This window comes from Pseudomonas veronii (assembly GCF_001439695.1).
GTDB classification, from domain to species: domain Bacteria; phylum Pseudomonadota; class Gammaproteobacteria; order Pseudomonadales; family Pseudomonadaceae; genus Aquipseudomonas; species Aquipseudomonas veronii.
In genome coordinates, this window is record NZ_JYLL01000002.1 from 1 (window position 1) to 56473 (window position 56473).

The window sequence follows — 56473 nt, forward strand, 5'->3', positions numbered from 1 at the left end:
ACAACTTCCTCTCGCCGCTGAACATGCGCGGGCTGGGCCTGGCGATTTCCACCGTGGGCATCGCCGCCTGCACCATGCTGTTCTGCCTGGCGTCGGGGCACTTCGACTTGTCGGTGGGCTCGGTGATTGCCTGCGCCGGGGTGGTGGCCGGGATCGTGATCCGCGACACCGACAGCGTTGTGCTCGGCGTGTCGGCAGCCTTGGCCATGGGCCTGGTGGTGGGGCTGATCAATGGCATCGTCATCGCCAAGCTGCGCATCAATGCGTTGATCGCCACCTTGGCGACCATGCAGATCGTGCGCGGCCTGGCCTACATCTTCTCCAACGGCAAGGCGGTCGGCGTGATGGACGAGCGCTTCTTCGTGTTCGGCAACGGCCAACTGTTGGGCGTGCCGGTGCCGATCGTCATCACCGTGCTGTGCTTTGTGTTCTTCGGCTGGCTGCTGAACTACACCACCTACGGGCGCAACACCATGGCCATCGGCGGCAACCAGGAAGCGGCGTTGCTCGCCGGGGTGAATGTCGACCGCACCAAGATCATCATCTTTGCCGTACACGGGTTGATCGGCGCATTGGCCGGGGTGATCCTCGCGTCACGCATGACCTCGGGCCAGCCGATGATCGGCCAGGGCTTCGAGCTGACGGTGATTTCCGCTTGCGTGCTGGGCGGGGTGTCGCTCAGCGGCGGCATCGGCATGATCCGCCATGTGATCGCCGGGGTGCTGATCCTGGCGATCATCGAGAATGCGATGAACCTGAAGAACATCGACACCTTCTACCAGTACGTGATCCGCGGCTCGATCCTGCTGCTGGCGGTTATTATCGACCGCATGAAGCAGCGCTGAATTCATGCCATGTGAAGATCTAAGTGTGGGAGGGGGCTTGCCCCCGATGGCGGTCTATCAGTAACAGATGTGCAGACTGGCACACAGCTATCGAGGGCCAGCCCCCTCCCACATTTGGATCTCAACTGTATTGAGGTTCGGTATTTGCCATAATGCCGCTCGTTTTCGTACCACCACATAGGCTCGATATGCAGGAAACCGCCCACACCCCCGTCAAAGACGCCGCCCCCACTGGCACCCAGACCTTGCTGCGTGGCTTGGGCGTGGTGCAGGCGGTGGCGGCTGGTGCGCGGGATCTGAAAGAGATCGCCCGGCGCATCGGCACCACCCGCAGCACCACGCACCGCCTGGCCAGTTGCCTGGTGGAGGAGCGCTACTTGCGCGTGGTGCCGCAAGTCGGTTACCTGCTGGGGCCGAAGCTGATCGAGCTGGGGTTTCAGGCGCGTGAAGAGTTGCCGTTGGTGACCCTGGCGGTGCCGTACCTGGATGAGTTGTCGGCGCTGACCGGCGATACCATCCACCTGGCGATTCGCGAAGACGACGACGTGCTCTACCTGCACAAGAACCCCGGGCGCAACGGTCCGGAAATGCGCTCGCGGGTCGGCCACCGCATGCCGCTGGCGCGGACCGGCATCGGCAAGGCGCTGCTGTTGGATGACAGTGTCGAAGAGTGGCAGCGCCTGTACGAAGTCAGCCAGCCGGCGGCAGGGAAACACCTGCAGTGGCCGCAACACCCCGAGCAATCCTGGGCGCAGTTCGAGCAGCGCATGCATGAGTATGTGCTGGGCGGGTATGCATTCGACCTGGAAGACAACGAACCGTCGATCCGCTGCGTGGCGGCACCGGTGCGCGATGCCAGCCGGCGAATCGTCGCCGGCATCAGCATCGCCAGTACCGTGCCCTACATGCCGCTGGAGAAAATGGCCGAGCTGATTCCTGTGATCAAACAGGTTGCGGCGCGGCTGTCTGCGGAGTTGGGCGCGAAGGCCTGATCAGGCCTTCAAGGTCGCCATGTCGATGACAAAGCGGTACTTCACATCGCCGGCGATCATGCGCGTGAACGCCTCGTTGATCTGACGAATGTCGAGCATTTCGATGTCGCAGGTGATGCCATGCTCGGCGCAGAAATCCAGGACTTCCTGGGTTTCTGCGATGCCGCCGATCAGCGAACCGGCGAGCATTTTACGCCCCAGCACCAACTTGGCGGCGTTGACGGGCGGGTCCACCGGCTCGATCAGGCCAACAAGGATATGCACGCCGTCAAAGCGCAGCACATCGAGGTAGGGGTTCAGGTCGTGCTGCACCGGGATGGTGTCCAGCAGGAAGTCGAAGTGCCCGGCGGCGGCTTGCATTTGCGCGGCGTCGGTGGACACGATCACATGATCCGCGCCCTGGCGGCGGCCTTCCTCGGCCTTGCTCGCGGAGCGGGTGAACAGCGTGACTTCGGCGCCCATCGCCTTGGCGAACTTGATGCCCATATGGCCCAGGCCGCCCATGCCGAGAATCCCGACTTTATCGCCGGCCTTCACACCGTAGTGCTTGAGCGGCGAGTAGGTGGTGATGCCGGCGCAGAGGAGCGGTGCTGCGCTGGCCAGGTCGAGCTTGGCCGGGATCTTCACCACAAAGTGTTCGCTGACCACGATGCTGTCGGAGTAGCCGCCCATGGTGTTGCTGCCGTCCACACGGTCCGGGGTGGCGTAGGTCATGGTCGGGCCTTCGAGGCAGTATTGCTCCAGGTCCACTTGGCAGGCGTCGCAATGGCGGCACGAGTCGACCATGCAGCCGACGCCGACCAGGTCACCGACCTTATGCGCGGTGACGCTGGCGCCGACGGCGGTGACTTTGCCGACAATCTCGTGGCCCGGCATCAGCGGGTACACAGCGATGCCCCATTCGTTGCGGGCCTGGTGGATGTCAGAGTGGCAGACGCCGCAGTACAGAATTTCGATCGCCACGTCATCGGCGCGCGGGCTGCGGCGTTCAAACGACATGGGGGCGAGGGGAGTGGTGGCCGACTGGGCGGCATAACCGATAGCGGTGTACATGAGTGAACCTCGCAGAAGCAGTGACAAGTGAGGTGGGCCATTTTCCGCGCCGACCCCGGAGGCGGCCATGGCGATTGCTCCGAGTCTCATGCCTATTCGTCCGGGAGTACGCCTGGTTTGGATGCACGGCGCGCCAGACCTGCGATGATGCTCTCATCCCTTATTCGCGAAGTTTTTTGCCATGTTGTTGACCCGCCATCTCGACGCCAACGCCACCCTGGTTTCCTTGATCGAGCGGCTGACGCCCTGCGACGGTTTCTCCCCGACCCACCTGCCGGGCGTGCAGGTGCTGCGCGCCAGTTGCGACGTCGCACGCGGGCCGCAGATCTATGAGCCGAGCCTGATGTTCGTCGCCCAGGGCAGCAAAGTCGCATACCTGGGCCCGCGTACCCTGGAGTACGGCGCGGGGCACTACCTGATCCAGGCGATGCCGGTGCCGTTCGAGTGCGAGACGTTCGCCCTGGCGCCCGACGCACCGCTGCTGGGGGTGACGGTGGGGATTGACCGGGTGGTGCTGGGCGAATTGGTGATGGCCATGGGCATGCAGGCCGGGCCGCCGCCGACGGCGCAGACTTTGGAGTCGATGAGTTCGGTGGTGCTGGATGACGCCATGCGCGGTTGCGTCGAGCGCCTGTTGCAATGCCTGCATGATCCGTTGGAAAGCCGGATCATGGGCCCGGCGCGTGTGCGCGAGTTACTCTTCACCGCCTTGCGCGGGCCCCAGGCCGATGTGTTGCGGGCGTTGGTGGAACAGCAGGGGCAGTTCTCGCGGATCGCCACCTCGTTGAATCACCTGCATGCTCATTACGCTGAGCCGCTGAATATCGAGACGTTGGCAGGTTACGCGCACATGAGTGCGTCGACCTTTCATGAACACTTCAAGCGCTGCACCTTGTTGTCGCCGGTGCAGTATCTGAAGCGTTTGCGTTTGCTCAAGGCGCAGCAGTTGTTGCTGGTGGAAGGCATGGGCGTGGCACAGGCGGCGCATCGGGTGGGGTATCAGAGTACGTCGCAGTTCAGCCGCGAATATAAGCGCTACTTCGAGCGCAACCCGGGCGAAGAGCGCGCTGCCTGATTCTCCCTGGCTCAACGGGATTAAAAATGTGGGAGGGGGCTTGCCCCCGATGACGGTGGGTCAGCCATCGATGTGCTGACTGTTCCACCGCTATCGGGGGCAAGCCCCCTCCCACATTGAGTTGATGCCAGCCACAAAAAAGGCTCCCGATCTGGGAGCCTCCTGGGTCATGCAACCCTTTTACATATTCGGGTAAGTCGGCCCACCTGCGCCTTCCGGCGTGACCCAGGTGATGTTCTGCGAAGGGTCTTTGATGTCACAGGTCTTGCAGTGTACGCAGTTCTGGGCGTTGATCTGGAAGCGCTTCTCGCCGTCTTCCTTGGTCACCACTTCATACACACCGGCCGGGCAGTAGCGCTGCGCCGGTTCATCGTAGAGCGGCAGGTTGGTGCCGATCGGGATGCTCGGGTCTTTGAGTTTCAAGTGGCACGGTTGTTCTTCTTCGTGGTTGGTGCCGGAGATGAACACCGAGCTCAGTTTGTCGAAGCTCAGCTTGCCGTCGGGCTTGGGGTAGTCGATCTTCTGGCAGTCCTTGGCCAGCTTGAGGCAGGCGTAGTCCGGCTTGGTGTCGTGCAGGGTGAACGGCATTTTGCCGCCGAGGATGTTCTGGTCGAACCAGTTGAAGCCGGCACCGATGATCGGGCCGAACTTGTGCATCGCCGGGCCGAAGTTACGGGTGGCGAACAGTTCTTCGTAGAGCCAGCTGGCTTTGAACGCGTCGACGTAGTTGGTCAGCTCATCGCCGCCTTCGGCGTCGGCCAACAGGCGCTCGGCCACGGCGTCGGCGGCGAGCATGCCGGACTTCATCGCGGTGTGGCTGCCTTTGATCTTGGCCACGTTCATGGTGCCCAGGTCACAGCCGATCAATGCGCCGCCCTTGAACACCATCTTCGGCAACGAGTTGATGCCGCCCTTGGCCAGCGCGCGCGCGCCGTAGCTGACGCGCTTGCCACCTTCCAGATACTGGGCCAGCACCGGGTGGTGCTTGAGGCGCTGGAACTCATCGAACGGCGACAGGAAAGTGTTGCTGTAGGACAGGTCGACGATCAGGCCGACCACCACCTGGTTGTTTTCCAGGTGATAGAGGAACGAGCCACCGGTGTTCTCGTTGCTCATGATGTCCAGCGGCCAACCGGCGGTGTGGACCACCAGGCCGGGTTGATGCTTGGCCGGGTCGATTTCCCAGATTTCCTTCAGGCCGATGCCGTAGTGCTGGGCGTCGGCGTCGCTGTCCAGCTTGAAGCGCTGGATCAGTTGCTTGCCGATATGGCCACGGCAGCCTTCGGCGAACAGCGTGTACTTGCCGCGCAGTTCCATGCCGGGGGTGTAGACGCCTTCCTTCGGCTTGCCTTCGCGGTCGACGCCGAGGTCGCCGGTGATGATCCCGCGCACCACGCCGTTTTCGTCGAACAGCGCTTCCTGCGCGGCGAAGCCTGGGTAGACTTCCACGCCGAGGTTCTCGGCCTGCTGAGCCAGCCAGCGGCACAGGTTGCCCAGGGAGATAATGTAGTTGCCTTCGTTGTGCATGGTCTTGGGCACAAAGAAGTCAGGCACCTTGGTCGAGGTGTCGGCGCTGCGCAGCACATAGATGTCATCGCGCACCACCGGGGTGTTGAGCGGAGCGCCGAGTTCTTTCCAGTCCGGGAACAGTTCGTTCAGGGCGCGTGGTTCGAACACGGCACCGGAAAGGATATGTGCGCCGACCTCGGAGCCTTTCTCGACCACGCAGACGCTGATTTCCTTACCGGCTTCGGCGGCCTTCTGCTTCAGTCGGCAGGCGGCAGACAGGCCCGCCGGGCCAGCGCCGACGATGACCACGTCGAATTCCATGTATTCGCGTTCCACAGGCTATCTCCTACTCAGGCTCACAGGCTTTTTTTCTAATGGGTGGAGGTTGGGTGTCGTAAGCGTCATCGCTGCGTTCACTGGGCAGGCGGATGACCACCTTTCTCTCTAGGTGGCGCATTATATCTACACCACTCTCAGCGTCCAATACAAACGTTTGTTTGAATTGCTTGGAAGCTAGGTAAATCAAAGCAACGGGGCTTATGACTGGCCATTTTGCCGTATTGACCAGAATAGGCGTTCCGGTCAAGATACGGTCGGTTTTGCGCTCGCCGTAGGCTGACTGTAGGTTTCAAGAGCACCTTTAAAGACAGGCGAAGGCGAAAAAGAGTGACGCGTGCCCAATGCTGGCGCGCAGTTTACACGTCGCGATCATGAATGACCTCCCAGTCACCACTGACGAACGGTCATCACTCTCCATCGCTGCGTCACTTGCCGAAGGTTTTGAAGGTGCCCTTGTGTGCCGATGAGCATCAACCGCCAGGTTCGCCTAGGCGACTTTCTTTTCACCGGAGAGTAACGAGGAATCCATGAAGGTTCTTGTAGCTGTCAAACGCGTTGTCGATTACAACGTGAAAGTTCGCGTCAAGGCGGACAATTCCGGCGTCGACCTCGCTAACGTCAAGATGTCGATGAACCCTTTCTGCGAAATCGCCGTGGAAGAAGCCGTGCGCCTGAAAGAGAAAGGCGTGGCGACTGAAATCGTCGTGGTTACCATCGGCCCGACCACTGCTCAAGAGCAGCTGCGTACCGCTCTGGCCCTGGGCGCTGATCGCGCCATCCTGGTCGAGTCCGCTGAAGAACTGACCTCCCTGGCCGTGGCCAAGTTGCTCAAAGCCGTTGTCGACAAGGAACAGCCATCGCTGGTGATCCTCGGCAAACAGGCCATCGACAGCGACAACAACCAGACTGGCCAGATGCTGGCTGCACTGACCGGTTACGGCCAGGGCACCTTCGCCTCGAAAGTCGAAGTGAGCGGCGACAGCGTTGCCGTGACCCGCGAAATCGACGGCGGCGCGCAGACAGTTTCGTTGAAACTGCCGGCCATCGTCACCACCGACCTGCGTTTGAACGAGCCGCGCTACGCGTCTCTGCCAAACATCATGAAAGCCAAGAAGAAGCCTCTCGAAGTGCTGACTCCGGATGCTTTGGGCGTTTCCACCGCCTCTACCAACAAGACCGTCAAAGTCGAAGCGCCGGCTGCACGCAGCGCGGGCATCAAGGTCAAGTCGGTGGCTGAACTGGTCGAGAAACTGAAAAACGAAGCGAAGGTAATCTAATCATGACTATCTTGGTAATCGCTGAACACGACAACAAGGTACTGGCTCCGGCCACCCTGAACACCGTGGCCGCCGCGGCGAAAATCGGTGGTGACATCCACGTGCTGGTTGCAGGTCAGGGCGCTGGCGCCGTGGCTGAAGCCGCGGCGAAAGTCGCTGGCGTGAGCAAAGTACTGCTGGCCGACAACGCCGCTTACGCTCACCAACTGCCGGAAAACGTCGCGCCTCTGGTCGCCGAGCTGGGTGCTGGCTACAGCCACATCCTGGCTGCTGCCACCTCCAACGGCAAAAACATCCTGCCGCGGGTTGCCGCGCAACTGGACGTTGACCAGATCTCCGAGATCATCTCGGTCGAAAGCGCCGACACCTTCAAGCGCCCGATCTACGCCGGCAACGCCATTGCCACCGTGCAATCGACCGCCGCGGTCAAGGTCATCACCGTGCGCGCCACCGGTTTCGACCCGGTTGCCGCCGAAGGCGGTTCGGCCGCCGTTGAAGCCGTCTCCGCGGCCCATGACGCGGGCATTTCCAGCTTCGTCGGCGAAGAGCTGGCCAAGTCGGATCGTCCTGAGCTGACCGCTGCCAAGATCGTCGTTTCCGGCGGGCGTGGCATGCAGAACGGCGACAACTTCAAGCACCTGTACGCCCTGGCCGACAAGCTGGGCGCTGCCGTCGGCGCTTCCCGCGCTGCGGTCGACGCAGGTTTCGTGCCCAACGACATGCAGGTCGGCCAGACCGGCAAGATCGTTGCGCCACAGCTGTACATCGCCGTCGGTATCTCCGGCGCGATCCAGCATTTGGCCGGCATGAAAGACTCCAAGGTGATCGTGGCGATCAACAAGGACGAAGAAGCACCGATCTTCCAGGTGGCTGATTACGGCCTGGTGGCGGACTTGTTCGAAGCCGTACCTGAATTGGAGAAGCTGGTCTAATCCAGTCGCTTCACTTATAAAGAGCCCGGTCTTTTGACCGGGCTTTTTATTATCGGAGCACCTCGCCATGGAATTGCGCCCCTGGGCCACACTGCTGGGTTTCACACTGTTGCTGCCGACCCTGTCGCTGGCGGCCGGCAAATGCGAGCGCCTAGTGGCTACCGGCAGCCCGGACGCTCCGCCTTTGCTCTGGCGCGATCCCCAGGACCCCACGCACTTGATCGGCGCCACCGCCGACATGTTGCAGCAAGTGGCCCAGGACCTTGGGCTGAAAATCGACCTGCTCTATGGCGGCAAGCGTTCCCAGGCCTTGGACGAAGTGCGCAGCGGGCGCATGGATCTGCTGGCCGATGCGCCGTTGAATATCGGCGAGCTGGAAACCCTCGACTACCTCCACCCGGCGCTGGTGCAGATCGACTATCTGGTCTGGACCCGCAAGGACTCGGCGCTGGCCTATGCCACGGCCGCGGACCTGCACGGCCATCAGGGCGCGGTGTCGGAACGGGCGCGGTTGAGCCACGACTTTGAAACCTTCGCCGCCCAGCAATTGACCCTGCAACGCCTGCCCACCTTGACTCCGGCGTTTCAGAAACTGCTGCTGGGGGAAGTGGACTACGTACTCGCCGGGCGTTACTCCGGCATGGCCATGGCCGAGACCCTGGGCATGAGCAATGACCTGTTCGCCCGCGACGTGCCCGTCGATCAGCCTGGCTTGTACCTGGCGATTTCCCACAACTCCGCGTGCAATGACCCCTGGCTGCGCGGACAGCTGGCGAAAAAGATGACAGAATTGTCCGGGTCTGGTGTGGCGCAAGCTGCGCTGCAGCGCAATCTGGAGCGCTGGAAAGCGCAATTGCAACAACCCGTCGGCACCCCAACAAAGTAGGGATTTTCAGTGATTTTTCGACCTTTTTTAGCGGCCCTCGCCGTCGTTGCTCTGGCGGGATGTGCAGCCGATCCTGCGCCGAATGAACAAATACGCCTCACCCAGCAAGCGTTGGAACAAGCCAACGCCGTGGGTGCCAACTCCGATGAATCGTCCGAACTGAAACTGGCTGAAGGCAAATTCGCCCAGGCTCAGGCTGATATGGCCGACCAGTCCTACAAGAACGCGCGCATGCAGGCCGAACAGGCCGAGCTGGATGCGCGTCTCGCCGAAGCCCAAGTGTTGACCCGCAAGAGTCAGGAACAACTGAACGTGCTCAATACCCGTATCACCCGCCTGCGCAAGCAATTGCAGCTGGGAGAAGCCCAATGAGCCCGATGATCCGTGGCTTGAGTTGCGTCGTGCTGCTGGGCAGCGCGGCCCTGGGCGGTTGCGCCAGCCACCCGAATGGCGAGCAGGCCCTGCAACAGGCGGGCAGCGACTTCCAGAAGGTCAAGGAAGACGCCAACGTGCTGCGCTTCGCGCCCAAGGACGTGATCCGCGCCGGAGAGTCCCTGGCCCGTGCCGATCGCTTATCCAGCTATTGGGGCAGCGGTGCCGACGTGGTGCATTACGCCTACCTCAGCCAGCGCTACAGCGCGATCGCCCGCGAACACACCGAGCAGGCGCTCAATCAGGAACGCGGCACCAAACTCGAACTGGAACGCCAGCGCCTGCAACTGGCCCTGCGCGAGAGCAAGCTGATCAGCGTGCAGCAGCAGGGCAAATGGCTCGAGGAACAGATCGCCAGCCTGGCCACCACCCAGACCGATCGCGGCCTGGTGATGACCCTGGGCGACGTGTTGTTCGACACCGGTGAAGCCGAACTGAAAAACTCGGCCAACCGCACCGTGCTGAAAATCGTCCAGTTCCTGCAACTGAACCCCAAGCGCATCGTGCGTATCGAGGGTTACACCGACAGCACCGGCGGCGAGCAGGAAAACCTCCAACTGTCCCGCGACCGCGCGCAATCGGTGGCGGATGTGCTGGTGGACCTGGGGATCGACGAAAAGCGCATCCAGGTCGAAGGCTATGGCGACCAGTACCCGGTGGAGGCCAATGCTTCCGAGCGCGGCCGCGCGCAGAACCGCCGGGTAGAGATCGTGTTCTCCGACGCGAAGGGCCAGTTGGGCGCCGCCCGCTAGGAACCTGGCGCAAGCAAAATGTGGGAGGGGGCGCCCCCTCCCACATTTTTTTCGGGGTACCCGAAACGCCTCAGGCCACCCTTACAGTTTTTTCTATCACTGCCGCTCGCGCTCGACTATTGTGGCAACTGTCCCCGTACACTTCTAAACTGTGCCGGTATGTTTCACACAAAAATAAAATAGCCGTGAAATCGAGTGCTGCGTCATGACCAATCTGTTGCTTTACCAACGTATCGCCCAGCAACTGGCTGAGGATATCCGGCGCGGTGTCTATCAACCGGGCGAGCGCGTGCCTTCGGTGCGCAAGATGAGCTCCCAGCTCAACGTCAGCCATGCCACGGTGTTGCAGGCTTACGCCAACCTGGAAGATCAGGGCTTGATTCGCGCACGGCCGCAGTCCGGGTATTACGTACACCAGACACCGGCGCTGACGGCGCCGACGCCGGATATCGCCCGGGTCGAGCGCCCGGGGTTGGTGACGCGCAGCAGCATCATTCAGCAAGTGTTGGTGGAGTCGCGTCGCGAAGGCGTATTCCCGCTGGGCGCGGCCGTGCCGAGTGTGGATTACTTGCCGGTACGCGCACTGCACCAGCAGTTGGCCAAGGTCACGCGCTTCCAGAGCCCGCGGGCGTTCAGCTACATGTTCAGCCCCGGCTTCGAGCCGTTGCGCCGCCAGGTGGCGATCCGCATGCGCGATGCCGGCGTGGTGGTGGACCCCTCCGAAGTGGTGATCACCCACGGCTGCGTCGATGCCCTGCAGATGTCGTTGCGGGTGCTGACGCGGCCGGGCGACCTGATCGCCGCCGAGTCGCCGACCTATTACGGCTTGCTGCAGTTGGCGGATCTGCTGGGCCTCAAGGTCATCGAGATCCCCAGCGACCCCGCCACCGGAATGAGCCTGGAAGCCCTGCAATTGGCCGCTAACCAGTGGTCGATCAAAGCCCTGGTGCTGACCACGCGCCTGAGCAACCCGTTGGGCGGCACCATGCCCGAGGAGCGGCAGAAACACTTGCTGCGCCTGGCCTCGGATTTCGATATCCAGATCGTCGAAGACGATATCTACGGCGAACTGATGTTCGAACTGGGGCGCACCAAAGCCCTGAAAGCCTACGATCGCCTCGACCGCGTGATTTATTGCTCGAGCTTTTCCAAAACCTTGTCACCCGGCGTGCGTATCGGCTGGATGATCGCCGGCAAGTACCAGCAGGAAATCCAGCGTTTGCAGATGTTCAGCACCCATTCGGCGTGCAGCGTCACCCAGATGGGCGTCGCCGCGTACCTGGAGAACGGCGGTTACGATCGGCACCTGCGTTACATCCGCCAGGAGTACCGCAAGAACCTCAGCGCTTTCCAACTGGCGGTTCAGCAGTATTTTCCCGAAGGCACCCAGATGACCCGTCCGACCGGCGGTTTTATCCTGTGGGTCAGTTTGCCGGGGCGGGTCAATACCCAGGAACTGCACGTGCGTGCATTGCAGCAGGGCATCAGCATCGCACCGGGGTTGATCTTCAGTAATACGGAACAGTTCAACCACTGTATTCGTCTGAACTGCGGCACGCCGTGGAATCGCGAGGCAGAGCGGGCGCTGATGACTTTGGGGATGCTCGCCAGTCAGTTATGCCTGGAGACAGCGGCCGGCTTGTGAGGCTCGCCAAGCAGCCAGTTCTGATAGCTGGCCAATCACCGCGCTTGTCATGCTGCCCTCAACAAGCGAGCATATGGCCTTCTGCCGTTAAAGCTGTTGGCAATATGACTTCTATTTTTCGCGCTGTTTTAGTGATTAGCCTGTTCAGCCTGAGTCACGTCGGCGTCACGCTGGCGGCGACGCCTGTGGCGGACCCCGCACCGACCGCGAGTACCGAGCACACAACCCCCGCAAAAAAACCGACCCCGGCGAAAAAAGCCCCGGCGACCAACAAAAAAAACGCGTCGGCAAAAAAACGCGCGCCGATTGCGAGCAAGTCCAAGTCCGCCCGCGAAGTGGCCCAGACCCACTTGCCACCGGCACAGTTGGACTTGTCCCTGCCTTCCGACATGGTCAGGCATCTGCAGCCCATCGGCAGCATGCCCGCGCCAAAAAACGTACCGTTGTTGCCGCCGATGTTTGGTGAAAAGCCGGCTGACAACAGTGCGTTCCAGATCAACGGTCGCCTGCTCAGCAATGAGATGAAGCTGCAACTGCGCAACGAAGAACGGCGTGAGGTGGAAGGCGCGGCGCTGGATTTCGAATTCAAACAATAAACTTTTCCGACGAAGGTGACGTCGACACCCGACCATCTGTCGCAGACTGGTCAGTCACTTTTATTTTCTGCGAAAAACCCCTGTTAGACCATTTTAAAACGGCTGTTTAAGGGCGTACTCTAGCCCGGCCGTCCCTATTGAGCCGTCGAGGACCTGTTGCTCATGAAATGCCGTGAAGGCTGTGGCGCTTGCTGCATCGCCCCCTCCATCAGTTCACCGCTGCCGGGAATGCCCCACGGCAAACCCGCGGGCGAACGCTGCCTGCACCTGTCGGTCGAACAGTTATGCCTGCTGTTCGGACAACCGGAACGGCCGGCGGTGTGCAGTGATTTCAAGGCGGATATCGAGGTCTGCGGCACCGACCAGGCCGATGCGATCAGGTTGATCGGCTGGTGGGAGCAGATGACGGCGGCTTGATGGCTTTACTATCGGAACTTCAACAATAAGGAATACAACAATGGGTTCGCTGAAACGAATGGCTGTGTTGTGCGGTTTTACGGTGTTGTTTGCTGCCACTGCTCAGGCTGAGGATTGGCAAGTCGCCAAGGATGAAGACGGGATCAAGGTGTCGCTGAGCGAAGTCGCCGGTTCCAAGTACAAGGCGTATCGCGGTGTGACAGTGATCAAGGCCCCCGTGGCCAAGATCGAGGCCTTGCAGGAAGATGCGGTCGGTGCCTGCGCCTGGATTCATGACTGCAAGTCGCAAAAACTGCTCAAGCAGGAGGGCGTCAAGAGCTGGACCTACACCCAATTCAAGGCCCCGTTCCCAGTGACCGACCGCGATTCGATCCTGGAAATCACCACGTCCAAGGCCGCCGACGGCAGCGTGACCCGCGCGCTGCTGGAAGTGCCGACCTATCAGCCGGAAGTGAAGGGTTATGTGCGCGTGGCCCAGGTCGACGGCTACTGGAAACTGGTGCCTAAAGGCGCCAACGAAACCGAAGTGACCTACCAGGTACACACCGAGCCAGGCGGCAGCGTGCCTTCGTGGTTGGCCAACAAGTTCGTGGTGGACGCCCCGTTCAACACCTTGAAAGCCCTCAGGGAACGCGCCGAGAAGTAAGCGCGGTAGACCCGGTGCCTGCGACCTTGAGTGGAACGTTTAGCGAGCCCTCAAGGTCCAGATAGAGGTAAGCCCACACGCGGGCTTTATCGAGGAGGCACCGATGCAAAAGTGGCAGATTACCTTCGTTGATGATCACGGCGTGCAGTCCGTGGAGCAGTTCACCTGCGAGCGCAAGCCCAGCCTCGAAGATGCGGCACACTTGATTCGCGACAAGCTGGTGCCGGTGGCCGCCGAACTGGACCTCAATGACCTGGAAGGCCGTAAACCCGAACCGACGGTCAAGATCCTCAAAGACCAGAACAGTATCCAGATCCTCGACATCTCTCCCGTCGTCTGAACATTCCCTGTCTGCCATTCAAGCGCCTCTGGTGGAGGTGATAGCTTCGCGCTACTCTGCAAGTGAGATCAGCGAATGAATCGCTAAGGTCTGGTCTTGTCAGCTACATGCTTGTTTTCCAGCGGTGATGTCATTGCCGTAGTACCCGCGCCAGTAAGGCGTGGGCTTCGGGAAGCACGGAAAGTCTATCCATCGGTTTGAGGAGGACGTTTCATGAGCACAGCCTATCAAGAAGACATCAGCACCAACGTTCTGCGCCGCATGAAAGAAGGCGGCTTCGATTTTTCACGGTTCCACCCCATCGAGTTCTACGCCATTTTCCCGGACGAGGAACGGGCGCGCAGGGCTGCGGGTCGGTTTCGTGGCGAATCCCTGAATGCCCAGGTCAGCGCGCGCGACGATGGCGCCTGGTACCTGGAACTGAGCAAGATCATGTTTGCAACCTACGACGGCATAGGAGACTTCGAGCAAGACTTTGAAGCGGTGGTCGAGCCGCTGGGCGGGATCATCGAAGGATGGGGCGTCAAGCAGGAGGTGCGTGGGTTACCCATGTAGCAGTATGAGAAACACAGCGTATCGGCTGACCTTTGGGTCGGCCGATTTTGTTTGTGGCGTCTGAAATCAGACGCAACTCGCGCGGTATTTCCAGGCAAAAAAAACCACCCGAGTGGGGTGGTCGAAAGGGAAGACCGGAGGAGTCGGTCGATACACGAGATCACACGGTACCGATTGCGCGATGGGTAAGGCTGTAGGACGAGTCCTGTTCAGCAGATGACGGTGATTATCCGCACCGGGGGGCGGGCAGTGAAATCAACACTGGCTATGCTGTTGATAGTCAAAGCCCGCATTGTGATGAAGCGCGCGACAAGACACCGGGCATTCCGCGCACCAGGATGGTGCGCTTAACTCCCCGCTATTATTTAACTCACTGATTTTTAAGTGTTTATGCCGCTGGCACGGGCCTTGCGATGATTCTTGCGTCCGGGTGACAAGGAGTACGGCATGATCCGCACTTATTACGACGAAATGTACGATGGGGCAGGGCAGGTTCGCCCTCATTACCGCGAGTTCGCCCGCTGGTTGGCCGAAACCCCCGCTGAACTGCTGGCCCAGCGCCGGCGTGAAGCCGATTTGCTGTTTCACCGCGCCGGGATCACCTTCACCCTCTACGGGGATGAGCAGGGCACCGAGCGCCTGATTCCCTTCGACACCATCCCGCGCAGCATTCCCGCCAGTGAATGGCGGATTGTCGAACGTGGCTGCATTCAGCGGGTCAAGGCGCTGAACATGTTTCTCGCCGACCTCTACCATGAACAACGCATCATCAAGGCCGGGATCATTCCCGCCGAACAGGTGCTGGCCAACGAGCAGTATCAGTTGGCTATGCAGGGCTTGAATCTGCACCGCGATCTGTATTCCCACATCTCCGGTGTCGATCTCGTGCGTGATGGTGACGGCACTTACTACGTGCTGGAGGACAACCTACGCACGCCCAGCGGCGTCAGCTACATGCTCGAAGACCGCAAGATGATGATGCGCTTGTTCCCCGAACTGTTCGCGGCCCAGCGTATCGCACCGATCGACCACTACCCCAACTTGCTGCTCGACACCCTGAAAAGCGCCAGCCCCCTGGATAACCCCAGCGTGGTGGTGTTGACCCCCGGGCGTTTCAACAGTGCGTTCTTTGAGCATGCTTTCCTCGCCCGGGAAATGGGCGTGGAACTGGTGGAGGGCGCCGACCTGTTCGTGCGCGATGACCGCGTTTTCATGCGTACCACCGACGGCCCCAAGGCCGTGGACGTGATCTATCGCCGCCTCGACGATGCGTTTCTCGACCCGCTGGCCTTCAACCCGGACTCCATGCTCGGCGTCCCCGGCCTGCTTGCCGCCTATCGTTCGGGCAATGTGGTGTTGGCCAACGCGATCGGCACCGGGGTGGCGGATGACAAGTCGGTGTACCCCTTTGTCACCGAGATGATCCGTTTTTACCTGGATGAAGAACCGATCTTGAAGAACGTTCCGACCTTCCAATGCCGTAAGCCCGACGAACTGTCCCACGTACTGGCTAACCTGCCGCACCTGGTGGTCAAGGAAACCCAAGGCTCCGGCGGCTACGGCATGCTCGTCGGTCCGGCTTCCACGGCGGCGGAAATCGAAGCCTTCCGCGCGCGTATCAAGGCCAAGCCCCACGCCTATATCGCACAGCCGACCCTGTGTTTATCCACCTGCCCGACCTCCGTCGAAAACGGTATCGCCCCGCGCCATATCGACCTGCGCCCGTTCGTGTTGTCCGGCAAGGAAACCCGCGTGGTGCCCGGCGGCCTGACCCGCGTGGCCCTGCGCGAAGGTTCACTGGTGGTCAACTCGTCCCAGGGCGGCGGCACCAAAGACACTTGGGTGGTTGAGGACTGATGCCATGTTGAGTAGAACTGCCTCGGATCTGTACTGGATGTCGCGCTACCTCGAACGCGCGGAAAACCTCGCACGCATGCTCGACGTCAGCTATTCGCTGTCGCTGATGCCCCAGGACGGGCGCGGCGACGGCCTGCATGAACTGGCCATGCCGTTGCTGATCACCGGCACGCTGGACGACTACCACGCGCGACACGGTGAGCTGCACGCCGAACGCCTGCTGCACTTTTTCGCCCTGGACGCGGCCAACCCGGCCAGCATCTACAGCTGCCTCGGTGCTGCGCGGGCCAGCGCCCATGCGGTGCGTGGGCGAATCACGGCCGACATGTGGGAAAACATCAATGCCACCTGGCTGGATATCCGCGACATCGCCCAGCAAGGCTTGAGCCGCTACGGCATGAGCCGGTTCTGTGAGTGGGTCAAGGAGCGTTCGCACCTGTTTCGCGGCGCCACCTACGGCACGATCATGCGCAACGATGCTTTCCGCTTTATCCGTCTGGGCACTTTCATCGAGCGCGCCGACAACACCCTGCGCCTGCTGGACGCACGCTATGAAATGGCCGGCGACCAGGCCGAAGCGGTCAGCGATGGCACGGCCCACGCGTACTACCAGTGGAGTGCCTTGTTGCGTGCGTTGTCGTCGTTCGAGGCCTACACCGAGATCTACCGCGACGCCCCCGGCGCTCGGCAAGTGGCGGAGCTGTTGCTGTTGCGCGCCGATGTGCCGCGCTCACTGCGGGCCTGCAGCGAAGAGATCGACCAGATCCTCGCCAGCCTGCCCGGCCTCAACGGCCGCCCGGCCCAGCGCCTGGCCGCCGAAATGGATGCGCGCCTGCGCTTTACCGCCATCGACGAAATCCTCGAGGAAGGCCTGCATGCCTGGCTGACCGACTTTATTCCCTTGGTCCGCCAGTTGGGCGACGCCATCTACAGTTCCTACCTGGAGGCGGCATGAGACTCTCCATCAGCCACGAAACCACCTACCACTACGACGATCAGGTGCGCGCCAGCATCCAGTACCTGCGCCTTACGCCCCACGACAGCGAACGCCAGCACGTACTCAGTTGGCAACTGGATCTACCGCGTCCGGTGCGCGCCCAGGTCGACCCGTTCGGCAATATCCTGCATGTGCTGACCCTGGACGAGCCTCACGACGCCATCATCATCGGCGCCCGGGGCCAGGTCGATATCGACGAGTTGCGCGAGGCTGAGCACGAGAGCCAGTCCGCCTACCCGTTCCTGCGCAGTACGCGGCTGACCGAGCCCGACGAAGCCCTGCGCCGCTTTGCCGAGCAGCATTGCCATCAGCGCCGCGACCGCAGCGCCTTGATCGACCTGATGCACGCGCTCAACCACTCGATGGTCTACACGCCCGGCGCCACGGAGGTCGACACCAGCGCCGCGCAGGCCTTCGCGGGGCGTGCGGGGGTGTGCCAGGACCACACCCATGCGTTCCTGGCCTGCGCGCGCAGCCTGGGGATTCCAGCGCGGTATGTGTCGGGGTATTTGTACACCGAGGACAGCACGCACCTGGCCAGTCACGCCTGGGCCGAAGCCTGGCTGGACGACGCCTGGTACAGCTTTGACGTGACCAACCAACTGGCGCGGCCGGAGCGGCACCTGAAACTGGCCGTGGGCCTGGATTATCTGGACGCCTGCCCGGTACGCGGCATGCGGCGCGGCGGCGGGCATGAGCAGATGCATGCCAAGGTGTCGGTGGCGCCGACGCCGCTGGTTTCGGTGCAGCAGCAATAGCTCAGGGCTGCTGCTTGCGCCCGGCCATATGCTTCAAATACTCCACCAGCAACGCCAGCTCGCTGTCGGGCAACACGCCGACGGCGAAGGCCGGCATTTTCGCCTGGGGCCAGCGCCGCAGGCTTTGTGGGTCGCGGATATAGCGCTTGAGGAAATCGCCGCTGAAATATTCGGTGGGGTTGTAGGGAAGGTTCAGGTCCGGCCCTACCTGTGCATCGCCAGCCCCATTGAGGCGGTGACAGGCCAGGCAGTTTTTCTGGAACAGCGCAAAACCTTGGTTGACCGGATCATTCGCACCCAGCTTCGGATCGGGCAACAACGCCGGAAAACGCTCGGCAACCGTCTTCAACTGCTTGATCCCGGAGATCTGGAACGGCCATTGCTCGGGGCTGATGTGCCCGGCCTGAGGGTTCGTCCACACCAGGTAGAACGGCCCGGCACTCGGCTTGTCGGCGGCCAGCGCGGGCCACGGATCGGTGGGATCTTCCACCGCCAGCCAGGCGCGGGCGCCGTGTGTTTCCAGCAAAGGCGCGGCGCTCAGTTCGGCGGCGAACCCGTCGAGCGCGATGGCCTGCAGATGGTTTTCCGTCTGCAGACCCGGTAGGAGTACCGCCAGTGGGACTGCGCGATACGTCATGCTTCGCTTGTAGGAAACGTCATCAACGATAGGCACCGTCTGTGCATCGGGGTGCTTGAGCAGGTCTTCGGTCTGCCAGGTCTTGCTGGTGTGGTCCAGCTCGATGGTCAACTGCGCGGCGGCAACGGGCAGGGCGAGGAACAAGGCGAAGAGGGCGAGGATCGATTTCAAGAGAGAGGCCCGGCGCGAGAAGAAGTGGCGCCTAAGATACCGGAAAATTCCCAGGCAAAACGGCAGCCCCTGCAACAGGACCGCTATACGCAATGTCCTCGCAGGAGCTGCCAAAAACTGCAAGCCTGATGTACAGAATGGCGCGTGTGATTCGTCACCCAAGCACCTTGGTCAGGTTGGGCAAGATCAGAATCAGTGTGGTGGCGAACAGAATAAGTCCCGCCTGACGTATTTTCGAATGCTTGAACATGGCTGACTGCCTTTTGTTGTTATTCCTGAGCGTCAAATGCGTGCCGGTTTATTTCAGTATCGCAACGTGACGTGTCGCTTTTCTTACAGCTGCTCCAGCAAAACCCGGCAGCAACTTCCTACTGAGTGAACCTTAGAGCCCTCGTTCTGCGTGGCTTAGATCCATTTCATATCAACTTGTCATATTTTTTACTGAAAAAGGTATGAGGCCTATCGCCATCTTGGCGCCAATGCCTTGGCTAGACCGCTAAAACGATTAATCAAACGGTTGCACTCATCTGCTACCGTTCGTCCGAGCGAGGGGGTCAAACGCAATGAGCGCATCCGTCATTGAAACCGTGTCAATCGGGCCTAAGGTAAGGGCACACATGCACAGCGGTTCGAGGATGTCATGACCCAAGCTTTGATCTTTGATGCGATACGCACGCCCCGGGGCAAAGGCAAGGCCGACGGTGCCTTGTACAGCGTCAAGCCGGTAAACCTGGTGGCGGGTTTGTTGACGGCGCTGGCCCGGCGCAGCGACCTCGATACCCGCCAGGTCGATGACATCGTCCTCGGCTGCGTCACCCCCGTGGGCGACCAGGGCGCCGACATCGCCAAGACCGCCGCGCTGGTGGCGGACTGGGACGTCAGCGTCGCCGGTGTCCAGGTCAACCGCTTCTGCGCCTCGGGCCTCGAGGCCGTGAACCTGGGCGCGATGAAAGTGCGTTCCGGCTTCGAAGACCTGGTGGTGGTCGGTGGCGTCGAGTCGATGTCCCGCGTGCCCATGGGCAGCGATGGTGGCGCCTGGGTGCTCGATCCGCAAACCAATCTGCACAGCCATTTCACGCCCCAGGGCATTGGCGCGGATTTGATCGCGACCCTGGAAGGCTTCAGTCGTCAGGACGTCGACGCCTTCGCCCTGCATTCCCAGCAGAAAGCGGCCCGGGCGCGCGCAGACGGTTCCTTCAATAAGTCGCTGATCGCGGTGCAGGACCAGAACGGCCTTGTGCTGTTGGACCACGATGAATTTATCCGTGCCGACTCCACCCTCGAAGGCCTGGGCAAGCTCAAGCCCAGCTTTGAGATGATCGGGCAGATGGGCTTCGACGCCACCGCGCTGCGGGTCTATAGCCATGTCGAGCGGATCAACCATGTCCACACCCCCGGCAACAGCTCCGGTATCGTCGACGGTGCCGCGTTGATGTTGATCGGCTCCGAGGCCAAGGGCCGCGAGCTGGGCCTGCAAGCGCGGGCGCGGATTGTCGCCACGGCGGTCACCAGCACCGACCCTACCATCATGCTCACCGGCCCGGCGCCAGCCACGCGCAAGGCGTTGGCCAAGGCCGGGCTGCGCGTCGAAGACATCGACCTGTTCGAGGTCAACGAGGCGTTCGCCTCGGTGGTACTCAAGTTCATCAAAGACATGGGCATCGACGCCGCCCGGGTCAACGTCAACGGCGGCTCGATCGCCATGGGCCACCCGCTGGGCGCTACCGGTTGCGCGATCCTCGGCACCTTGCTCGACGAACTGGAAGTGCGCCAACAACGCTACGGCCTGGCCACCTTGTGTGTCGGCGGTGGCATGGGCATCGCCACCATTATCGAACGCCTCTGAGCCCAAGGAATTGTCATGACCCAAGCCATTCGTTACGAAAAAGGCCAGGACCAGATCGTGGTCCTGACCCTCGACATGCCCGGCCAGAGCGCCAACACCATGAACGCTGTGTACCGCGAGGCCATGGCGGCCACCGTGGCGCGGCTGCAAGCGGAAAAGGACGGGATCGCCGGCGTGGTTATCACCTCGGCGAAGAAGACGTTCTTTGCCGGTGGCGACCTCAATGAACTGATCAAGGTCGACAAGGCCCACGCCAAGGAATTTTCCGACAGTGTGCGGGTACTGAAGGCGCAACTGCGCAGCCTGGAAACCCTTGGCAAACCGGTGGTCGCCGCCATCAATGGCGCGGCCCTCGGCGGCGGCTGGGAGATTTGCCTGGCGTGTCACTATCGGGTCGCGCTGGACGACCAGTCGCTACAACTGGGGCTGCCGGAAGTCACCCTAGGCCTGCTGCCGGGCGGCGGTGGTGTGGTGCGGATGGTGCGCCTGTTGGGCTTGGAAAAAGCCCTGCCGTATTTGCTCGAAGGTAAGAAGATCCGCCCACGGCAGGCCCTGCAGGCGGGCCTGATCGACGCGCTGGCAGTGGATCGCGACGAACTGCTGGCCAAGGCTCGCGCCTGGATTCTCGCCCACCCCGACGCCGCGCAGCCTTGGGACAACAAGGCTTACCAGATCCCCGGAGGCACGCCGTCCAGCCCGAAAGTCGCGCAGATGCTCGCCATCGCGCCCTCGATCCTGCGCAGCAAAACCAATGGCTGCTTGCCGGCGCCGGAGAAAATTCTCTGCGCGGCGGTGGAAGGTGCCCAGGTGGATTTCGACACTGCGCACCTGATCGAAACCCGCTACTTCACCGAATTGGTCACCGGGCAGGTGGCGAAAAACATGATCGGCACCTTCTGGTTCCAGCTCAATGACATCAACGCCGGGCGTTCGCGCCCTGAGGGTTTTGCGCCTTACCTGACGCGCAAGGTCGGCGTGCTCGGTGCCGGGATGATGGGCGCGGGGATCGCTTATGTCAGCGCCTGTGCAGGCGTTGAGGTGGTGCTCAAGGACATCAACCTCGCAGCCGCGGAGAAAGGCAAGGCGCACTCGGCCACACTGTTGGACAAGAAGGTCAGCCGTGGGCAATTGACCGCCGAGCAGCGTGAAGCCACCTTGGCGCGTATCCATCCTACGCAGTCTGACGCCGACCTGGCCGGCTGCGACCTGATCATCGAAGCGGTGTTCGAAGACCGTGAGCTCAAGGCCAAAGTCTCTGCGGCCGCGCAAAACGTGGTCGGCCCGGACGCGGTGATCGCTTCCAACACGTCCACCTTGCCTATCAGTGGCCTGGCCACGGCCGTGCCGGATCAGGCCAAGTTCATCGGCCTGCATTTCTTCAGCCCGGTGGACAAGATGCCCCTGGTGGAAATCATCAAGGGTACACAGACCTCGGACGAAACCCTGGCCCGTGGTTTCGACTTCGTCCTGCAAATCAAGAAAACCCCGATTGTGGTCAACGACAGTCGCGGCTTCTTCACCTCGCGGGTGTTCGGCACGTTCACCAACGAAGGCATCGCCATGCTCGGCGAAGGCGTGGCTGCGCCGATGATCGAGACTGAAGCGCGCAAGGCCGGTATGCCGGTGGGGCCGCTGGCGGTGTCCGACGAAGTGTCGCTTAGCCTGATGAGCCATATCCGACAGCAGACAGCCAAGGATCTGCAGGCTGAAGGTAAAGCCGTGCCAACCCATCCGGCGACGCAGGTGATTGATCTGTTGGTCAACGAATACCAGCGCATGGGCAAGGCGGCGGGGGGCGGTTTCTATGAGTACCCCGCAGGTGGGCAGAAGTATTTGTGGCCGGAACTGAAAAGCCGCTTCGAACGCCCCGACCAACGCATTTCAGCGCAGGACGTGCGCGACCGTTTGTTGTTCATCCAGGCCATCGAAACCGTGCGCTGCGTGGAGGAGGGCGTGTTGATGTCCACCGCGGACGCCAACGTCGGCTCGATCTTCGGTATCGGCTTTGCGGCGTGGAGTGGTGGCGCTTTGCAATTTATCAACCAGTACGGCTTGAACGACTTTATTGCACGGGCGCGCTACCTGGCCGAGCAGTATGGCGAGCGCTTCTCGCCGCCGGCGTTGTTGCTGCAGAAAGCCGCACAGGGTGAAGTATTTCGGTGATCAATGCGGGGCTTGCTTTGCAGGTACATTTCAAGGCAGGCTCTGGAGGTGTTCAATATTCCCATCGCCGTGTCAGGTATTTTTTATGTCGCTACGCGTCTGCATCCTGGAAACCGATATCCTGCGTCCAGGCTTGATCGATCAGTACCAAGGTTACGGGCAGATGTTCAAGCGCCTGTTCTCCAAGCAGCCGATCCCTGCCGAGTTTGTCGTGTACAACGTGGTGCAGGGTGAATACCCGTCGGATGATGAAGTGTTTGACGCGTATCTGGTAACCGGCAGCAAGGCCGATTCGTTTGGCACCGACCCTTGGATTCAGACGCTCAAAACCTACCTGCTCGACCGCTATGAGCGCGGCGACAAGTTGTTGGGCATCTGTTTCGGTCACCAATTGTTGGCGTTGCTGCTAGGCGGCAAGACCGAGCGCGCCGGCCAGGGCTGGGGCATGGGCATCCACGATTACAAAATCGATGCCAAGGCGCCGTGGATGAGCCCTGAGGTACCGGAGCTGACGTTGTTGATCAGCCACCAGGACCAGGTGACCACCTTGCCGGACAATGCCACGGTCATCGCTTCCAGCGAGTTTTGCCCGTTTGCGGCGTACCACATCGGCGATCAGGTGCTGTGCTTCCAGGGGCACCCCGAGTTCATCCACGACTATTCCCGCGAGCTGTTGGAGATTCTTCAGACAACCTTGGGCGAGAAGGTCTACAAGAATGGCGTGGCTAGCCTCGAGCGCGACCACCACGGTGTGACCGTGGCGGAGTGGATGATGCGCTTCGTCGCGCACAAGCCTGAAGCCAAGGTTAAAGCCAGCCCGAACGCTTGAAGCTGACCCACAAGCCGCTGCACCCTACGGCGATGAACCCCAGCACGCCAAAATAACCGTAATGCCATTGCAGCTCGGGCATGTTCTGGAAGTTCATCCCGTAAATCCCCGCCACCGCCGTGGGGAACGCCAGGATCGCCGCCCACGCGGCGAACTTGCGCTGCACCACGCTCTGGCGCGATGCCTCCAGCAACACACCGATCTCGATGGTCTGGCTGGCGATGTCGCGCAGGGTGGCCAGGTCTTCCATCTGCCGTGTGACGTGGATTTGTACATCACGAAAATACGGGCGCATGTTCTTGTCGATGAATGGAAAACTCAGCTTCTGCAGCTCTTCGCTGATCTCCACCATCGGTGCCACGTAGCGGCGCAGGCGCAGTACGTCACGGCGCAGGCCGTGGAGGTTCTGGATATCGTGCTCATTGAGTGAGCTGCACAGCACGTTGCGTTCCAGCTCATCGATCTCGGCGTGGATCGCCTCGCTGACCGGCTGGTAGTTTTCGGTGACGAAATCCAGCAGTGCATAGAGTACGAAATCTTCCCCATGCTCCAGCAACAATGGCCGTGCCTCACAGCGCTGGCGCACAAAACCGTAGGACGCTGAGTGCCCGTTGCGCGCCGTGATGATGTAGCCGTTGCCGGCAAAGATATGGGTTTCGATAAATTCCAGCTTGCCGTTCTCGCGCACCGGAGAATAAGTGACGATAAACAGCGCGTCGCCGAAGGTTTCCAGCTTGGGGCGGCTGTGTTTTTCCAGGGCGTCTTCGATGGCCAGTTCATGCAGGTTGAACTGGCGTTGCAGGTTGGCCAGCTCGCGGGCGTCGGGCTCTTCCAGGCCGATCCAGACAAAATGCCCGGGTTTGGCGGCCCAGGCCGCGCCTTCGTCGAGGGTGATATCGGTAACTTTCTTTCCGGCACTGTAAACAGCGGCCGCAACAACTCTACCCATGGTGCCGATCACTTCTTATCAGGGGAACAGATGTTGGGCAGCTTAGCTGGAAGCGAGTTCTATTGTTATGGCACTTTGCAGTTCGTGGTCCATCGCCTTGATGCATTCATCCATCTGCGCGTAGCAGGCTTGCATCAACGCCGGGATGTCATCCGCCGTCAGTCCGGTGGTAGGAATCGGCGGCAGCGAGCGTATGCGTACATCGCCACTGTTCCAGCGATTGAGTTGCATATGGGTGACGTAATTGCTCACGCACACCTGCACGATGGGCACGCCAGCGGCAATCGCCATGTGGAACGCGCCTTTCTTGAACGGCAGCAGGCCCTTGCCCAGGTTGCGCGTGCCTTCCGGGAAGACCCAGATCGACGTGTCCTTATGCTGCAACGTCCGGGTGGTGGTGAGCATCGCACGGCGTGCCTTGTACGCATTGCCGCGGTCGATCAGCACGTTGCCCGCCAGCCAGAACAACTGGCCGAACAACGGCACCCATTTCAGGCTTTTCTTGGCGATACACACGGTGCGGTGCGGCACCACGGTGCCCAGCACAAACAGGTCATAGTTGGACTGGTGGTTGGCGATGATCAGACAACTGCCGGGCTTGTTGCACAGCGAATCGACATCGGCCTTGACGCGCAGCCCCAGTATTCGCATCGCCGGCAGCGCATACAGGCGCGCGCACAGACGGCTATTATCCGGGTTGAACGGCCGACAGATCCCCAGCAACACGCCCAAGCCGCCGGCGAGGATAAAGTGCAGGCCCATCAACGACATACGCAACAGAAACAGCATCGACACGGCACCATCGAGACAAAAGGTGGCGCAGTGTACGGATGTACACTGTATTCGGCAATTGCCCCGATAGAGGTAGGAGATAGGCGATGTTTAAGTACATGTTTCAATAAGTGCCAGCAGGGGCAGACTAGAGCGGCCAAGGATTAGTCGGTTGTTTTTGTAAGAAAAAGCCCGACTCAAGGTCGGGCTTTGATACGGCACATGCAGGCGGCTTAGCTCAAAATATGGCCCTGGTCCTGGATGATTGCTTCGTCCAAGGCTTCGAGCAGGGCTTTGCGCACTTTCAATTTGGTCTGCTTGTGGGCGTTCATATTGAGCTTCTTCAACTGCCGCGCTGCTTCCAGTGCCGCGGTGTGCAACGCTTCTGGCGCCACCACCTTGTCGAGGAAACCGGCTTGCAATGCGCCTTGCGGGTCGAACATCTCGGCGTTGATCACCGAACGCTGAAACGCCGACTTGCGCAGACGATCGCGCGCCAATTCGATCCCCGCATGGTGCATGGTCATGCCGATCGCCACTTCATTCAGGCCAATGCTGAACGGGCCCTCGACCCCGATCCGATAATCCGCCGACAACAGCAGGAACGCGCCCTTGGCCACCGCATGCCCAGGGCACGCGACGATCACCGGGAACGGATGCGCCAACAGGCGCCGCGCCAGCGTCGAGCCCGACGTCACCAGGCCGATCGCCTCTTTAGGACCGGCGGTCATCACTTTCAAATCATAGCCACCCGACAGAATCCCCGGCGTTCCGGTGATGATCACCACCGCCCGATCCTTCTCGGCCTGATCCAGCGCTTCATTAAATGCACTGACCACCGCCGGAGAAATGGCATTCACCTTGCCGTTGCTCAAGGTCAGGGTCGCGATACCGTCTTCCAGGTGGTAGGAGATCAACTCACTCATGACGTGGTTCCTTGTAGGATTTGTTATAGAGGTGCATGCGCAGACGTTACTCACCACGCCCGGCCTGGTAAAGCGCTGTGACTGACTGGCCAGTCAGGCTTTCCCTCTATACCCGGCGGTAAACCGCCTGGGGCAGGGCGCAGCAACCGTCCCAGACGCGTGCCGTCGATGCCTGAGAATGGCAGAATCATCGCCCTCGCCTGGCCCGTCACGGAATACCGGTCTAACCGCATGAAAATTCTGAAAAAAACCTTTGCCATCAGCAAGTCTTTCGACTACATTAGCGCGCCTCGACAGACTGAACTGGTTTGACGAGATACGGTGAAGTGTCCGAGTGGCTTAAGGAGCACGCCTGGAAAGTGTGTATACAAGAAATTGTATCGAGAGTTCGAATCTCTCCTTCACCGCCACATTCTGCAAACACAAACCCCTGATTTTCCTAGTGAAAGTCGGGGGTTTGTGGTTTCTTGCGGCTGAAAAAAAGGCCATATAGGCCCAATGTGGGACTGACGCTGTTTTTTTCCGTCAGCCTTCGGACACGCTCGCTCGGCGCGTTCAGAATTGGCAGGTGGGCTTCCAGGCTGGTTAAACGGGCTGCTTCGGTCAACGATGGTCGAAGAGGTGCCTGCGAAAACAAGGACGATTCATCCTGCATCGAATCGTTTGCAATTCTTCCGCCCATCCGGACTGCGTAATATGACCACCCGACCGAAGCCGAAACTCAACCTTCGTATTCTGATTCTTATCTTTGTAATGCTTTCGGCAATCGCAACCCTGGCCAACAGTTTTTGGGTGACGTTCACGATTCAGAAGCAGGAGTTGATCGAGAATGCGCTGGAAGTGAACAAGGCCTACGCCTCTCGGATCGCCCGGAGTGTGGAGCAGGTACTCAATTCCGACCTCGATAAATTGAAATACAGCTCGTTCGTCATTGGCAAAGCGTTTGGCGATAAGCAGAATTTGACGGAGGAAGCCCAGCGACTGTTTGGGCAAGACGCCAGTTTCAACTCCGTGTTGATCGCCGATGCGACGGGGACAATCATTGCCTCGGCTCCCGAAAACCTCCACCTCGATGGGCGCACGCTGCAACACCGCGAGCCTCTCAGCCTTCGCGTGCCGATAATCAGCAACGCGTTCAAGTCCATGGCTGGCAATCTGGTGGTCTTTGTCAGCCACCCCATATTCGACGCGAAAGGAGAGTACCTGGGGCTGATCGGGGGCAGTGTCCGACTTGAGCAGAGGAATACGCTCCAGGCGCTGATGGACACCAATGTGCGCAAGGACGGGGCGCATGTCTATCTTGTCGACAGCGCCCGCCGGGTGCTCTATCACTCCGATCCCGAGCACATCGGGACAGTCGCTGGAAAGGGGTTGATCGACGACGCGGCGCTCAGTCGCGACGGGGGAACATTGCAGGCGATAGATGCCGATGGCGTGCAAATGCTCGCCGGTTTCGCCAGGGTGCCCATCAGCGGTTGGGGGGTGATCTCGCAGCAGCCGCTCGATAACATCCAAGCCATCCTGCGACACACCATGGCCAAGGTGGCGCAGGGCATCGCGCCGCTGGCGCTGTTCGGAATCGTGTTGATCTGGTGGCTGGGCGCGCGAATTTCGGTGCCGTTGTCCAGGCTTGCCGATTGCGCCAAACGGCTGGATTCGCCGGACAGCTACGAACGTATCAGCGCAATCCCGACGCGCTATTTCGAAAGCTGGCAGATTCGCAGAGCGCTGCTGCTCGGCGCCACCCTGCTGCAGGAAAAGATCGGCAAACTCAACCAGCAAGCGCAAACCGACGTGTTGACCGGGCTGGCCAATCGCCGGGCGATGCAGGACGTTCTGTTGCGCTGGCAGGATGCTGACAAAGCGTTCGCGGTCGTGTCCATGGACATCGATCACTTTAAGCGCGTGAACGATACGTTTGGCCATGGTGTGGGCGATGAAACGCTGCGCGCCATTGCGGGGCTCATGCAGCAGAATTCTCGGTCCAACGACCTGCCTTGTCGGGTCGGTGGCGAGGAGTTCGTATTGTTGTTACCCAATAGTTCGCTTCAGGTTGCAACGGATGTCGCCGAGCGACTGCGTGCCTCGATCGATGCCGCCAACATCGAAACGGTCGGGCACATCACCGTTTCGCTGGGCGTCGCGCTATGGCATCCCGGTGGCGATTCGATATCCGCTGTGCTGGAGAGGGCTGATCAGCTTTTGTATCAAGCCAAGCAAAGCGGGCGTAATCGGGTGGTAGCGGAGCAGGCTCGATGGGAGGCTGTGGCTATCGGGTCAAACCTTTAATGCCGATGCCGATGATGAATATCCGGAAAATGTGGATGGCTATGCTTGATCGGGCTATGGGTATGCACGTGACTGTGCGGCATCGCCGGGTCCCACTCGAACGGGTGTTCATGTTGATGGTGTTCATCGTGGACATGCCGATGCCCGTGTTCCGTCGCCTCATGCTGATGTGCATGGGCGTGGCGCTCGGTCAGGTGCAGCCACACCCCGGCGGCCATCAGCGCGGCTGCAATCCAGAACGCGCCGGTCACCGACTCGCCCAGTACCAGCAAGGCCAGCGCGGCGCCGAGGAACGGCGCGGTAGAGAAATAAGCGCCGGTACGCGCACTGCCCAGCCCGCGTAAGGCCAGCACAAACAGCACCAGGCTGATGCCATAGCCGAGAAACCCGACCAGCAAGATCGGCGCGAGCTGCGCCAGGCCGGGGATCTGCGCGCCGAGATACAGCGCCAGGCTGCAGTTGACCACGCCCGCGATCAAGCCTTTGGCGCCGGCGATAAACAATGCGTCCGAGGCCGACACTTTACGTGTCAGGTTGTTATCGATGCCCCAGCACAGGCAGGCCACCGCCACGGCGAGCGGCCCGGTCCAATCGTGACTGTCGGCGCCGCCTTGGGGCCATGACAACGCCACGCCACCCAGCACAATCGCAATCATCCCGAGGACGATGCGACGGTCTGCGTTTTCCCTGAACACGAGCCAGGCGATCAACGCGGTCAATACCGATTCAAGGTTGAGCATCAGCGACGCGGTGGCGCCCGAGGTGCGGGTCAGGCCGAACATCAGGGCCACGGGCCCGAGGATGCCGCCGAACGCAATGGCGCCGAGCAGCCAGGGCCATTCGGAGGGGGTCAAGCCGGTGGGGGTCCAGCCGCGATCGCGGATCAGGCGCACGATGGCGAGTCCGGCACCGCTGCCGAGGTAAAGCAGGCCTGCGAGCAGCACGGGCGAGAGGCCCAGGCCGAGGCTTTTGGCGAGCGGGGTGCTGGCGCCGAACAGCGCGGCGGCGGCGAGTGCGTAAAGGATACTGAGGTTCATGGGCCATCCTCGAAAGGTTGGCCCATGATACGTCGCTTGCTCAGGTCAAATCCCGCGCAAATAGAGCAACGTCCGGCTTAGTGTGCAGTTTTCAGCTTGACCACATCACCGGAGATCTTGGTGGTGTAACCGCTCAGCACCCAAGCCCAGAACCATTTTTCCTGGACTTCGGTATTGATCAGCGCGTCGCCACCTTTTGCCTGGATGGCAGCCGTCTGGGCGCGGACGAAACGGCTGTTCTGGCCGATCGGGATAACACCGAACAGCATGATGCCGGTGGCGCTGGCTTCACTGTGACCCAGCACGGTGTATTGGCTGCTGTCGTATTGCGGGGATTTGATGGCGGTGCCGGTGCAGCCGGCGAGGGTGAAACCGAGAACTGCTGCTGCAACCACTTTACTGACGTACTTCACTGAGTAACTCCATGGACTGAATCCCGAGATTCAATTCTCGGGGGCGATACTCTAAACGCTCCTGTAACAGATTGAAATCAATCGCCCGTCGTTCAGGCTTGCACATACACCCAAGCCGTGAGGCCCGATGCCAGCGCCACGCTGACCCGCTTGTAGTCGGACACTTCATACGCATCCGCCGCCGCCAACTCCTGCTCGCTAATCTGAAACACCATGCCTTCAACGCTGGCGCCTTGTTCGGTGCTCGGCGCGACGATCGGGTGGTGGGTCTTGCCACTGGTGGCCAGCACTTGCGGGTCGGTAATTTCTACCCAGTTTTTCGAGTAGCCCAACATGGCATCGTGCTGGCCTGCCAGTTCTCGGCCGAAGTTGGCGAGTTGGACTGCTTTGTCCTGCAGGGTGCCGTAGGAAAACAACAGCACGGGAAATTCGGCGTAGCGTTCCATTCTGGTTCCTTTGAACGATTAAGCGAGGAGGTCTTCATAGAATGCGCCATACGGCTTGCTCGGGTGAGCGATCTGGATCTCCAGAATCCACAACCCTGCATTCGGGTAGTGCTCGAAGTCGCCGAGGTTGCCGCCACGATGGATCGCGTGGGGAAAGTCGCTGACGCGGTGGCCCTTGATGTCGAGGTTCAACTGCCAGCCCATGGCCTGGGCTTGTGCCTCGGCGTAGCGGTAGAGTTCGAGGCCGATGACCTGGTCGTTTTTCCAGCGAGCTTGCACGCGGTCGAACAGCGCTTTGGCCGCGTTGGCGCAGGCGATCATGTCCGGGTCGGTGCCGGTGGTGAACGTGGCGCCGGCGTCGCCTTCGTGACCTTGCCAGACCGCGCCCATGTCGATGAAGAAAATATCGTTTTCACCCAGTACCGGGTCGCCGTCGGAGTGTTGCTTGAAGGCCTTGAGGGTATTGGCGCCGAAGCGCACCAGCAGCGGGTGCCAGATGCGCTGCATGTCGAGGTCGGCGAGGACGTGTTTGCCCAGCTCGCGCGCTTCGGATTCGAGCATGCCGGGGCGGATGCGTTGGGCCAGTTGTTCGATGGCCTGCCAGGTCATGGCCTGGGCGTAGCGCATGGATTCGATACTGTAGGCTGCGCCCACGGCTTCTTTGGGTAGTACGGACACCGGTATCTCCTTGTGCGGTGGTTAGCGTTATGCGGTTTACTATATAGCGATGGGTGTTGGGCGCCCAAGCGAAATTATCAGAAATGCAGCCCCGCCAGGCCGCCCAGCACCAAGGCCACACCGCCCGCGGTATACGACAGGCGCTTCAACCATTCCTTGCGCGTCAACAACGTGATCGCCGCCAACGAAATCGCGATCTGAATCGCCGTCATCGCCTGGGCCCAGCGGTGATGCTGGTGCAAGGCTTCTTCGGATTTCTGATCCCATTCCCGTGAGGTTGCCTCCAGCTTTTCGGCCTGTTTGCGCACGTCTTCCTTCTGGCCCTTGTAGCGCTCGCTCTCATCCTTGTAATGCGCGGCGTCCACACCGGGAATATGGGTAGCCAGTTCCGCCAGGTTTTGCCGGCTGGATTTGGCCTGGTAGTAGTTCCACTGGTTGGCGGCTTCGGTCTTGAAAATGGCAGCGTTGTTCTTGTCCATCGCCGCTTCGCTTTCGGTGGAGCCGGCCTGGTAGCTGAGCATGGCGCCAAGGGTGGCCATCAGCGCGGTCATCACGGCAATGCGGCTGGCGAAATTGTCACCGCGCGCGTGGGCATGTTCGGTGGTGTGTTCGATGTGTTTTTCGTGGGGGCTGGGGACTTCGAAGGCTTCGGTCATGGCGGCGGCTGTGAAGGGATTGAGGGATTTTCATTGTTCCTCAGCGAAGCTGTCTCAATCCTGTACGTAACGTTGCAAACCCGCCACCAGCGCATCAAACGTCGCCCGGCAGCGCGGGCTGTTGCGCAGGTCTTCGTGCATGGTGACCCAGGTGTCGAGTTTGAGCGCGAATGCCTCCGGCAGTACCCGGCGCAGGCGCGTGTCTTGTTGGGCCAGCTTGACCTGGCATCCGCCGATGCCGGCGCCGGCACGGATCAGCGCCAGTTGCGCCAGGTCGCTGTCGCTGCTGAGGGCGAAGGTGCCGCGCTCGAAGCCTTTGACGGCCAGGCTGCGGATAAACGCGTTTTCCCGGTCGTAGCCGATCACCGCGTGGTCGGTCAGGTCTTTCAACTCTTGCGGCGTACCGTGCTGGTGCAGGTAATCGTCGCGGGCATGCAGGCCGACTTCGATCAGGCCGATGCGCTGTGCCAGCAATTGCTCCTGGCTGGGGCGGACCATCCGCACGGCGATGTCGGCTTCCAATTGCAGCAGGTCGCTCAGGCGGTTGGTCAGGACCAGTTCGACCTTGAGCTGAGGATGCTGTTGGCGCAACCGCGTGATGATCGGCGGCAGTACTTCCACGCCGACCACTTCACTGGCGGAGACACGCACCACGCCGCGCACTTCGTCGCCCTGGGAGGAGGCGCTGCGTTCCAGGGCGGCGGCCGTGCGCTCCATGGTCTCGGCGTGGGCCCTCATGGTGTGAGCCACTGCCGTCGGCAGCAGGCCGGTGGGGGAGCGAGTGAACAGCACCACGCCCAGGGCCGTTTCCAGCGCGGCAATGTGCCGACCGACGGTGGGCTGTGTGATGCCGAGCTGCCGTGCGGCCCCCGACAGCGATCCTTCCTTGAGTACGCCAAGAAACGATCGGTAAAGCTCCCAACCAATGTTCAATGCCATGCGTAAATGTATAGCGTCTGGATGGTCTTCGGCAATTCCTCTATAGCCAGGCTACGAACAGAATGGCCACTCCAACCAACGTGGGAGCGGGTGATGAGCAAGGTACTGGTATTGGGTGCAACCGGCGGTATCGGCGGCGAAGTGGCGCGACAGTTGAGCGTGGCGGGCTGGCAGGTGTGTGCGTTGACCCGGGATGTCGCCAAGGCCCGTAGCCAGAATGCCGCCTATACCTGGCTCAAAGGCGATGCGCTCAATCGCCAGGACGTCATCGCTGCCGCCCGTGGCTGCGCGGTGATCATCCATGGGGTGAACCCGCCGGGCTATCGCAATTGGGCCGAGCAGGTGCTGCCGATGATCGACAACACCATTGCTGCCGCCATCGCCGAGCGCGCGACCATCGTGTTGCCCGGCACGGTCTACAACTTCGGGCCGGATGCGTTCCCGGTGCTTTCCGAAGACTCACCCCAGCACCCGCTGACCCGCAAGGGCGCGATACGTGTGCAACTGGAGCAGCGCTTGCTTCAGTCTTCCCGCGAGGGCGCTCGTGTAGTGATCGTGCGTGCCGGGGATTTTTTCGGCGCCGGAGCGGCCAACAATTGGTTCTCCCAAGGCCTGGTCAAACCCGGTAAACCGGTGCGCGCGGTCAGCGCCCCAGGTGCGCCAGGCGTCGCCCACCAATGGGCCTACCTGCCGGATGTGGCGCGCACCATGCTCGAGTTGATTGAGCGCCGCGCCGCCCTCGACGCCTTTGCCTGCTTTCATATGGCCGGGCACGTGGACAGTGATGGCACGCAGATGAGCCAGGCGATCCAGCGCGTAGTGTTACGCAGGACGGGCCTGCAACCGCGTGTAGGCGTATTTCCCTGGTGGCTGTTGAAGTTGGCTGCGCCGTTTGTCGTGACCTTTCGCGAGATACAGGAGATGCGTTATCTGTGGCAAACCCCGTTGCGTATGGATAACCAACGCTTGCTTGCGGCCCTGGGCCACGAACCCCATACGCCGTTGGAGCACGCGGTGGAGGCCGCATTGACCAGCCTGGGCTGCCTGCCCACGCCGGCCTGATCAGGCGCACAGCCTAAAAGGTTGCCTGCCGACAAGCGTGGCCGTTATTGTGCTGAATCCTTTTAGTCCTACCTCCAGGGTTTCGTCACGATGAATGCACCGCGTAGCGCAGTCGGTCCGATCAAGGCCGTGATTTTCGATATGGACGGCTTGTTGCTGGATACCGAAGGCATCTACACCGAAGTGACGCAGATCATCGCCGAACGCTTCGGGCGTACCTATGACTGGGGGATCAAACAGCACATCATCGGGCGCGGGGCCCAGGACCTGGCCGACTACGTGGTCAAGGCGCTGGACCTGCCGATCACGGCGGCTGAGTTCCTCGAAATCCGTGAGCCGCTGATGAGCGAGCGTTTCCCCAGGGCGTTGGGCATGCCCGGCGCCGAAGCGTTGGTACGGCACCTGAACGCGCACAATATTCCGATTGCGGTGGGCACCAGTTCGTCGCGCAACTCCTTTGGCCACAAGACCACGCTGCACCGCGAATGGTTTGGCCTGTTCGGCACCATCGTCACGGCTGACGACCCGGAAGTCGGTGCCGCCAAACCTGCGCCGGACATCTTCCTCACCGCCGCGCGGCGCCTGGGCATCGCGCCGCAAGATTGCCTGGTGTTTGAAGACTCGCCGTTCGGCGTCACCGCAGCAAAGGCGGCCCGGATGACTGCCATCGCCGTGCCCGACGAAGCCATGGCCGACAGCAAGTACCACCACGCCGACCAGATCATCCGCAAACTCGCGGACTTCGACCTCGCCGCCTACGGCCTGCCGCCCATGTCCTGACCCGGCGCCTACAGGCGGTTATGCGCTGAAGCCACCGTCGATGGTCAGGCTGGCCCCAGTGATGTAACCCGCTTCCGGCCCGGCCAGGTAGGCCACAAAGCTGGCGATCTCCTCGACATGGCCATAACGGCCCACCGCCATCAACCCGATCAGGCTCTCGGCGAACTCACTGTTCGCCGGGTTCATGTCGGTGTCCACCGGCCCTGGCTGCACGTTGTTAATGGTGATGCCACGTGGCCCCAGGTCCCGCGCCAGGCCCTTGGTCAGGCCGACCAGCGCCGCCTTGCTCATCGCATACGGCCCGCCGCCGCCAAAGGGCATGCGTTCGGCGTTGGTGCTGCCGATGTTGATCACGCGGCCGCCTTCGCCCATGTGCTTGGCCGCTTCCTGAGTGGCGATGAATACGCTGCGCACGTTGATTGCCAGGGTCTGGTCGAAGTCCTCCAGTTTGAAGTCTTCCAGCGGCGCGATGGCCAGCACGCCGGCGTTGTTCACCAGGATATCCAGGCGCCCAAAGGCTTGGACCGTGGCGTTGACCGCGTTGCGAATCGCCGTGGCATCGGCGCTGTCGGCCTGAATCGCCAGGGCTTTGCCGCCGGCGCTGATCACGCTGTTCTGCAGTTCTGCGGCCTTGGCGGCGGAACTGACGTAGGTAAAGGCGACGGCCGCACCTTGCGCCGCAAGACGCTTGACGATGGCGGCGCCGATGCCGCGTGAACCGCCTTGAATCAAGGCGACTTTGCCGCTGAGGTTCTGGGTAGTCATGTTGATCTCCTCACTGTTCAAGGCGGGATGCCTTGTGGATGCAGCCGAGTATCGACCTCACCCGCCGCTGTCGGTAGACCCGGATTGCTATAGTCTGTGTAAACCAAAAGTTTAGAGTGGGCAGATATGGAGAGCTTCGGCAGTATCGAATGCTTTGTGCGCAGCGCCGAAGGCGGCAGCTTTGCCGAAGCGGCCCGGCGCTTGAGCCTGACCCCGGCGGCGGTGGGCAAAAGTGTCGCCAAGCTGGAAGCGCGCCTGGGGGTGCGGCTGTTCCAGCGCAGCACCCGGCGCCTGACCCTGACCGAAGCCGGCAAGCGGTTCCTCGCCGAAGTCAGCGACAGCCTCATCACCATTCAGAACGCCGTGGCCAACCTGGCCAGCGCCGAGGGGCGGCCGGTGGGGACGCTCAAGGTCAGCATGGGCACGGTGTTCGGTAATCGTTATGTCATGCCGTTGCTGGGGGAATTCGTCCGGCGTTTTCCGGATATCAGCCCGGATTGGCATTTTGACAACCGCCAGGTCGACCTGATCGGCCAGGGCTTCGATGCAGCCATCGGCGGTGGTTTTGAGCTGCCCCAGGGCGTGGTTGCACGCAAGCTGACGCCCGCGCACCGGGTGTTGGTGGCGTCAGCGGATTACCTGGCGCAACGCCCGCCGGTACTGGCGCCCGAGGATTTGGCGCGCTGCCTGGGCATCCTGATCCGCTCCCCGCAAACCGGCCGCGTGCGCTCCTGGCAACTGACCAGCCGCGAGCGCGAACAGCGTCCATTGGCGCTCAAGCCGCGCATGACCCTGAGCGACTCGGAGGCCGCCTGTTGCGCGAGTGCCCAGGGGATGGGCATTGCGCTGGTGAGCATGCCGATGGCAGTGCCGTTCCTCGACAGTGGCGCGGTGGTGCGGGTGCTGCCCGACTGGTACGTCGATGACGGCAACATCTCCCTCTACTACGCCGAACACAAACTGCTGCCCGGCAAGACCCGGGCGTTTGTCGACTTCATCCTCGAGCAGTTTTTAATCGCGGGACTGGCGCAGCGCTTCAGCGCGATTTGATCGCCGCGACCTGTTCTATCGGCTGCGCGGCCAGCCGATGACAGTCTTCGGCCGCGGGGTGGCGTAGGTCCTGACCTTCGACGTCGACAACCCCAATCGCACCAACCCTTCGGCAATCGTCACCGCCGCCGTTACCCCGTCCACCACCGGCACCCCGGTGCGCTGGCGAATGCGTTCGTCCAGCCCGGCCATGCCGCCGCATCCCAGGCAGATCACCTCGGCCTTGTCCTCGCGGATCGCCAGTTCCGCCTGCCGCACGATGGCCTCCATGGCCGCCAGCGGGTGTTCTTCCAGCTCCAGCACCGCCATGCCGCTGGCCCGCACCGAGGCGCAGCGTTGATACAGGCCGGCGAGTTTCAGGCGGTCCTCGATCAGCGGTACGGTGCGGTCCAGGGTGGTCACCACCGAGTAGGCGTGGCCGAGGAACATCGCGGTGGTGGCTGCCGCTTCGGTGATGTCCACTACCGGCACATTCAACAATTCCTGTAGGCCTTCGCGCCCATGTTCGCCATACCCGGCCTGGATCACCGCATCGAACGGCTGGTCGTAGGCCATCACGCGGTCCATCACCGCGATGGCCGCCAGGTAGCTCTCAAAATTGCCTTCCACCGATTCGGCGCCGAAGTACGGCGTGAGCCCGACAATTTCGGTGCCCGGCGAGGCCACGGACCGCGCTTGCTCGGCGATGGTCTGGGTGATGGATTCGGTGGTGTTGACGTTGACCACGAGGATACGCATGGAATGTCCTTTTTAATGACTGACGTTATCGACTGCAATGCTTTCACCGCTGACATCAGCGTAGAACGCTTGGCGCTTGGCGATCAGCCGGTACAACAGCCCTGCAATACCGGCGCCAAACAACCAGGAAAACGGCGAGACACTGGCAAACCCCGGCAACAGCGCCAGCAGGATGGCGATCACCGCCGCAGGAATAAATGCCGCCACCGCGCGCATGTTCACGCCACGGCTGTAGTAATAAACGCCATTCGGGTCTTCGCTGTACAGTTGCGGCACATCGACCTGGCTTTTACGGATCAGCCAGTAATCGACCATGATCACCCCGTACAACGGCCCGAGCAGCGCGCCCAGGCCGGAAAGGAAATACACGATCACCAGCGGGCTGTTGTAGAGGTTCCACGGCAGGATCAGCACCGCCACGGCCGCGCTGATCAACCCGGCGCGGCGGAAGTTCAGGTACTTGGGCGCCAGGTTGCTCAGCACAAAGGCCGGGGCGACGAAGTTGGCCATGATGTTCACCGCCACGGTGACGATCAGGAACGCCAGGCAGCCGAGTACCAGGAAGAACGTATTGGGGATCGCCGCGATGATCTCGGTCGGGCTTTCGATCACCCGGCCATTGAGCTGGAACTGCCCGCCGCAGAGCAACACGGTGATGGCGGCGAACACCAGGATGTTCACCGGCAGGCCCCAGAAGTTGCCGACCTGGATGGTCTTGCGGCACGGCGAAGAGCGCGCGAAGTCGCAGAAGTTGAGGATCAACGTACCGTAGATCGCCAGCCACAGCGCGCCGCCGGCAAAGATATTGCGCCACATCTCGCCACCGGTGAGCGGCTCGCGGATCGACCAGGCGATGTGGCCGTCGGCCTGGAAGTACATCCAACCGGCCAGCGAAGCGACGGTCAGCAAAATCACCGGCCCGGCGAAGCCTTCGTAGCGACGCACGGTCTCCATGCCGTAGGCCAGGATCACCAGTTGCACGAACCAGATCGTCACAAAGCACGCCCAGCCCAGGCTCGACAGGCCCAGGATCGAGTTGTGGTCATAGTCGGCAAACCCCGGATGAATCGCCGTCAGCAATACTCGGAACACCACCGAGGCCAGGTAGGTCTGGATACCAAACCAGGCAATCGCAATAACCGCACGGATCAAGGCCGGAATCTGTGCGCCGTGAATGCCGAAGCTGATGCGGCTGATCACCGGAAACGGCACCCCGGTCTTCTGCCCCATATAACCCGACAAGTTCATGAAGAAGTACACCAGCGCCGCGCCGATCCCCAGGGATAACAGAATCTGCCAGCCACCCAGGCCCAGCGCATATAAGCCAATGGCGAACGAGTAATTGGCGATGTTGTGTACGTCGTTGGTCCATAACGCAAAGATGCTGTAGCGCCCCCAGCGTCGGCCTTCGACCTTGGTCGGCGCCAGGTCCCGGTTGTGCAGGCGCGGGCTGAGTACCAGCGGGCCGGGACTCGCGGCCTCGGGGTTGAGGGCGGAGGAGGGCAGATCCAGTGCGAGGGTGTTCGAGAGGCGTGTACGCATTCCGGCAGGCTCCAGCACTGCTGCAGCAAAGCCGCAGCGGGAAAGTGTATGTATATTTTGTATTTATTGTATACAAAGTGCGCTTCACCTTAAGCCACATACGTGCCAGTTTTCGATCTATGAAAATCTTGGTTAATTTCGTTTTTATAGGTTCTATAAATAACTGACTGAATTCAAAGCGATATAAATTGACCGTTTGAACAGGTATTTATTTTTGACGGGGCAGAACCTCTGTTTAGAGGATAAACAGCGGCAGAGAGGAGATGTTACGTTTTGGTGCGAAGGTCGATGGATTGCACACATAAATGGCACCGATGGTTACATTTGTGTGTACATTTTTACGCTCGGCACAAAACAAATGTGGGAGGGGGCTTGCTCCCCCTCCCACATGGTTGACTGCGTCAGCGTTTAGGCCTTGCTGATGAGATTCCCGGCATGCAGCCCGCATTCCTTCTGCGTGGCTTCTTCCCACCACCAGCGGCCTTCGCGTTCGTGTTGGTTTGGCAACACCGGGCGGGTGCAGGGCTCGCAGCCGATGCTGATAAAACCGCGCTCGTGCAGGCTGTTGTACGGTAGCTCCAGCATGCGGATGTAACTCCAGATCTCTTCGCTGGTCATCTGCGCCAGTGGGTTGAACTTGTACAGGGTGCGTTCCGGGGTGGAGAAGGCCGTGTCGATTTCCAGCGCAGCCACTTGGCTGCGGGTGCCGGGGCTCTGATCGCGGCGCTGGCCGGTAGCCCAGGCGCGCACCCCGGAGAGCTTGCGGCGCAGCGGCTCGATCTTGCGCACGCCGCAGCATTCGCCATGGCCGTCTTTGTAGAAGCTGAACAAGCCTTTCTCTTTGACGAAGGGTTCCAGTTTGCTCTGGTCCGGCGAGATCAGCTCGATGTCGATCTTGTAGAACTCGCGCACCTGTTCGATGAAACGGTAGGTCTCCGGGTGCAGGCGGCCGGTGTCGAGGCTGAACACCTTGACGTTCTTGTTCAGCTTCCAGGCCATGTCCACCAGCACCACATCCTCGGCACCGCTGAAGGAAATCCACAGGTCATCGCCGAACTGGCTGAACGCCAGCTTGAGAATGTCCTGGGCAGATTTGTTGGCATAGGTCGTGGCGAGTTCAACGACATCGAAGGCTTGGTTCATCAGGACGGTTCCTACAGGTCAGTGGCGCTGAGCGCTCTATAGGAGAGTGATGGTATCAAAATCCGCCCTGCGTTGCGGCCGCCGCCTTGAATCGCTAGAGTTCGGCAGTCTTTTTGCTCGCTCGACTTGAACAATACAAATAGGAGTGTCTCGTGGAAATTGCCTGTCTCGACCTGGAAGGGGTATTGGTTCCGGAAATCTGGATCGCCTTCGCCGAAAAAACCGGTATTGAATCCCTGCGGGCGACCACCCGGGACATTCCCGACTACGACGTGCTGATGAAGCAACGCCTGCGCATCCTCGACGAACACGGGCTCAAGCTCGCCGATATCCAGGAAGTGATCGCTACCCTCAAGCCGCTGGACGGTGCCATCGAGTTCGTCAACTGGCTGCGCGAGCGCTTCCAGGTGGTGATTCTGTCGGACACCTTCTACGAATTCTCCCAGCCGCTGATGCGCCAGCTGGGGTTCCCGACCCTGTTGTGCCACCGCCTGATCACTGACGAAACCGACCGCGTGGTCAGCTACCAACTGCGCCAGAAAGACCCCAAGCGCCAGTCGGTGCTGTCGTTCAAGAGCCTGTACTACCGCGTGATCGCTGCCGGTGATTCGTACAACGACACCAGCATGCTGGGCGAGGCCGACCGCGGGATTCTGTTCCATGCGCCGGAGAATGTGATCCGCGAGTTCCCGCAGTTCCCGGCGGTGCATACGTTTGAAGAGCTGAAGAACGAGTTCATCAAGGCTTCGAACCGGCCGTTGAGCCTGTAAGTCGTTCCGCGCAGTTGGCGGCCCCATCGCGAGCAAGCCCGCTCCCACATTCGACCGCGTTTATCCTCTGGAAACGCGGTCGAATGTGGGCGCGGGCCTACAGCCGCCTGAGTTCTTAAGCCCCTGCCAGCAACCGCTCATACGGGATGCTCAAGCCTTCATGCAGGCGCTTGATCATCGACAGGCTCAGCTTGCGCTTGCGGTTGAGCACTTCGGACACCCGGCCGCTGGTGCCGATGAAGGCCTCCAGGTCGCGCGCCGTCATGCCGAGTTGCTCCATGCGAAAGCGGATGGCTTCCACCGGGTCCGACGGCGGCATCGGATAATGTTCGGCCTCATACTTTTCAATGAGGACCGCAAGAATTTCCAGCTCATCGCCCTCAGGCGAGCCGATTGGCGCTTCCCATATCTGTTCGACGCGTGCGAGCGCGGCGGTGAGGTCTTCTTGGGAATGTATGGGTTTGATGTTCATCACACGGTCTCCGCGTTGATCTGATCGTACTGTGCGTGGGTTCCCACGAAACGTATGAACCCAAGCTGACGCTGATAATTGATCGCCATGATCACTCGATACCGGTTGCCGCCCACGTTGAATACAACCCTGCTGCCTTTGAGGATGCTCGCGGTTCCGAGCTCCGCCTTGAGCGCTTGCGGCGTTGGGTATGCAGCCTTCTCCATATGGCGATACAACTCGACCAGCGGTGTTTTGGCGTCGATACAAGCTGGGTGGCTCTCCCAGAAGAGACGTAAGGTCGAGAACGCGATTATCCGCATGAGTCAGACCTCCCAATTTGGGAGATATTAGGCTCAGGCAAGTGCAGATGCAATCTTGGAAATATTTTCTGACGAGTAAGCAATCGCTTCATGTGATCCTTCACAGATGGCGGGTGGACGGTCGAAACCGGACGCTATCCTCCGGTTCACAGGCCGTCCACAGCGGTTCTGATTCAGGTTTTTTCCGCGGCCGGGCGTTGCCTCCCAACGCCAGGAAGGGCGCTGCGTTACAGGCTTTCCAGGGTTTGTAACAACACCCGCACCTTGGTCAGCGACTCCTGATATTCCGCCTGCCATTGCGAGTCGGCGACGATCCCGCCGCCGCCCCAGCAGCACACCTGGCCGTCTTTGACCAGCAGGCTGCGGATGGCGATGGAGCTGTCCATCTCGCCACGCACGTCCAGGTACACCAGCGAGCCGCAGTACAGCCCGCGGCGGGTTGGCTCCAGTTCGTCGATGATCTGCATTGCGCGGATCTTCGGTGCGCCGGTGATGGAGCCGCCAGGGAAGCTGCCGGCGATCAGATCCAGGGCGTCCTTGTCGTCGGCCAATTCGCCGGTGACGCTGCTGACCAAGTGATGCACGTTGGGGTAGCTTTCCAGGCTGAACAACTCCGGTACTTTCACCGAGCCGGTGCGGCAGGTGCGCCCGAGGTCGTTGCGCAACAGATCGACGATCATCAGGTTCTCGGCACGATCCTTGGGGCTGGCCAGCAGTTCGGCGGCGTTGGCGGCGTCTTCTTCAGGCGTCAGGCCGCGCGGGCGGGTGCCTTTGATCGGGCGGGTTTCGACCTGGCGCTGGCTGATCCTGACGAAACGTTCCGGCGACAGGCTCAGTACCGCGCCGTCATCCGGCAGGCTCTGGAACCCGGAAAATGGCGTCGGGCAGGCTTCGCGCAAGGCGCAGTAGGCCGCCCACGGATCGCCGCTGCACGCTGCGCGAAAGCGCTGCGTGAAGTTGACCTGGTAGCAGTCGCCCGCGCGAATATAGTCGTGGATGCGGGCGATGGCCTGGGCGTAGGTCTGGGCGCTGATGTCGGGTGTCATGGGGCCATGGAGCTTGAAGTCGGCCGCTATCTCGGCACCTGGCTGGCTGAACAGCTTGATCAGTCGCTGCCGCTCGCCATCGGCCAGTGTCGGGTGAAACACCAACTGGCTGGTTTGCGCCTGGTGATCGCTGACCAGGGCCCAGGCGTACAGCCCAAAACGTGCGTCCGGCAGGTGCAGATCGTCCACCGCGCGGTGCGGCAACTGTTCCAGGTGCCGGCCGAAATCGTAGCTCAGGTAACCGATCAGGCCGCCGGCGAACGGCAACTCGTAGCCGGCCGGCAATGCCGCCTCACCCAACTGTGTAAGGTTTTCCCGCAGGCGTTGCAGGAACTCGCTGCCGCTCTCGTCAGGCCGCACCGCCAGCGTCGCTTCGGGCCAGGCGCTGAGCAGGTCATAACGGCCCCGCTCGGCTGTCGGGCGGCCGCTGTCCAATAGCACCGCGCCAGGGGCATGGCGAATCGCCGCAAAATACTCGGCGGGGTTGGCCCGGTAGGGCAGTGGGTGTACGGAACAGGTCGACATGCGGGGTGGATCAGCTGATGGCGTGGGGGAGGGGATTGTAGACCCCTGTAGGATTTGGTCCTAGAGGGGATGTCGGGGATAGACAGATCGAAGGCTGGCTCAACCTTCGACGGCGGGGATGTGCCCGAACATGGCCTGCACGAATTTCACCCGTTCTTCCGGCGTTTCCGTCACGCCGGCAGCTTTCAGGGTTTCCAGTCGTGCCTCGACCGCGTGGGTGCGCAGGGTCAGGCCGCAGTCGTTGGCGATCTGGATATTCAGCCCCGGCCGCGCATTCAGTTCGAGGATCAGTGGGCCTTTTTCCTGGTCCAGCACCATGTCCACGCCGATGTAGCCCAGCCCGCACAGCTCATAGCAGCCGGCGGCGAGTTTCATGAAACCGTCCCAGTTGGGCAGTTGCACGCCATCCACCGCGTTGGTGGTGTCGGGGTGTTTGGCGATGATGTTGTTCAGCCAGGTGCCGCGCAGGGTCAGGCCGGTGGCCAGGTCGACGCCCACGCCGATCGCGCCCTGGTGCAGGTTGGCCTTGCCGCCGGACTGGCGGGTCGGCAAGCGCAGCATGGCCATCACCGGGTAGCCCATCAGCACGATGATGCGGATATCCGGCACGCCTTCGTAGCTGATGCTCTTGAAAATCTGGTCGGGCACCACGCGGTACTCGATCAGCGCGCGGTCGCGGTGGCCGCCCAGGGAGTACAGGCCGGTGAGGATGCTGGAAATCTGATGCTCGATTTCCTCATGGCTGATGATCTTGCCGGACACCGTGCGATAACGCCCCTCAAAGCGGTCGGCGATGACGAGGATGCCGTCACCGCCAGCGCCCTGGGCCGGCTTGATCACGAAGTCGTTGCGTCCACCGATGATCTCGTCGAGCTTGTCGATTTCCTTCTCGGTGGAAATCACCCCGTACATTTCCGGCACATGGATGCCGGCCGCCAGCGCGCGTTCCTTGGTGATGATCTTGTCATCCACGATCGGGTACAGGCTGCGCTTGTTGTACTTGAGCACGTAGTCCGCATTACGCCGGTTGATGCCCATGATGCCCCGCGCTTCCAGGGCCTTCCAGGTCTTCCAGAAGCCGAACATTACGAGTCAGCCTTGAGGAAGGCCTTGAAGCGCACCAGCTCGGTCAGGCGGTAGCCGCGATAACGCCCCATGGCCAGCATGAAGCCCACCAGGATCAGCAGGATCGCCGGGAAGGTGAACACAAAGTAGACCAGCTCCGGCACGCTCATGATCAGGTGCGCCAGGGACGCCGCGAACAGCGTGCCGATCGCCACTTTCAGCGCATGGCTGGCGCCGCGTTCTTCCCAGGTGATCGACAGGCGTTCGATGGTCATGGTCAGAATCACCATCGGGAACAGCGCCACCGACAGCCCGCGCTCCAGCCCCAGTTTATGGCTGAACAGGCTGATGGCCGCGATCAGCACCACCACGAAGGTCAGCACCACCGACAGCCTCGGCAGCATCTGCAACTTCAGGTGTTCCAGGTACGAGCGCAGCGACAAGCCCAGCGCGGTGATGATCGTAAACAGCACAATCCCGAAGCCCAACTGAGTCTCGCGGAACGCCAGGGCGATCAGCACCGGGGTAAATGTGCCCAGGGTCTGCAGGCCGATCAGGTTGCGCAGGATCAGGATCACCAGCACGCCGATCGGGATCATCACCATGATCATGAAGGTCTGCTGGGTTTGCAGCGGCAGGCCGTACAGCGAGTATTCGAGGAAGTTGGCGTCGGTGTTTTCGTCGGTCAGCTTGGCCAGGCGGATCGCGTTCATTTCGCTGTTGTTCAGGCTGAAGGTGACCATGGCTTTCTTGCCGCCATCGACGGTGATCAGGTTTTCATCGCCGGTCCACCACAGCAGGCGGTCGGCGGGCAGGCCTGGTTCGCCGGTTTCCGGGTTGAAGTACAGCCAGTCATTGCCATTGAAGCTGCGCAGCCACAGTTCCGGGGTTTGCGGCTGGTCGGCGACGAGGCGGATGGTGTGGACCTTTTCCACCGGCACGTGGGCGATGGACAGCAGCAGTTCGACGATCTTGGCCTTGTGCGGTGTCGACGGGTCGCCCGCCAGCAGCAGCTTGACGTTGTCGTCGTTGAGGTTGTTGGTGCGCTTGATTGCTTCGGTAATAAAGGTTTCCACATCGGCCGAGTGCTGGCGGATCGGCGCGAGCAGGGCTTCGGCGGCGATTTTTTCCGGGCCTTCCACGGCGATGCTGTCGCGGAAGGTCGGGCCCTTGATCTTGACCTTTTCACCGCTGTAACGCTTGGTCAGCACCAGGCGGTAATACAGGGTCTGCTTGCCCTTGGCCCGGCGCGCCGACCAGGTGACCTTGCGGTTGCCATCGATGCGGTTGACGCTGACCCCGTAGTTATTCGAGATGAAACTCTCATTGAGGCTGACAAAGTCGCGGCTCAGGGGCGGCACGAACATCTGGATCTTCACCGGGTCTTTCGGGTTGGCGACGAACTCGACCTTGGCGTCGATGTTCCACAAGTCGTCGGTGGCGTCCTCGGTGACGGGAATGCCCAGCACGAAGATCTGGTAGGCGGTGACCGAAATACCCAGCACCACCAGGAGGGTGATGAGGATTTTCAGGTGCAGGGTCAGAGAGCGCATTCGGTTTACTCGGCGGTATGAGCGTCGGCGGCGCAGGCAGGTTTGCCCGCTGCATATTTAAGACTGGGGTCGACCAGCGCATCAAAGCGTTTCAGCGCTTCGGAGCCGATCAGCAGCGGGTATTGGAAAGCGCTGCGGTCAGTCAAGTTCACTTCGATGCTGCGTAAAGCGCTGCCCATGCAGATATCCAGGGCAATCACCGGACGGGCGGTGTAGTTCTTGTCCTCATCGGGGTCGTAGTCACCGGCGCGGCGCTTGATCTTGCTGACGCGGGCCAGTGGGCGTTCGATGGGGTGGGAATGGGCAGTGTCGATGGCCAGGTAGAAGCGTACCCAGGATTCGCCGTTGCGCTTGAAGCGTTTGATATCGCGGGCGCTCAACGAGGCGGTCTTGGCGCCGGTGTCGAGTTTGGCCGCCACTTCCAGGTCGATATCCGCCAGCTTGGCGTATTCGTTGAGGCCATACACGGTCTTCTCGGCGGCAGCGCATAGCCCCGGCATAAGTCCTGGTATGAACAGTAGGCAAAACAATCGGGGGAAGGGCTTGAGTCTCATAAATCCTGAGGCGGTGCAGTGCGATGTTCAATTCAAGGCGACTGGCATTGCTGCGCAAGCTCCCTCGTGCGCCGTTTCATCAAGAGATGTCAGGCAAAAGCGGCGTCTATTCTAACATGATGCTTTTTTGGCGCCAGCGCTGGCAGGCGGCCATGCCCTTGTTGCTTACAACGGCGGTTATTAGACGATTGTCGACAATGTTGATTTATTCTTTGACTAAGTAGGGCTTATTGGCTAGTTTTTGCGGCATTGCTTTTAAAGGTGTCGACAATATGCTGGATCAATCGGAAGCTCCGGTGGTCTCCCCGGAAGAATCCCAGACAATGTCGGAGAACGTCTTTAGGCGTATACAGGCCGCTATCGTCAAAGGCGAGATCGCCCCCGGCAGCAAGATCTCCGAGCCGGAACTGGCGCGCACCTACGGCATCAGCCGCGGCCCGTTGCGTGAGGCGATTCACCGTCTCGAAGGCCAGCGCCTGCTGGTGCGCGTGCCCCATGTGGGCGCTCGCGTGGTGTCGTTGAGCCACGCGGAATTGATCGAACTCTATGAAATCCGCGAATCCCTCGAAGGCATGGCGTGCCGCCTGGCCGCCGAGCGCATGACCGATGCGGAGATCGAAGAACTGCGCCAGGTGCTGCACACCCACGAACGGGATGCGGCGTTCCAGGCGGGTGTCGGCTATTACCAGCAGGAAGGCGACTTCGACTTTCATTACCGGATCATCCAGGGCGCGGGCAACCGCACCTTGACCCAAATGCTCTGCGGCGAGCTGTACCAGTTGGTGCGTATGTACCGCATCCAGTTCTCCGCAACCCCCAATCGTCCACGCCAGGCCTTTGCCGAGCATCACCGTATTCTTGACGCGATCGCCGATCGCGACGGTGAACTGGCCGAGTTGTTGATGCGTCGTCACATCGGCGCCTCCAAACGCAATATCGCCCGCCACTTCCCAGGCGGTGCTCCCCAGACAGCCACTCAGCGAGGTGAGTCATGAGTTCCAATAACAACCGCACTCCAGGCCAGCGTTTCCGTGACGCGGTCGCCAGCGAACACCCATTGCAGGTGGTCGGCACGATCAATGCCAACCACGCACTGCTGGCCAAGCGCGCCGGTTTCAAGGCGATCTACCTGTCGGGTGGCGGGGTGGCCGCGGGCTCCCTCGGCGTGCCGGACCTGGGCATCACCGGCCTCGATGACGTGCTGACCGACGTGCGCCGCATCACCGACGTGTGCGACCTGCCGCTGCTGGTGGACGTGGACACCGGTTTCGGTTCCTCGGCGTTCAACGTGGCACGCACCGTCAAGTCGATGATCAAGTTCGGCGCCGCGGCCATCCATATCGAAGACCAGGTCGGCGCCAAGCGCTGCGGTCATCGCCCGAACAAAGAAATCGTGTCCCAGCAGGAAATGGTCGACCGCATCAAGGCCGCCGTGGATGCGCGCACCGATGACAGCTTCGTGATCATGGCGCGTACCGATGCGCTGGCCGTCGAAGGCCTGGAATCCGCCCTGGACCGCGCCGCCGCCTGCATCGAGGCCGGCGCCGACATGGTGTTCCCGGAAGCCATCACCGAGCTGGACATGTACAAGCTGTTCGCGTCAAAGGTAAAGGCGCCGATCCTGGCTAACATTACCGAATTCGGTGCAACCCCGTTGTACACCGTCGATCAACTGAAATCTGCCGATGTTTCCATCGTGCTGTACCCGCTCTCGGCCTTCCGCGCCATGAACAAGGCCGCCGAAAACGTCTACACCGCGATCCGTCGCGACGGCACCCAACAGAACGTGATCGACACCATGCAAACCCGCATGGAGCTTTACGATCGCATCGACTACCACACCTTCGAGCAGAAGCTCGACGCGCTGTTCGCCGCCAAGAAGTAACGAACGCGCCTCCCGGATAACTACAAAATTGGAGAGTAACCATGGCTGAAGCAAAAGTACTGAGCGGCGCTGGCCTGCGTGGCCAGGTGGCCGGGCAGACCGCACTGTCCACCGTGGGCCAGGCCGGTGCCGGCCTGACCTATCGCGGCTACGACGTGCGCGAACTGGCCGCTGATGCGCAGTTCGAAGAAGTCGCCTACCTGCTGCTGTACGGCGAATTGCCGACCAAGACCGAACTGGCTGCCTACAGCGCCAAGCTGAGCAAGCTGCGTGACCTGCCCCAGGCGCTCAAGGAAGTGCTCGAGCGCATCCCGGCCGACGCCCACCCGATGGACGTGATGCGTACCGGTTGCTCGTTCCTCGGCAATCTCGAGCCGGAGCAGGACTTCAGCGTACAGCGCGATGTCACCGACCGTCTGCTCGCTGCCTTCCCGGCGATCATGTGCTACTGGTACCGCTTCAGCCATGACGGCAAACGCATCGACTGTGTGACCGACGAACCTTCCATCGGTGGTCACTTCCTGCACCTGCTGCACGGCAAGGCGCCGAGCGAGTTGCACGTCAAAGTGATGAACGTGTCGCTGATCCTGTACGCCGAGCACGAATTCAACGCGTCGACCTTTACCGCGCGTGTCTGCGCGTCGACCCTGTCTGACTTGTATTCGTGCATCACCGCCGCCATCGGTTCGCTGCGCGGCCCGCTGCACGGCGGCGCCAACGAAGCGGCGATGGAAATGATCGAGCGCTTCTTGTCGGCCGAGGACGCCGTCGACGGCACCCTCGCCATGCTGGCGCGCAAGGACAAGATCATGGGCTTCGGTCACGCGATCTACAAAGACAGCGACCCGCGTAATGAAGTGATCAAGGGCTGGTCGAAACTGCTCGCCGAAGAAGTGGACGACAAAGTGTTGTTCCCGGTCTCCGAAGCCATCGACAAGGTCATGTGGGAGCAGAAGAAGTTGTTCCCCAACGCCGACTTCTACCATGCCTCGGCGTACCACTTCATGGGCATCCCGACCAAGCTGTTCACCCCGATCTTCGTGTGCTCGCGCCTCACCGGCTGGGCCGCGCATGTGTTCGAACAGCGCGCCAACAACCGCATCATCCGTCCAAGCGCTGAGTACATCGGCGTCGAACAGCGCAAGTTCGTGCCAATCGAACGTCGCTGAAGGCCGACGATTCCAGGATTGAAATGAGGTCAAAAGGTGGGAGGGGGCTTGCCCCCTCCCACATTTGAATCGCATTTCAAATCTGGATCAGTGGGTTCCTTTTGTAATCACCGTGACCGAGTCCTGACGATGAACACTGAATTTCGCAAATCGCTCCCCGGCAGCCGCCTCGATTACTTCGACGCCCGCGCGGCTGTCGATGCAATCACCCCCGGCGCCTACGCCACCTTGCCTTACACCTCCCGCGTACTCGCGGAAAACCTGGTGCGTCGTTGCGACCCGGCCACCCTCAACGCTTCCCTGAGCCAACTGATCGAGCGCAAGCGCGACCTCGACTTCCCTTGGTTCCCGGCGCGGGTGGTGTGCCATGACATCCTCGGCCAGACCGCCCTGGTCGACCTCGCCGGCCTGCGCGATGCCATCGCCCTGCAAGGCGGCGACCCGGCCCAGGTCAACCCGGTGGTGCCGACCCAACTGATCGTCGACCACTCCCTGGCCGTCGAAGCCGGTGGTTTCGACCCGGACGCGTTCGAGAAAAACCGCGCCATCGAAGACCGCCGCAATGAAGACCGCTTCCACTTTATCGAGTGGACCAAAAAAGCCTTCAAGAACGTCGACGTGATCCCGCCGGGCAACGGCATCATGCACCAGATCAACCTGGAGAAAATGTCTCCGGTGATCCAGGTGCGCGACGGCGTGGCGTTCCCCGACACCTGCGTCGGCACCGACAGCCACACCCCGCACGTGGATGCCCTCGGCGTGATCGCCATCGGCGTCGGCGGCCTCGAAGCCGAGAGCGTGATGCTCGGCCGCGCCTCGTGGATGCGCCTGCCGGAAAGCGTCGGCGTGGAGCTGACGGGCAAGCTGCAACCCGGTATCACCGCCACCGACATGGTGCTGGCGCTGACCGAGTTCCTGCGTCAACAGAAAGTGGTGGGCGCATGGCTCGAGTTCTTCGGCGAAGGTGCATCGGCACTGACCCTGGGCGACCGCGCGACCATCTCCAACATGGCCCCGGAATACGGCGCCACCGCGGCGATGTTCTACATCGACCCGCAGACCATCGCCTACCTGAAACTCACTGGCCGTGAAGACGCACAAGTCGCCCTGGTCGAGCAGTACGCTCGCCAGACCGGCCTGTGGGCCGACGACCTCAAGGGCGCGAAATACGAACGCGGCCTGACCTTCGACCTGTCCAGCGTCGTGCGCAACATGGCCGGCCCGAGCAACCCGCACGCCCGTGTCGCCACCAGCGACCTCGCCGCCAAAGGCATCTCCGGCCAGTGGGAAGAAGTACCGGGGCAAATGCCCGACGGTGCGGTCATCATTGCCGCGATCACCAGTTGCACCAACACCAGTAACCCGCGCAACGTGATCGCCGCCGGCCTCCTGGCGCGCAACGCCAACAAGCTGGGGCTGAGCCGCAAGCCGTGGGTCAAGTCGTCCCTGGCGCCCGGTTCGAAAACCGTGGCCATGTACCTCGAAGAAGCCGGCCTTGGGCACGAACTGGAAAAACTCGGTTTCGGCGTGGTGGCCTTCGCCTGCACCACCTGCAACGGTATGTCCGGTGCGCTCGACCCGGTGATCCAGCAAGAGATCATTGACCGCGACTTGTACGCCACCGCCGTGTTGTCGGGTAACCGCAACTTCGACGGGCGTATCCACCCGTATGCCAAGCAAGCGTTCCTGGCTTCGCCGCCGCTGGTGGTGGCCTATGCGATTGCCGGCACCATCCGTTTCGATATCGAGAAGGACGTGCTGGGCCTCGACGCCAACGGCAAGGAAGTCCGCCTGAAAGACATCTGGCCGAGCGACGAAGAAATCGACGCGGTGGTCAAGGCGTCGGTCAAGCCGGAGCAGTTCCGCAAAGTGTATATCCCGATGTTCGCGATCCACGAAGACACCGGCCCGAAAGTCGCGCCGCTGTATGAGTGGCGCCCGCAAAGTACCTATATCCGCCGTCCGCCGTACTGGGAAGGTGCGCTGGCCGGTGCGCGGCCGCTCAAGGGCATGCGCCCGCTGGCAGTGCTGCCGGACAACATCACCACCGACCACCTGTCGCCGTCCAACGCGATCATGCTCGACAGCGCCGCCGGCGAATACCTGGCGAAAATGGGCCTGCCGGAAGTCGACTTCAACTCCTACGCGACCCACCGCGGCGACCACCTGACCGCGCAACGCGCGACCTTCGCCAACCCGAAACTGTTCAACGAAATGGTCGTCGAGAACGGCAAGGTCAAGCAGGGTTCCCTGGCGCGCATCGAGCCGGAAGGCAAGGTCACACGCATGTGGGAAGCCATCGAAACCTACATGGAGCGCAAGCAGCCGCTGATCATCATCGCCGGCGCCGACTACGGTCAGGGTTCGTCCCGCGACTGGGCGGCCAAGGGCGTGCGCCTGGCGGGTGTGGAAGCGATTGCCGCCGAAGGTTTCGAACGCATTCACCGCACCAACCTGGTGGGCATGGGCGTGTTGCCGCTGGAGTTCCTGCCGGGCACCGACCGTCACACGTTGAAGATCGACGGCAGCGAAACCTATGACGTGGTCGGCGAACGCACCCCGCGCGCGCAGTTGACCCTGGTGATCAACCGCAAGAATGGCGAACGTGTCGAAGTGCCGGTGACCTGCCGCCTGGACACCGCTGAAGAAGTGTCGATCTACGAGGCGGGCGGCGTGTTGCAACGTTTTGCCCAGGACTTCCTGGAATCGGCGGCGACCGCCTGAAGAGGATAACCATGTCACACGTACCGCAAATCAAGATCCCCGCCACCTACATGCGTGGCGGCACCAGCAAGGGTGTGTTTTTCAGCGTCCAGGACCTGCCCGAGTCGGCGCAGGTCCCGGGTGCCGCACGCGATGCCCTGCTGTTGCGGGTGATCGGCAGCCCCGATCCCTATGACAAACAGATCGACGGCATGGGCGGCGCCACGTCGAGCACCAGCAAAACCGTGATCCTGGCCAAGAGCAGCCGCGCCGAGCATGACGTGGACTACCTGTTCGGCCAGGTCGCCATCGACAAACCGTTCGTCGACTGGAGCGGCAACTGCGGCAACCTGTCGGCGGCGGTGGGTTCCTTCGCCATCAGCGCGGGCCTGGTCGACCCGGCCCGCGTGCCGCGCAACGGCGTGGCCGTGGTGCGGATCTGGCAGGCCAATATCGGCAAGACCATCATCGCCCACGTACCGATCACCGACGGCGCGGTGCAGGAAACCGGCGACTTCGAACTGGACGGCGTGACCTTCCCGGCCGCCGAAGTGCAGTTGGAGTTCCTGGACCCGGCCGCTGAAGAAGAGGGCGGCGGTGGTTCGATGTTCCCCACCGGCAACCTGATCGATGACCTGGAGGTGCCGGGCGTCGGCACCTTCAAGGCCACGCTGATCAACGCGGGTATCCCGACGATCTTCATCAACGCGCAAGACCTGGGCTATACCGGTACCGAGCTGCAAGGCGCGATCAACGGCGACCCGAAAGCCCTGGCGATGTTCGAGACGGTGCGGGCCTATGGCGCGTTGCGCATGGGCCTGATCAAGCATCTGGACGAAGCCGCCCAGCGTCAGCACACGCCAAAGGTGGCCTTCGTGGCACCGCCTGCGGACTACGTGGCTTCCAGCGGCAAGGCGATCAAGGCCGGCGATATCGACCTGCTGGTGCGTGCCTTGTCCATGGGCAAGTTGCACCACGCGATGATGGGCACCGCAGCGGTGGCGATCGGCACGGCGGCGGCGATTTCCGGGACCTTGGTCAACCTCGCGGCGGGCGGCGTGGAACGCAACGCGGTGCGCTTCGGGCATCCGTCCGGCACCTTGCGGGTCGGCGCTGAAGCCACCCAGGTCAACGGCGAATGGGTGGTGAAGAAGGCCATCATGAGCCGTAGCGCGCGGGTGTTGATGGAAGGCTTTGTACGCGTCCCAGGCGACGCGTTCTAAGGCTCGATACACATCCAATGTGGGAGGGGGCTTGCCCCCGATAGCGGTGTACCAGTCGACACATTCATTGACTGACCCACCGTCATCGGGGGCAAGCCCCCTCCCACAAGGGATCTCTATTCCAAGGCAGGCATCGAAGATCGGCTTTCAGTAACCGTGAGCCCGAGGACTGACCCCCCACCCACTTTGGAGAACAGCCATGAGCGCCAACGTCGACCAGAACACCCGCCCCGACTACGACCAGGTTTTGCAGGACATCGCTGACTACGTCCTCAACTACCGGATCGACTCCCCAGCCGCGCTGGACACTGCGCGCAACTGCCTGATGGATACCCTCGGTTGCGGCCTGCTGGCGCTGCGGTTCCCGGAATGCACCAAGCACCTGGGGCCGCTGGTCGAGGGTACGGTGGTGCCGTTCGGCGCGCGGGTGCCGGGCACGTCGTTCCGGCTCGACCCGGTCAAGGCCGCCTGGGACATCGGCTGCATCGTGCGCTGGCTCGACTACAACGACACCTGGCTCGCCGCCGAATGGGGCCACCCCTCGGATAACCTCGGCGGCATCCTCGCCGTGGCCGATCACCTCTCGCAACGACGCGTGGCCAATGGCGACGCGCCGCTGACCGTGCGCGCAGTGCTGGAAGCGATGATCATGGCCCACGAGATCCAGGGTGTGATTGCCCTGGAAAACGCCTTCAACCGTGTCGGTCTCGACCATGTGCTGCTGGTGAAAGTCGCCTCGACGGCGGTCACCGCCAAGCTGATGGGCGCCAACCGCGAGCAACTGCTGTCGGCGCTGTCCCATGCCTTTGTCGACGGTCAGGCATTGCGCACCTATCGGCACGCACCGAATGCCGGTTCGCGCAAATCCTGGGCGGCGGGCGATGCCTCCAGTCGCGGTGTGCGGTTGGCAGACATCGCGCTGCGCGGCGAGATGGGTATTCCCGGGGTGTTGAGCGCACCGCAATGGGGCTTCTACGACGTGCTGTTCAGCCACACCAACAAAGACCTGGCGCTCAAGCCCGAAGGCAAGCGCACCTTCAGCCTGTCCCAACCCTACGGCACCTATGTGATGGAAAACGTGCTGTTCAAGATCAGCTTTCCCGCCGAGTTCCACGCGCAAACCGCCTGCGAAGCTGCGGTGACCTTGCACCCGCAGGTTGTGGATCGCCTGCACGACATCGAACGCATCGTGATCACTACCCATGAGTCGGCGATTCGGATCATTTCCAAGGTCGGCCCATTGGCCAATGCGGCCGACCGCGATCACTGCCTGCAATACATGACCGCCGTGCCGCTGGCCTTCGGCACGCTGGTGGCCGAGCAGTACGAAGATGAGTTCCACGCTGCGCACCCGATCATCGACGAGCTGCGCGAAAAGATGGTGATCGTCGAAGAGCCCCGCTACAGCCGCGAATACCTGGAGGCGGACAAACGTTCCATCGCCAATGCGGTGCAGGTGTTCTTCAACGATGGCACCCACACCGAGCAGGTCGCGGTGGAGTACCCGATTGGGCATCGTCGGCGCCGGGTGGACGGTATTCCGTTGCTGGAAGACAAGTTCAAGGCCAACCTGGCGACGCGCTTTACGGCCCAGCGCAGTGCCGAGATTTTTGCGTTGTGCAAGGATCAGGCGCGGCTTGAAGCCACGCCGGTGAATCGCTTTGTGGATTTATGGGTGATATGAACGCGCCGTGGTTGCGCACGCTCGCGAAGGGCAGGTTTTGACACAGACATACTTTGCGATTGATGCGTCCTACATCTTCGGAACCGTTTTCAGATAGAAGCCAATCAGGTGTCAGATGCCCTGCAGGCGCGGGTCATCTGGCAAGCGATGCTTGTGGATCAAACACCTGAATCTGAAAAGGCCCTTTTATGAATAGCGTAAACAATCGCCCGCCAATGCCCAACACCGTCGGCTATGACATGTCGCCGAACGCCAGGCTCCGTCGCGCCGACGAGAGCCTCAGAGTACCTGACAGTCCTCTGGCCAAGGCGTCGTCTGCGGCAAAAAACGCGGTACCCGCTCATCTGGAACACCTCTCTGGCCAGAACAAACAGTTGGCCGAAAAATATGATCAGATGGTCGCCAAGTTAACGCCGCAAATCATGAAGCTTCAGGAGCAAGTGAACCAGCTTGCGCAGCACCCCAAGGTGAAGGCAGCGTCTGGAAAAGAGGCGGCACCGTCGAACCCCAGTACTCGTGGTGATCCTGCGGCGAAGCAGAACGGCACGTCGCCTGAAGCGCGCGGCCGTATGGACAATACACAAGGGGCCGGGCGGGATGCTCCTCCCTCCCTTGAGCGCTTGACTGCCGAAAATAAGCAACTGGGCGATAGGCTCAATAAGTTGGAGTCCGGTTTCAATTCGGTCGTTAAAGGGCTTCAAGACCAGATCGGTGATTTGAGTAAGAGGTTGGGCGCGGATACTCCCCAGACCCGGATGCCTCCCGCAGCGCAGGGGCAGGGTCAGGCCAATCAGGGAGCTTCTTCCGGTCAGGGCAAGCAAGGCGCGGCGCAGGGTCAGGGGCAGGCCAATCAGGGTGCTTCTTCCGGTCAAGGCAAGCAAGGCGCGGCGCAGGGGCAGGGTCAGGGTCAGGCCAATCAGGGTGCCTCTTCCGGCCAGGGCAAGCAAGGCGCAGCGCAGGGCCAGGGTCAGGCCAATCAGGGTGCTTCTTCCGGCCAGGGCAAGCAAGGCGCAGCGCAGGGCCAGGGCCAGGGTCAGGCCAATCAGGGGGCTTCTTCGGGCCAAGGCAAGCAAGGCGCGGCGCAGTCCAACGAAAGCAACCCGTCGGCCCGGTCCGATGAATCAAACCAGGCGCCTCGTACCCTCGAGGATCTCGCACGCGACAATGAGCAACTTCGCACACGCATCGACCAGATGATGGCTGAATTTTCCAAGGTGATTTCCGAACTGCAGAAGCAAATCGAGCAGCTGAATAACCAGATCAAAGCGCTGAAGGGTTAAGTTCAGCGATAGAAAAACGGGTCAATGTGGGGCGGTAAGCCCGCACCTGCATCGACCCCGTTCTGCTGAACATTCATTCAAAGCGCAAAATAACCCGACGGTTATGCTTGCTCTTCTTCTCGATCTTCTCGCAAAACACCCGGCCGATTTCTTCGGTGTTGATCACATGGGTGCCGCCGCATGGCTGGATATCGATTCCGGCAATTTCAATTACGCGCACCGAGCCCTGGATCACGGGCGGAGCTACCGCTTGGGTGCGGGTGATCTGCAGCAGGGTTGCGTACTCCGACGCGGGCATCGACAGGGTTTTCACCTGATGAGCCTGTTCGATCAGCGCGTTGATATCGCGGGTGATGCTGTCTTTGTCCAGGGTCATTTCCGGCAGGTCGAAATCCAGTCGCCCTTTGTCGGCGCTGATGCTGCAGCCGGTGACCGGGGCGTCGATGAGCGAACACAGCAGGTGCAGGCAGGTGTGCATTTTCATGTGCTGGTAGCGCCGTTCCCAATCG

Annotated in this window: 55 protein-coding genes and 1 tRNA gene (1 of these 56 cut by a window edge); 33 read left to right on the top strand and 23 right to left on the bottom strand. The window is 61.3% G+C overall.

All coding sequences use genetic code 11. The features are described from left to right. Together araH and TU80_RS02515 are read left to right on the top strand one after the other, a co-directional pair. Window positions 1-845 (top strand): L-arabinose ABC transporter permease AraH (gene araH, locus TU80_RS02510; RefSeq protein WP_057003787.1); only part of this gene is annotated, 845 nt, incomplete at its 5' end. Between the two features lie 188 nt (window positions 846-1033). Then, on the top strand, window positions 1034-1837 hold the full coding sequence (locus TU80_RS02515) for an IclR family transcriptional regulator (RefSeq protein WP_046489321.1): 804 nt from the start codon (window positions 1034-1036) through the stop codon (window positions 1835-1837). Here TU80_RS02515 and TU80_RS02520 read toward each other — a convergent pair whose 3' ends face one another. Further along, window positions 1838-2890 (bottom strand): NAD(P)-dependent alcohol dehydrogenase, encoded by a 1053-nt coding sequence (locus tag TU80_RS02520; protein ID WP_057003788.1) that lies wholly within the window; start codon window positions 2888-2890, stop codon window positions 1838-1840. A gap of 181 nt (window positions 2891-3071) precedes the next feature. On the opposite strand from TU80_RS02520, the gene TU80_RS02525 reads away from it, so the two are divergent. After that, entirely contained in the window at window positions 3072-3965 is an 894-nt protein-coding gene (locus tag TU80_RS02525) for an AraC family transcriptional regulator (protein ID WP_017848522.1), read from the top strand. A gap of 180 nt (window positions 3966-4145) precedes the next feature. On the opposite strand, the gene TU80_RS02530 is transcribed toward TU80_RS02525, so the two are convergent. After that, window positions 4146-5810, bottom strand: a complete 1665-nt coding sequence (locus TU80_RS02530; RefSeq protein ID WP_017848521.1) for an electron transfer flavoprotein-ubiquinone oxidoreductase — start codon at window positions 5808-5810, stop codon at window positions 4146-4148. A 530-nt stretch (window positions 5811-6340) separates the two neighbouring features. Here TU80_RS02530 and TU80_RS02535 point away from each other — a divergent pair. The 14 genes from TU80_RS02535 to TU80_RS02600 all read left to right on the top strand — a co-directional run bounded on the left by TU80_RS02535 (window position 6341) and on the right by TU80_RS02600 (window position 17903). After that, the gene (locus TU80_RS02535; RefSeq protein WP_017848520.1) at window positions 6341-7090 is read left to right on the top strand and encodes an electron transfer flavoprotein subunit beta/FixA family protein; all 750 of its coding nucleotides are present in this window, start codon (window positions 6341-6343) and stop codon (window positions 7088-7090) included. A 2-nt stretch (window positions 7091-7092) separates the two neighbouring features. Next, on the top strand, window positions 7093-8022 hold the full coding sequence (locus tag TU80_RS02540; RefSeq protein WP_017848519.1) for an electron transfer flavoprotein subunit alpha/FixB family protein: 930 nt from the start codon (window positions 7093-7095) through the stop codon (window positions 8020-8022). A gap of 67 nt (window positions 8023-8089) precedes the next feature. Continuing rightward, the gene (locus tag TU80_RS02545; RefSeq protein ID WP_046382389.1) at window positions 8090-8908 is read left to right on the top strand and encodes a substrate-binding periplasmic protein; all 819 of its coding nucleotides are present in this window, start codon (window positions 8090-8092) and stop codon (window positions 8906-8908) included. A gap of 9 nt (window positions 8909-8917) precedes the next feature. Beyond that, window positions 8918-9280 (top strand): DUF4398 domain-containing protein, encoded by a 363-nt coding sequence (locus TU80_RS02550; protein WP_026140217.1) that lies wholly within the window; start codon window positions 8918-8920, stop codon window positions 9278-9280. Next, a complete protein-coding gene (locus TU80_RS02555; protein ID WP_057003789.1) occupies window positions 9277-10092 on the top strand; it encodes an OmpA family protein in 816 nt (271 codons plus the stop codon). The genes TU80_RS02550 and TU80_RS02555 overlap by 4 nt, the downstream gene beginning before the upstream one ends. Before the next feature lie 205 nt (window positions 10093-10297). Next, a complete protein-coding gene (locus TU80_RS02560; protein WP_017848515.1) occupies window positions 10298-11737 on the top strand; it encodes an aminotransferase-like domain-containing protein in 1440 nt (479 codons plus the stop codon). Window positions 11738-11841: 104 nt separating this feature from the next. Next, window positions 11842-12333, top strand: coding sequence for a hypothetical protein (locus TU80_RS02565; RefSeq protein WP_057003790.1), 492 nt, complete (start codon window positions 11842-11844; stop codon window positions 12331-12333). 162 nt (window positions 12334-12495) lie between these two features. After that, window positions 12496-12750 (top strand): YkgJ family cysteine cluster protein, encoded by a 255-nt coding sequence (locus TU80_RS02570; protein ID WP_017848513.1) that lies wholly within the window; start codon window positions 12496-12498, stop codon window positions 12748-12750. 40 nt (window positions 12751-12790) lie between these two features. After that, a complete protein-coding gene (locus TU80_RS02575) occupies window positions 12791-13396 on the top strand; it encodes an START domain-containing protein (protein ID WP_057003791.1) in 606 nt (201 codons plus the stop codon). Window positions 13397-13499: 103 nt separating this feature from the next. Further along, a complete protein-coding gene (locus TU80_RS02580) occupies window positions 13500-13736 on the top strand; it encodes a hypothetical protein (protein WP_046382393.1) in 237 nt (78 codons plus the stop codon). A gap of 213 nt (window positions 13737-13949) precedes the next feature. Next, window positions 13950-14291: a ribonuclease E inhibitor RraB gene (locus TU80_RS02585; protein WP_003193463.1), complete on the top strand. Its 342-nt coding sequence runs from the start codon at window positions 13950-13952 to the stop codon at window positions 14289-14291. 447 nt (window positions 14292-14738) lie between these two features. Further along, a complete protein-coding gene (locus TU80_RS02590; RefSeq protein WP_057003792.1) occupies window positions 14739-16148 on the top strand; it encodes a circularly permuted type 2 ATP-grasp protein in 1410 nt (469 codons plus the stop codon). Between the two features lie 4 nt (window positions 16149-16152). Next, window positions 16153-17103, top strand: coding sequence for an alpha-E domain-containing protein (locus TU80_RS02595; protein WP_026140215.1), 951 nt, complete (start codon window positions 16153-16155; stop codon window positions 17101-17103). Then, entirely contained in the window at window positions 17100-17903 is an 804-nt protein-coding gene (locus TU80_RS02600) for a transglutaminase family protein (protein ID WP_017848508.1), read from the top strand. Before TU80_RS02595 ends, TU80_RS02600 begins: the two co-directional genes overlap by 4 nt. A gap of 1 nt (window position 17904) precedes the next feature. On the opposite strand, the gene TU80_RS02605 is transcribed toward TU80_RS02600, so the two are convergent. Beyond that, window positions 17905-18711 carry a c-type cytochrome gene (locus tag TU80_RS02605; RefSeq protein WP_057003793.1) on the bottom strand — a complete coding sequence of 269 codons (807 nt, stop codon included), beginning with the start codon at window positions 18709-18711 and terminating at the stop codon, window positions 17905-17907. Between the two features lie 640 nt (window positions 18712-19351). Between TU80_RS02605 and TU80_RS02610 the strand changes: the two genes are divergently transcribed. The 3 genes from TU80_RS02610 to TU80_RS02620 all read left to right on the top strand — a co-directional run bounded on the left by TU80_RS02610 (window position 19352) and on the right by TU80_RS02620 (window position 23549). Next, window positions 19352-20557, top strand: coding sequence for an acetyl-CoA C-acetyltransferase (locus TU80_RS02610; RefSeq protein ID WP_046382396.1), 1206 nt, complete (start codon window positions 19352-19354; stop codon window positions 20555-20557). Between the two features lie 15 nt (window positions 20558-20572). Then, window positions 20573-22720 (top strand): 3-hydroxyacyl-CoA dehydrogenase NAD-binding domain-containing protein, encoded by a 2148-nt coding sequence (locus TU80_RS02615; RefSeq protein ID WP_057003794.1) that lies wholly within the window; start codon window positions 20573-20575, stop codon window positions 22718-22720. Window positions 22721-22805: 85 nt separating this feature from the next. Then, window positions 22806-23549: an amidotransferase gene (locus TU80_RS02620; RefSeq protein WP_017848503.1), complete on the top strand. Its 744-nt coding sequence runs from the start codon at window positions 22806-22808 to the stop codon at window positions 23547-23549. Here the strand turns inward: TU80_RS02620 and TU80_RS02625 are convergent. From TU80_RS02625 to TU80_RS02635, 3 genes are all read right to left on the bottom strand, one after another. Beyond that, window positions 23527-24498 (bottom strand): magnesium and cobalt transport protein CorA, encoded by a 972-nt coding sequence (locus TU80_RS02625; protein WP_057003909.1) that lies wholly within the window; start codon window positions 24496-24498, stop codon window positions 23527-23529. The genes TU80_RS02620 and TU80_RS02625 overlap by 23 nt on opposite strands. Before the next feature lie 42 nt (window positions 24499-24540). Beyond that, window positions 24541-25287 (bottom strand): lysophospholipid acyltransferase family protein, encoded by a 747-nt coding sequence (locus tag TU80_RS02630; protein ID WP_057003795.1) that lies wholly within the window; start codon window positions 25285-25287, stop codon window positions 24541-24543. 215 nt (window positions 25288-25502) lie between these two features. Next, entirely contained in the window at window positions 25503-26195 is a 693-nt protein-coding gene (locus TU80_RS02635; RefSeq protein WP_017848500.1) for a crotonase/enoyl-CoA hydratase family protein, read from the bottom strand. A gap of 320 nt (window positions 26196-26515) precedes the next feature. Here TU80_RS02635 and TU80_RS02640 point away from each other — a divergent pair. Continuing rightward, window positions 26516-26605: transfer RNA gene (locus TU80_RS02640), tRNA-Ser, on the top strand. A gap of 286 nt (window positions 26606-26891) precedes the next feature. Further along, the gene (locus tag TU80_RS02645; protein WP_057003796.1) at window positions 26892-28484 is read left to right on the top strand and encodes a sensor domain-containing diguanylate cyclase; all 1593 of its coding nucleotides are present in this window, start codon (window positions 26892-26894) and stop codon (window positions 28482-28484) included. Here the strand turns inward: TU80_RS02645 and TU80_RS02650 are convergent. The 6 genes from TU80_RS02650 to TU80_RS02675 all read right to left on the bottom strand — a co-directional run bounded on the left by TU80_RS02650 (window position 28481) and on the right by TU80_RS02675 (window position 32653). Continuing rightward, complete coding sequence (locus TU80_RS02650) at window positions 28481-29521, bottom strand: DMT family transporter (RefSeq protein ID WP_057003797.1); 1041 nt, start codon at window positions 29519-29521, stop codon at window positions 28481-28483. The genes TU80_RS02645 and TU80_RS02650 overlap by 4 nt on opposite strands. Window positions 29522-29598: 77 nt before the next feature. Next, entirely contained in the window at window positions 29599-29934 is a 336-nt protein-coding gene (locus TU80_RS02655) for a hypothetical protein (protein WP_046382401.1), read from the bottom strand. A gap of 92 nt (window positions 29935-30026) precedes the next feature. Beyond that, window positions 30027-30380, bottom strand: a complete 354-nt coding sequence (locus TU80_RS02660) for a gamma-glutamylcyclotransferase family protein (RefSeq protein ID WP_046382402.1) — start codon at window positions 30378-30380, stop codon at window positions 30027-30029. An 18-nt stretch (window positions 30381-30398) separates the two neighbouring features. Next, window positions 30399-31058, bottom strand: a complete 660-nt coding sequence (locus TU80_RS02665) for a M24 family metallopeptidase (protein WP_046382403.1) — start codon at window positions 31056-31058, stop codon at window positions 30399-30401. A gap of 77 nt (window positions 31059-31135) precedes the next feature. After that, window positions 31136-31714 (bottom strand): DUF4337 domain-containing protein, encoded by a 579-nt coding sequence (locus TU80_RS02670; RefSeq protein WP_017848491.1) that lies wholly within the window; start codon window positions 31712-31714, stop codon window positions 31136-31138. Between the two features lie 54 nt (window positions 31715-31768). Next, window positions 31769-32653 carry a LysR family transcriptional regulator gene (locus tag TU80_RS02675; RefSeq protein WP_046382404.1) on the bottom strand — a complete coding sequence of 295 codons (885 nt, stop codon included), beginning with the start codon at window positions 32651-32653 and terminating at the stop codon, window positions 31769-31771. Window positions 32654-32746: 93 nt separating this feature from the next. Between TU80_RS02675 and TU80_RS02680 the strand changes: the two genes are divergently transcribed. Beyond that, window positions 32747-33715: an NAD-dependent epimerase/dehydratase family protein gene (locus TU80_RS02680; protein ID WP_057003798.1), complete on the top strand. Its 969-nt coding sequence runs from the start codon at window positions 32747-32749 to the stop codon at window positions 33713-33715. 90 nt (window positions 33716-33805) lie between these two features. After that, a complete protein-coding gene (locus tag TU80_RS02685; RefSeq protein WP_017848488.1) occupies window positions 33806-34495 on the top strand; it encodes an HAD-IA family hydrolase in 690 nt (229 codons plus the stop codon). Between the two features lie 18 nt (window positions 34496-34513). On the opposite strand, the gene TU80_RS02690 is transcribed toward TU80_RS02685, so the two are convergent. Continuing rightward, entirely contained in the window at window positions 34514-35260 is a 747-nt protein-coding gene (locus tag TU80_RS02690) for a 3-oxoacyl-ACP reductase family protein (protein ID WP_017848487.1), read from the bottom strand. A 126-nt stretch (window positions 35261-35386) separates the two neighbouring features. On the opposite strand from TU80_RS02690, the gene TU80_RS02695 reads away from it, so the two are divergent. Continuing rightward, window positions 35387-36310 carry a LysR family transcriptional regulator gene (locus TU80_RS02695; RefSeq protein WP_017848486.1) on the top strand — a complete coding sequence of 308 codons (924 nt, stop codon included), beginning with the start codon at window positions 35387-35389 and terminating at the stop codon, window positions 36308-36310. Between the two features lie 15 nt (window positions 36311-36325). Here the strand turns inward: TU80_RS02695 and TU80_RS02700 are convergent, their stop codons facing one another. From TU80_RS02700 to TU80_RS02710, 3 genes are all read right to left on the bottom strand, one after another. Beyond that, the gene (locus TU80_RS02700) at window positions 36326-37048 is read right to left on the bottom strand and encodes an aspartate/glutamate racemase family protein (RefSeq protein WP_017848485.1); all 723 of its coding nucleotides are present in this window, start codon (window positions 37046-37048) and stop codon (window positions 36326-36328) included. A 12-nt stretch (window positions 37049-37060) separates the two neighbouring features. After that, window positions 37061-38590, bottom strand: a complete 1530-nt coding sequence (locus tag TU80_RS02705; RefSeq protein WP_057003799.1) for an NCS1 family nucleobase:cation symporter-1 — start codon at window positions 38588-38590, stop codon at window positions 37061-37063. A 408-nt stretch (window positions 38591-38998) separates the two neighbouring features. Next, window positions 38999-39733 (bottom strand): phosphoadenylyl-sulfate reductase, encoded by a 735-nt coding sequence (locus TU80_RS02710; RefSeq protein WP_017848483.1) that lies wholly within the window; start codon window positions 39731-39733, stop codon window positions 38999-39001. Between the two features lie 152 nt (window positions 39734-39885). Between TU80_RS02710 and thrH the strand changes: the two genes are divergently transcribed. Then, window positions 39886-40503, top strand: a complete 618-nt coding sequence (gene thrH, locus TU80_RS02715) for a bifunctional phosphoserine phosphatase/homoserine phosphotransferase ThrH (protein ID WP_017848482.1) — start codon at window positions 39886-39888, stop codon at window positions 40501-40503. 115 nt (window positions 40504-40618) lie between these two features. Here the strand turns inward: thrH and TU80_RS02720 are convergent, their stop codons facing one another. From TU80_RS02720 to rloA, 6 genes are all read right to left on the bottom strand, one after another. Continuing rightward, entirely contained in the window at window positions 40619-40975 is a 357-nt protein-coding gene (locus TU80_RS02720) for a helix-turn-helix domain-containing protein (RefSeq protein ID WP_017848481.1), read from the bottom strand. After that, window positions 40975-41277, bottom strand: a complete 303-nt coding sequence (locus tag TU80_RS02725) for a type II toxin-antitoxin system HigB family toxin (RefSeq protein WP_046382411.1) — start codon at window positions 41275-41277, stop codon at window positions 40975-40977. The genes TU80_RS02720 and TU80_RS02725 overlap by 1 nt, the downstream gene beginning before the upstream one ends. Before the next feature lie 227 nt (window positions 41278-41504). Continuing rightward, a complete protein-coding gene (gene pabB / locus TU80_RS02730) occupies window positions 41505-42848 on the bottom strand; it encodes an aminodeoxychorismate synthase component I (protein ID WP_057003800.1) in 1344 nt (447 codons plus the stop codon). 99 nt (window positions 42849-42947) lie between these two features. Beyond that, complete coding sequence (locus TU80_RS02735; RefSeq protein WP_057003801.1) at window positions 42948-43934, bottom strand: alpha-L-glutamate ligase-like protein; 987 nt, start codon at window positions 43932-43934, stop codon at window positions 42948-42950. After that, window positions 43934-45466 (bottom strand): osmotic stress tolerance membrane protein RloB, encoded by a 1533-nt coding sequence (rloB, locus tag TU80_RS02740; RefSeq protein ID WP_046382414.1) that lies wholly within the window; start codon window positions 45464-45466, stop codon window positions 43934-43936. The genes TU80_RS02735 and rloB overlap by 1 nt, the downstream gene beginning before the upstream one ends. A 5-nt stretch (window positions 45467-45471) precedes the next feature. Then, on the bottom strand, window positions 45472-46020 hold the full coding sequence (gene rloA, locus TU80_RS02745; RefSeq protein WP_026140213.1) for a retropepsin-like aspartic peptidase RloA: 549 nt from the start codon (window positions 46018-46020) through the stop codon (window positions 45472-45474). Between the two features lie 272 nt (window positions 46021-46292). Between rloA and TU80_RS02750 the strand changes: the two genes are divergently transcribed. The 7 genes from TU80_RS02750 to TU80_RS02780 all read left to right on the top strand — a co-directional run bounded on the left by TU80_RS02750 (window position 46293) and on the right by TU80_RS02780 (window position 55964). Next, complete coding sequence (locus TU80_RS02750; RefSeq protein ID WP_046382415.1) at window positions 46293-47015, top strand: GntR family transcriptional regulator; 723 nt, start codon at window positions 46293-46295, stop codon at window positions 47013-47015. Continuing rightward, a complete protein-coding gene (gene prpB / locus TU80_RS02755) occupies window positions 47012-47905 on the top strand; it encodes a methylisocitrate lyase (protein WP_017848474.1) in 894 nt (297 codons plus the stop codon). The genes TU80_RS02750 and prpB overlap by 4 nt, the downstream gene beginning before the upstream one ends. Before the next feature lie 41 nt (window positions 47906-47946). Then, a complete protein-coding gene (gene prpC, locus TU80_RS02760) occupies window positions 47947-49074 on the top strand; it encodes a bifunctional 2-methylcitrate synthase/citrate synthase (protein ID WP_046382416.1) in 1128 nt (375 codons plus the stop codon). A 129-nt stretch (window positions 49075-49203) separates the two neighbouring features. Beyond that, window positions 49204-51798 carry a Fe/S-dependent 2-methylisocitrate dehydratase AcnD gene (gene acnD, locus TU80_RS02765; protein ID WP_057003802.1) on the top strand — a complete coding sequence of 865 codons (2595 nt, stop codon included), beginning with the start codon at window positions 49204-49206 and terminating at the stop codon, window positions 51796-51798. Between the two features lie 11 nt (window positions 51799-51809). Continuing rightward, window positions 51810-53000, top strand: a complete 1191-nt coding sequence (gene prpF / locus TU80_RS02770; protein ID WP_017848471.1) for a 2-methylaconitate cis-trans isomerase PrpF — start codon at window positions 51810-51812, stop codon at window positions 52998-53000. Window positions 53001-53199: 199 nt separating this feature from the next. Continuing rightward, window positions 53200-54684, top strand: coding sequence for a 2-methylcitrate dehydratase (prpD, locus tag TU80_RS02775; protein ID WP_057003803.1), 1485 nt, complete (start codon window positions 53200-53202; stop codon window positions 54682-54684). Window positions 54685-54872: 188 nt separating this feature from the next. After that, window positions 54873-55964, top strand: coding sequence for a DUF4200 domain-containing protein (locus TU80_RS02780; RefSeq protein WP_143041269.1), 1092 nt, complete (start codon window positions 54873-54875; stop codon window positions 55962-55964). A 73-nt stretch (window positions 55965-56037) separates the two neighbouring features. On the opposite strand, the gene TU80_RS02785 is transcribed toward TU80_RS02780, so the two are convergent. Beyond that, a protein-coding gene (locus TU80_RS02785; RefSeq protein WP_046382419.1) for an alanyl-tRNA editing protein crosses the window boundary here: on the bottom strand, window positions 56038-56473 show its 3' portion. 293 nt of this gene lie beyond the right edge of the window; only the last 436 of its 729 coding nucleotides appear in the window; the start codon falls outside the window, past its right edge — the gene reads right to left on this strand; its stop codon occupies window positions 56038-56040.

What these genes read in the sequence shown, in the direction of transcription:
- TU80_RS02515 (WP_046489321.1), top strand. Translation starts at nt 1,034, where the DNA reads ATGCAGGAAACCGCCCACACCCCCGTCAAAGACGCCGCCCCCACTGGC.
- TU80_RS02520 (WP_057003788.1), bottom strand. Translation starts at nt 2,890, where the DNA reads ATGTACACCGCTATCGGTTATGCCGCCCAGTCGGCCACCACTCCCCTC.
- TU80_RS02525 (WP_017848522.1), top strand. Translation starts at nt 3,072, where the DNA reads ATGTTGTTGACCCGCCATCTCGACGCCAACGCCACCCTGGTTTCCTTG.
- TU80_RS02535 (WP_017848520.1), top strand. Translation starts at nt 6,341, where the DNA reads ATGAAGGTTCTTGTAGCTGTCAAACGCGTTGTCGATTACAACGTGAAA.
- TU80_RS02540 (WP_017848519.1), top strand. Translation starts at nt 7,093, where the DNA reads ATGACTATCTTGGTAATCGCTGAACACGACAACAAGGTACTGGCTCCG.
- TU80_RS02545 (WP_046382389.1), top strand. Translation starts at nt 8,090, where the DNA reads ATGGAATTGCGCCCCTGGGCCACACTGCTGGGTTTCACACTGTTGCTG.
- TU80_RS02555 (WP_057003789.1), top strand. Translation starts at nt 9,277, where the DNA reads ATGAGCCCGATGATCCGTGGCTTGAGTTGCGTCGTGCTGCTGGGCAGC.
- TU80_RS02560 (WP_017848515.1), top strand. Translation starts at nt 10,298, where the DNA reads ATGACCAATCTGTTGCTTTACCAACGTATCGCCCAGCAACTGGCTGAG.
- TU80_RS02565 (WP_057003790.1), top strand. Translation starts at nt 11,842, where the DNA reads ATGACTTCTATTTTTCGCGCTGTTTTAGTGATTAGCCTGTTCAGCCTG.
- TU80_RS02570 (WP_017848513.1), top strand. Translation starts at nt 12,496, where the DNA reads ATGAAATGCCGTGAAGGCTGTGGCGCTTGCTGCATCGCCCCCTCCATC.
- TU80_RS02575 (WP_057003791.1), top strand. Translation starts at nt 12,791, where the DNA reads ATGGGTTCGCTGAAACGAATGGCTGTGTTGTGCGGTTTTACGGTGTTG.
- TU80_RS02580 (WP_046382393.1), top strand. Translation starts at nt 13,500, where the DNA reads ATGCAAAAGTGGCAGATTACCTTCGTTGATGATCACGGCGTGCAGTCC.
- TU80_RS02585 (WP_003193463.1), top strand. Translation starts at nt 13,950, where the DNA reads ATGAGCACAGCCTATCAAGAAGACATCAGCACCAACGTTCTGCGCCGC.
- TU80_RS02590 (WP_057003792.1), top strand. Translation starts at nt 14,739, where the DNA reads ATGATCCGCACTTATTACGACGAAATGTACGATGGGGCAGGGCAGGTT.
- TU80_RS02595 (WP_026140215.1), top strand. Translation starts at nt 16,153, where the DNA reads ATGTTGAGTAGAACTGCCTCGGATCTGTACTGGATGTCGCGCTACCTC.
- TU80_RS02600 (WP_017848508.1), top strand. Translation starts at nt 17,100, where the DNA reads ATGAGACTCTCCATCAGCCACGAAACCACCTACCACTACGACGATCAG.
- TU80_RS02610 (WP_046382396.1), top strand. Translation starts at nt 19,352, where the DNA reads ATGACCCAAGCTTTGATCTTTGATGCGATACGCACGCCCCGGGGCAAA.
- TU80_RS02615 (WP_057003794.1), top strand. Translation starts at nt 20,573, where the DNA reads ATGACCCAAGCCATTCGTTACGAAAAAGGCCAGGACCAGATCGTGGTC.
- TU80_RS02620 (WP_017848503.1), top strand. Translation starts at nt 22,806, where the DNA reads ATGTCGCTACGCGTCTGCATCCTGGAAACCGATATCCTGCGTCCAGGC.
- TU80_RS02625 (WP_057003909.1), bottom strand. Translation starts at nt 24,498, where the DNA reads ATGGGTAGAGTTGTTGCGGCCGCTGTTTACAGTGCCGGAAAGAAAGTT.
- TU80_RS02630 (WP_057003795.1), bottom strand. Translation starts at nt 25,287, where the DNA reads ATGCTGTTTCTGTTGCGTATGTCGTTGATGGGCCTGCACTTTATCCTC.
- TU80_RS02635 (WP_017848500.1), bottom strand. Translation starts at nt 26,195, where the DNA reads ATGAGTGAGTTGATCTCCTACCACCTGGAAGACGGTATCGCGACCCTG.
- TU80_RS02645 (WP_057003796.1), top strand. Translation starts at nt 26,892, where the DNA reads ATGACCACCCGACCGAAGCCGAAACTCAACCTTCGTATTCTGATTCTT.
- TU80_RS02650 (WP_057003797.1), bottom strand. Translation starts at nt 29,521, where the DNA reads ATGAACCTCAGTATCCTTTACGCACTCGCCGCCGCCGCGCTGTTCGGC.
- TU80_RS02660 (WP_046382402.1), bottom strand. Translation starts at nt 30,380, where the DNA reads ATGGAACGCTACGCCGAATTTCCCGTGCTGTTGTTTTCCTACGGCACC.
- TU80_RS02670 (WP_017848491.1), bottom strand. Translation starts at nt 31,714, where the DNA reads ATGACCGAAGCCTTCGAAGTCCCCAGCCCCCACGAAAAACACATCGAA.
- TU80_RS02675 (WP_046382404.1), bottom strand. Translation starts at nt 32,653, where the DNA reads ATGGCATTGAACATTGGTTGGGAGCTTTACCGATCGTTTCTTGGCGTA.
- TU80_RS02680 (WP_057003798.1), top strand. Translation starts at nt 32,747, where the DNA reads ATGAGCAAGGTACTGGTATTGGGTGCAACCGGCGGTATCGGCGGCGAA.
- TU80_RS02685 (WP_017848488.1), top strand. Translation starts at nt 33,806, where the DNA reads ATGAATGCACCGCGTAGCGCAGTCGGTCCGATCAAGGCCGTGATTTTC.
- TU80_RS02690 (WP_017848487.1), bottom strand. Translation starts at nt 35,260, where the DNA reads ATGACTACCCAGAACCTCAGCGGCAAAGTCGCCTTGATTCAAGGCGGT.
- TU80_RS02695 (WP_017848486.1), top strand. Translation starts at nt 35,387, where the DNA reads ATGGAGAGCTTCGGCAGTATCGAATGCTTTGTGCGCAGCGCCGAAGGC.
- TU80_RS02700 (WP_017848485.1), bottom strand. Translation starts at nt 37,048, where the DNA reads ATGCGTATCCTCGTGGTCAACGTCAACACCACCGAATCCATCACCCAG.
- TU80_RS02705 (WP_057003799.1), bottom strand. Translation starts at nt 38,590, where the DNA reads ATGCGTACACGCCTCTCGAACACCCTCGCACTGGATCTGCCCTCCTCC.
- TU80_RS02710 (WP_017848483.1), bottom strand. Translation starts at nt 39,733, where the DNA reads ATGAACCAAGCCTTCGATGTCGTTGAACTCGCCACGACCTATGCCAAC.
- TU80_RS02720 (WP_017848481.1), bottom strand. Translation starts at nt 40,975, where the DNA reads ATGAACATCAAACCCATACATTCCCAAGAAGACCTCACCGCCGCGCTC.
- TU80_RS02725 (WP_046382411.1), bottom strand. Translation starts at nt 41,277, where the DNA reads ATGCGGATAATCGCGTTCTCGACCTTACGTCTCTTCTGGGAGAGCCAC.
- pabB (WP_057003800.1), bottom strand. Translation starts at nt 42,848, where the DNA reads ATGTCGACCTGTTCCGTACACCCACTGCCCTACCGGGCCAACCCCGCC.
- TU80_RS02735 (WP_057003801.1), bottom strand. Translation starts at nt 43,934, where the DNA reads ATGTTCGGCTTCTGGAAGACCTGGAAGGCCCTGGAAGCGCGGGGCATC.
- rloB (WP_046382414.1), bottom strand. Translation starts at nt 45,466, where the DNA reads ATGCGCTCTCTGACCCTGCACCTGAAAATCCTCATCACCCTCCTGGTG.
- rloA (WP_026140213.1), bottom strand. Translation starts at nt 46,020, where the DNA reads ATGAGACTCAAGCCCTTCCCCCGATTGTTTTGCCTACTGTTCATACCA.
- TU80_RS02750 (WP_046382415.1), top strand. Translation starts at nt 46,293, where the DNA reads ATGCTGGATCAATCGGAAGCTCCGGTGGTCTCCCCGGAAGAATCCCAG.
- prpB (WP_017848474.1), top strand. Translation starts at nt 47,012, where the DNA reads ATGAGTTCCAATAACAACCGCACTCCAGGCCAGCGTTTCCGTGACGCG.
- prpC (WP_046382416.1), top strand. Translation starts at nt 47,947, where the DNA reads ATGGCTGAAGCAAAAGTACTGAGCGGCGCTGGCCTGCGTGGCCAGGTG.
- acnD (WP_057003802.1), top strand. Translation starts at nt 49,204, where the DNA reads ATGAACACTGAATTTCGCAAATCGCTCCCCGGCAGCCGCCTCGATTAC.
- prpF (WP_017848471.1), top strand. Translation starts at nt 51,810, where the DNA reads ATGTCACACGTACCGCAAATCAAGATCCCCGCCACCTACATGCGTGGC.
- prpD (WP_057003803.1), top strand. Translation starts at nt 53,200, where the DNA reads ATGAGCGCCAACGTCGACCAGAACACCCGCCCCGACTACGACCAGGTT.
- TU80_RS02780 (WP_143041269.1), top strand. Translation starts at nt 54,873, where the DNA reads ATGAATAGCGTAAACAATCGCCCGCCAATGCCCAACACCGTCGGCTAT.